This is a genomic window from Limnohabitans sp. 2KL-17, assembly GCF_003063415.1.
Classification (GTDB): domain Bacteria; phylum Pseudomonadota; class Gammaproteobacteria; order Burkholderiales; family Burkholderiaceae_C; genus Limnohabitans_A.
The window spans coordinates 1-47,699 of record NZ_NESK01000030.1 but is presented as its reverse complement, the minus strand read 5'-3'; the positions used below and the strand labels follow the sequence as shown (position 1 = coordinate 47,699).

Sequence of the window (47,699 nt, the reverse complement as noted above, 5' to 3'; positions counted from 1 at the left end):
CCTCGCAAGCCTCGTCGGCCAAGTTGAACCAGTGCTGCACAAAGTACATGCGCAACATACGCTCAAGTCCCACCGGCGGGCGACCATTGCCCGGCTTGGGGTAATGCGGCTCGATCACTTCGCATAGCGCATGCCACGGAACGATCTCATTCATTGTGGAGAGGAACACGTCGCGCCTGGTTGCGCGACGGTATTGTTCGAATCCGGCTCCTGCATCGGCCGCTAGGGCAAGGGTCTGTTGTTTCATCGACCTATAACGAAACAGCACCCAATGCGGTGGACTTATTCAGCGTAGCCCTAGGACACTTTCCGGTTGTGCGGGGCTTGACGCTAACGCGCGACGACCTGATGCGTCGCTCGGTCATCATGGCATTGATGTGCCAAGGACACTTGCAGTTCGAGGCCATCAACCTGTCCTGGTTGATTGATTTCAAAACTTATTTTCACAAAGAAATAAGCCTACTTGAGGAACTGCAGGCGCAAGGCCTGGTGCAGTTGAATGACGCCAGCATCCAGGTCACGCCGATGGGCTGGTTTTTTGTGCGTGGTGTGGCCATGGTTTTTGACCGTTATATCCAGAGTGACCGCAGTCGAAGCCGTTATTCGAAAATCATTTGATTTGTGTGGGTACATCCTTCGGGTGGCCTAAGAGACAATTCGAAGCACGACCAACAAGCGGACACACCATGCAAAGTTCTTTGGCCATCACGGCCTTGATGATGGGGGTGCTTGGCGGGCCCCATTGTGTTGCCATGTGCGGTGCTGCCTGTGCGGGGCTTGGCCAGGCTGCAGGCGAACGCCGGGGCCAAGCCTTGCTTGCTTTTCAGCTAGGACGTGTTGCTGGGTATTCTCTGCTGGGCGGTTTGGCGGCAGCCAGTGTGCAGGGACTCGGTTGGTTGACGACTCAGTCGGTCGCCATTCGCCCTGCTTGGACACTGCTGCACCTGGCAGCCCTGGCTCTGGGATTTTTACTGATGCTGCAAGCCAGACAGCCGATTTGGCTCGACGGTGCTGCGCGAAGATTATGGACCCGTGTGCGCGACTTCAACAACCGCTGGGGCAGGGCAGCACCCTGGGTGGTCGGTGGGCTCTGGGCTTTGATGCCTTGTGGCTTGCTTTACTCGGCCTTTATGGTGGCCGCCTTGACCAGCCAACCACTCGAAGGCGCTGCCACCATGGCCTTGTTCGCTTTGGGCAGCAGTATCAGCCTATGGGCTGGACCCTGGATGTTTTTACGCATGCAGTCCTTGGGCGATGGTGCATGGGGCATGCGGGTGGCAGGTTTTGCCTTGGCGGCTGTGTCGGCCTGGGCGTTGTGGATGGGCCTGGTACATGACCAAGCGCCATGGTGCATTACCCCCGTTTAAGGCAATCGTTCAGTCGGCGTGGCCAGGCTTCAAGCTGACAAGCCTTTGTAAAGCATGTAAGCGGCCAGCAAATAAAGCACGCTGGCAAACACGCGCTTGAGTTGTTTGACAGGCAGTTTGTGAGCAGTGGCCGCGCCCAGGGGGGCCATCAATACGCTGCATGCAGCAATGACCACCAGAGCGGGCAACCACAGGTAGCCAAAACTGTGCTCGGGTAGGTTTTGCACGCCCTGGCCACTGACCACATAGCCCGCTACGTTGGCCAATGCAATTGGAAAACCCAAGGCTGCACTGGTGGCCACCGCGTGGTAAATAGCCACATTGCACCACGCCATGAAGGGCACACTGATGAAGCCACCACCCGCACCGACAAGGCCCGACAACAAACCGATCAGCCCGCCCGCTCCCAACAAACCTGTGAAACCCGGTACTTGGCGAGATGGCGCTGGCTTCTTGTCCAGAAACATTTGCGTTGCAGAAAAACCCACAAAAGCCGCAAAGAACAAGGCTAGGTAAGTGCCTTTGACGAACGAAAAAATGGCCAGGCTGCCGATCAGGCTGCCGATCACGATGCCTGGGGCCAGCCCTTTGACCAGGTCCCAGCGCACGGCTTTTTTCTTTTGATGTGCCCGCACACTCGACACCGATGTGAAGATGATGGTGGCCATGGATGTGGCGATCGCCATCTTCACGGCCAAGTCAGGGCTGACGCCACGGGCACCCAGCAAATAGGTCAGGAATGGCACCATGATCATGCCCCCACCAATGCCCAGAAGGCCTGCCAGAAAGCCCGTGCAAAGGCCAAGAACAGCCAATTCGGCCAACAGCAGAGGTTCGATGATCATGGGTGTGGGGGGTGAGAAATGAAAGGTGTCTGCGAGTGCCACCGGACCGGCATCCTGAACCGGGGTTCAGGTGGGCGAGGGCAGGCTGGCGTTGGGTTCATCTGACGCGAGATGATCACGCTCACCAGCCAATGTTCCAAGCCCGGCTCTAGGAGCATTGGTTCAAGGAAATATAAAGCCCGGCATGCACCGCAGACAGCTTGATTGTAGGTCTTTATTCAGACCGTCACCAACAGGAATGTCGGGTTCAGATCAATTGACCGTCTTGTTCCAAAACCTGGTCAATTCGCTTGAGCAGTTGGGTCAAGCGCACGTGCGATGCTTCCGGAATATCCGCTGCGGCAGTTGTTGTCGTGGCGATGCCTGACGGGGCTTCGGGCAGATCAAACGCCAGGTTCAAGGCGGCCAACACGGCAATCCGGTCGCGCGCCTTGATCTTGCCGGCATCACGGATCTTGCACATGGCCGCATCGACTTTGCTGACGGCTGCCAGCAAGCGCTCCTCGCCACCTTCAGGGCAGCCCAGGATGTAGCTCTGGCCCATGATCTGGACGTCTAATTGTTTGGTACTCATGCGGATGCCTCAGGAGATGCGGGAGCGTTGGATGCGGGCAGGCGTTCAATGAGGGCATCCACGCGGGCTCTGGCCGCAGCCAGACGGGACTTCAGCTGGTCGCGTTCAAGGGTGAGGACTTGAACTTGCTGGGCCAGCAAAGCGTTGGTGCGTTGAAGCTCTTCGTGGCGCAGCAACAAATGATCCACACGCTCGGCAATTTGATCAATGGTGTCGGAATTGGCCATGGCAAACTAGAAAAAAGAGGTGTCACATTGTAGAGGGTAGGGCCATTTTGTAGGCTGCCAGACAGCTTACGACCTAAAATGGGGCTTGTTGGTGCTCGCGAAACCGGTTCACGGCTCGCAGTTCAACGGGAAGCAGGAGGGAAAAGCCAACACGGCCCACCTAACCTGCGCTGCCCCCGCAACGGTAAACAGACGAGTTTTCAGTCACATGGGAACCCAGCTTTCATCTCAAACCACTGACCGCCCTGAAACAGGCGGTTGGGAAGGTGATGAAGGTCGCATCTGTCAGCCCGGATACCGGCCAACAAGGTGACCTGTCGCAAGACGGGTTGTAAAGCCCATGCACTGTCGGGGAAGGCGGTGAGGGCGATTGACTTGTTAGATTTAAATGAAAAATCGTACCTTTCGTGCACGCTTTGCTGTGCCTGTTCTGTCCATCTTGTCTTTGGCTTTGGGGGCCTCCCTCAGAGCGCAATCCATTGAAATCAATCCTGTCGTCATCACTGGCGCTCGTCTGGAGCAACCACTTTCCCAGGTGCTGACTTCAGTTTCTGTAATTACACGTCAGGAAATCGAGAAGTCGCAGTCCCCGACCTTGGCCGATTTATTGCAAGGCGAAGCTGGCTTTGAATTTGGCCGCAATGGTGGCCCTGGCACGACCACATCTTTCTTCTTGCGTGGTCAAAACAGCATCAATGCTGTTGTCCTGATCGATGGCGTTCGCTCCCAGGTGGACTCACTTGGGTCATTGCAAGTGCTGGACGTGCCTTTGTCCCAAATTGAACGCATTGAGTTGCTGCGTGGTAATGCCAGTGCTTTGTATGGCGATGCGGCCATCGGGGGTGTGATCAGCATCACAACCCGCCATGGCAAAGGTACTCCAGCTGCGTACGGCTCTGTGTCTTACGGCTCGCGCAACAGCGTAGATGCCTCTGTCGGTTACGGCGGCAAGTCTGAAGACTACCGCTTCAATGTGCAAGCAGGTATCAAAAAAACCGACGGCTTTTCGGCGATCAATACCCAACAACAGCCCACAGCTAATCCAGACCGTGATGGCTACAGTGGTGAATTCATGTCTGCGCGTGTTGAAAAAATGCTAAGCTCAGACGCCTCGGTTGGTGTTCGATGGCTGGGTGACCGATCAACAGCAGAAACCGACAATGCATGGGCCAGTTCGCCGCTGGATATTCAAGAATTCAAAAAACGCAACAACACCCTGGGGGTCTTCTGGCGTCAAGCATTCACCTCGGATTGGGTTAGTCAACTGGACGTGTCGACTTCATCTCTGACCTATGAAGACATCGAAAACGGCCAGCGTTTGAGTTCTTACGGACTTTTTGATGGACGACAAAATCTTTTGCGTTGGTTCAATACATGGCAAGCGGGTGCCGATACGGCCGTGAGTTTTGGTGCTGATCTTTCTAGGGATAACTTCAAAGTGGACCGAGGTAATGCCTATGAAATGCAACGAGATGCCAACGGGATTTTTGCTGGCTTGACTCAGAAGTTTGGTGCTCTTACCGCTCAGGTGAATATCCGCCATGACGATGTGAAGGTTGAAAACAAAGAGCCAAATACGCCCAGCAGCAGCAATCGATCCGCTGCAGATACAGGCCTTTTGGGCTTGCGCTACGCCATCACGCCTGCGTGGTCTGTAACGGGAACGTTGTCAAATGGTTTTAGGGCACCAACTGCATCCGAGGTCTCTAAGAATCCGCAATTGAAGCCTGAAACGCACAAAAGCTCAGAAATCGGTGCAAGCTATGCAGTCGACAGCTTGCTGGCTCGTTTCGTTTACTTTGACACACGCACCTCTGATGCCATTGTTTACAAACCACTGGAGGGTTGGGATTACACCTACGAGTCTGTGGGGCGTGTTAGTAATAAGGGTCTTGAGGCAACCTTACGCTCACAGTGGCGTGGTTACACCATCAAGGCTTCTGCAGTCACACAGGATCCTTTGAATGAAGTGAGCCAGAAGCCGTTGTCGCGCAGGGCCAAAAACTATGGTTCTCTCGATATCTCTCGTTCATATGGCTCCTATGAAGTGGGCACCAGACTGTATGCCTCAGGAGCTCGCCAAGATAGCTTGCATACTTTGGCGGGTTACAGCCTTTTGTCGTTCTACGCCAGCCAAAAGATCGACGAAAACTGGACGGTTCGTGTTCGCTTAGAAAACGCATTCAACAAACAATACCAATTGGCTTACGGCTACAACACCCCAGGCCGAGGCGTGTTTGCGACATTGCAATACAGTCCAAAGCAATGACCTCAGTCGCCACCCTCCCCCAACGCATCGTCTGTCTCACCGAAGAGACAACAGAGTGGCTCTATTTGTTGGGGCAGGAGCAGCGCATCGTGGGCATTTCGGGGTACACGGTGCGCCCGCGCCGGGCCAGGGAAGAAAAGCCCAAGGTCAGTGCTTTTTTGAGCGCCAAGATCGACAAGATCCTGGCCCTCAAGCCTGACTGCGTGTTCGGGTTTTCAGACTTGCAGGCCGACATTGCATCCTTGCTGATAAAGGCCGGGGTGCAGGTGACGGTTTTTAACCAGCGCAGCGTTGATGAAATTTTTTCGATGCTCTACCAAGTCGCGGCCATGGTGGGCCAGGTTGATCAGGGCATGGCGCGACTACAGGCCCTGCGTCAAGAACTGGATGCGATCCAACTCAAGGCTGCGGGTTTCAAGCGCCGACCCAAAGTTTTTTTTGAAGAGTGGGACGAGCCACACATCAGCGGCATCCGCTGGGTGTCGGAGTTGATGGGGATTGCTGGCGGAGACGATGTTTTCCCCGAGCTGGCTGTTCAATCCATGGGCCGTGACCGCATCATTGCCGACGGGCAAACCATCATTGACCGTGCGCCCGACATCATCATTGGCTCTTGGTGCGGCAAGAAATTCAGGCCCGAAAAGGTCGCCGCCAGATCAGGATGGCAAGATGTGCCTGCTGTGCGAACAGGGCAAATATTTGAAATCAAGTCGGCCGATATTTTGCAGCCAGGGCCTGCGGCACTCACCGATGGTGTGGCGCAGATGCACCGCATTTTCAGCCAGTGGGAAGCGCAACATGCTTGAACGCCAGCCACAACTCAAGATGCAAGTGGGCGGGTTCAAAAACTGTTTTTCTGCATGCTCTGAAATGCTCAGGCTATTTTCCAGGGCCTTGTTTTTTTTGCCGTGGCTGCTTCAACCGGCACAAGCCGTCACGGTGCTGGATGACCGTCAGCAAAAGTTGGAGATTGCGCAAGCCCCGCAACGCATCGTGAGTTTGCTGCCTTCTTTGACGGAAACCGTTTGCGCCTTGAAGCAGTGCCACAAGTTGGTCGGCCTGGACCGGTATTCCAACTGGCCCGCAACTGTCAAAGATTTGCCACGCGTGGGTGGCGGACTGGACCCGAACATCGAGAGCATCGTCGCGCTCAAGCCCGACTTGGTGCTGGCGGCAGCCTCCACCCGAGGTGCAGACCGTTTGCAGGCCCTGGGCCTGAAAGTGCTGCGCCTGGAACCCCGTAATCATGCGGATGCTCAGCGTGTTTGGCGCACTGTAGGCCAGGCTCTGCATGTGCCCACGGCAGACAGTGATCATGCCTGGCAAGGCATTCAGGCAGGTCTGCAAGCGGCAGTTCAGTCGCTGGAACCACAGGCACGCCAGCAGCGCGTTTACTTTGAAGTCAGCCCAGCGCCCTATGGTGCAAGCGAGGCCTCTTTTATTGGCGAGACGCTCACGCGCATGGGCGTGACCAATATTTTGCCCGCGTCCATGGGTCCATTTCCACTGGTCAACCCCGAGTGGGTGGTGCAGTCAAAACCCGACGTGATCATGGTCGGTGACAGCAGCCGAATCAGCATGTCCCAACGCCCTGGCTGGGCGGGCCTGCGGGCTATGCAGGGACAGCGACTGTGCGTGTTCAAACAGGATGAATCAGACATGTTGGTGCGTGCCGGGCCTCGCATGGCCGAAGGTACTCGACTGATGGCGGACTGCTTGAACCGCGCAGCAGCTGATGTGGGTAAAGTTTTGCCACAGCCTGGGATGGCGCGATGAACGAACGCGTTGTCGCCCCCCGGTGGGCGCTGCTTCTTTTGGCCATGGGCGTGGCTTTGGTGTTTCTGGGTACGGCTGCGGGCAGCCAGGGTTGGCAGGCCTGGTGGCAGGTTCAGGCTGATCCTGTTTTTCGCCAAATCGTTCTGGATATCCGCTTGCCACGTAGCTTGGGCGCCTGGCTGGGCGGGGCCTTATTGGGCTTGGCCGGTGCTGTGGCACAAGGCCTGTTTCGCAACCCGCTGGCTGATCCGTATTTGCTGGGCAGCGCCTCTGGGGCTTCTGTGGGTGTCGCCACGTACCTGAGCCTGCTGGGGGGTAGCGTCTGGACCACGAGCGCGTGGCTTGGCTTGGGCCTGACAGGCGCTGCATTTGCAGGAGCTGTGTTGGCCGTCGGACTGACCTTGCTGCTGGCACGCGGGGTGCAGCAGACCTTGCGCCTGCTGTTGGCGGGCGTGGTGGTGGGTGTTGTACTGGGCGCCGTGACGTCCTTGATGACTATGCTGCAGCCACAAGTCTTGCAGGCCATGCAGGGCTTCATGCTCGGTTCGACCGCCTTTTTGAGCTGGCACGCTTGCGCCACGCTGGCTGTGGTGTTGTCCTTGTGTGTGGCCATGGGCTGGACGTTTGCCCGCGTGCTGGATGCGCTCTCGCTGGGTGAGTCCACGGCACAAAGCCTGGGCGTGCCCTTGCCCTTGGCGCGAATGGTGTTGGTGGCTGTGGTTTCTTTGGCCACAGGCGCTGCGGTGGCACACATCGGACTGGTGGCTTTTGTGGGCTTGGCCGCGCCTCACTTGGTGCATTCGCTTGTGCGCTGCACGCATGCTTGGCGCTTGTTGTTGTCCACGCTCATGGGTGGTGCCTTGCTGGTGCTGGCCGATGTGGTGGCCCGTGTGCTGTTTGCCCCACAAGAATTGCCTGTCGGCGTGCTCACGGCAGTGCTGGGTGGCGGGTATTTGCTGTGGTGTGTTTATCGCGATGCCCATGCCGGAGCGCGTGTATGACACATGCACTGCAAACGATGGCGCTGAGCGCCTCGCTGGGAGGGCGCGAGGTGCTGAACGGCATCAACTTGCAAATCGCTGCTGGCCGCTGGACTTGTGTAGTCGGGCCTAACGGCGCTGGCAAGTCCAGTTTGCTCAAAGCACTGGGAGGATTGTTGCCACACAACGGCCACGTGCTGTGGCGTGGTCAGCCACTCGAAGAGTTGTCGCGCCATCAACGTGCACTGCAACTGTCCTGGCTTGGTCAGGGCGAGGTGAGTACGTTGGATTTGCGCGTCTGGGACGTTGCCATGCTTGGGCGTCTGCCGCACCAGGGCTGGTTGAGCGCGCCCACTGTCCAAGACGCTCAAATGGTCGAAGCGGCGCTCAAGGCCACGCGGGCATGGGAATGGCGTGACCGCACACTCAACGAGCTGTCGGGTGGTGAGCGACAACGCGTCCTGCTTGCCCGTGCCATGGCAGGCAATGCGCCCATCATGCTGATGGACGAGCCACTGGCCAACCTTGATCCACCTCACCAGGTGGACTGGCTGGAGCAGGTGCATTGCCTGCTGGCCCAAGGCACCACGGTGGTCAGTGTGCTGCATGAGCTCGGTATGGCGCTGCACGCCGACGACATCGTGGTGATGGACCAGGGCCAGGTGATCCACCACGGTCCAAGCCATGAGGCAGACACCCGTGCTGCTATTGAAGCTGTGTTCGATCAACGCATCAGCATTCATGCGTTGGATGGACAGTGGGTGGTGTTGCCAAATACGGCACAAGGTCGCGCTGTTCCCTTTCGCTAAATTCAGGCAACAGTCTGGGTAATACGCCGGTCGATATCGCGAGCGCCAAAAACTCAGTGCCAGAGCGCCATCGATTGATTCAAAAGTGACGTGGATCAAGTCATATCGCTTCACTGCGAGGCCTAATGACAGACGATTCTTCGGTCATTTTGGAAACATTCATGGAAACTTGGCGCAGCTCTCGCAGACTTTGGCTGCTCGGCGGCGTATTGCTGGTGGTGCTTTTGGCATTTGGCGCATGGCTGTGGTCTCCTGTCACCGTGTCTGTGCTGGTGCTCAAGCCCCGTGAACTGGTGCACAGCGTGGTCGCAACAGCCACGTCCCAAACCCAGCACCGGGCCAACGCAGGCGTTCAGATCGCTGGGAAGGTGCTGACGGTCCACATCAAAGAAGGTGAGCGTTTTCGGCAAGGGCAGCCTTTGCTCCAACTCGATGACAGCGAGGCGCGTTCCGCCTTGGCTGCTGCCGAACTGGCTGTGCGGCAGGCTGAATTCAAATTGCGCCAATGGCGCGAGGTGCAAGCCCCTACTGCGCGTGCAAGTGAGCAGCAGGCACAGGCAAACCTGATCCAGACCCGAACACAACTAACGCGTCAACAAGACTTGTTCCGCCAAGGGTTCATTGGCCAAGCAGCATTGGATGAAGCCATGCGAACCTTTCAGGTGGCCCAGGCCCAGGCACTGACTGCTCAGGCCCAGCGCCAGGCCAACGATGACGACGGTGTTGAGCAGTCGCTTGCTCAAAGTACGCTGATGTTGGCACGCACCAATGCCCAGGCCGCCAACGCGCGCTTGTCTTACACCCGCTTGTTGGCCCCTTTTGATGGCCTCGTGGTCAGCCGCCATGTCGAGCCTGGCGACATGGTGCAGCCGGGCAAGACCTTGCTGATGCTCGCGCCCAATGGGGTGACAGAGTTGGTGGCGCAGATCGATGAGCGCAATCTCTCCTTGCTGCGGCTCGGTCAACCGGCAATGGCTTCGGCCGATGCCTTTGCCCAGCAGCGCTTTGCCGCCGTGGTGAGCGCCATTGCACCGGGGGTGGATGCGCAGCGGGGATCGGTTCAGGTCAAGCTTCAGGTGGGCGCTCCACCCGACTACCTGCGGCAGGACATGACCGTGTCGGTTGAAATCGAGGTAGGCCGCCAGGCTGCTGCGTTGGCCGTGCCCCTTGAGGCCGTGCACGAGTCCGAATCTGCAAACCCTTGGGTGTGGCGTATTACAGCAGCGTCCAGGCTTGAGCGCGCTCCAGTCACCTTGGGTCTGCGCAGTGGTGCTTGGGTTCAGTTGCTGTCGGGTGTCGCAGAGGGCCAAACGGTATTGGCCACAGCAACCAACGCTTTGCGCGAAGGTCAGCGCGTTCGTCCAAGACCATCCTAAGCCCATGGCGCCGTGATGCTGTTGAGCCGACTGCAACCCTTTGAGTGGATCGTGGCCTCGCGTTTTTTGCGCGAAGGCAGCATGCAAAGCCTGTTCATTACCGTGGGCGTGGCCATCGGGGTGGCTGTGATCGTTTTCATGTCAGCACTGCTGCAAGGTTTGCAGGCCAACCTGGTCAAACGCGTGTTGACCGCGCAGCCCCACATCCAGATTTTGCCGCCCAAGGAGAAGGTGCGCATTCAGCATGGTCAGGATGGTGCCTTGCATGCCGATCAGGTTCAGGCTCCGCTGCAGCGACTCAAGTCGATCGACCAGTGGCAGGCCGTACTCAGTCTGTTGCGAACCATGCCCGATGTGCGTGTGGCTTCCCCGGCCGTCACAGGCTCGACGTTCATCATGAGAGGGGCGGCCAGTCGGTCCCTCAGCCTGACAGCGGTCAATCTGGCGGTCTACCAGCAAATTGTGAACCTGAGCGACAAAATCGTGGCGGGCCAAGCTCGGCTCGGCACCAACGACATACTGATCGGTACCGAACTGGCGGCCGACATGGGGGTGGGGGTGGGTGACAAGCTCTTGTTGCAGTCAGCCACGGGGGCGAGCAACCATTTCGTGATTGCCGGCATTCTTGATCTGGGCAACAAGGGAGCCAATCAACGCAGCGGCTTTGTGTCTTTGCACAGTGGCCAGAGTTTGCTGGGTTATCCCGGGGGCGTGACCAGTATCGACATCACGGTGCAAGATGTGTATGCAGCCGAAGAGGTAGCGCAACGCATTCAAGCGCAAACCCACTTGCAGGCTGACAGCTGGATCAAAAACAATGCGCAGTTTTTCAGTGCCGTGAAATCACAGAGTTTGGCCAATACCGCCATCCGTTTCTTCGTGGGTTTGTCGGTGGCTTTTGGCATTGCCAGTGTGTTGGTGGTCTCTGTAGTTCAACGCTCCAAAGAAATCGGCATTCTCCGTGCCATGGGTATTTCACGGGGACAAGTCATGCGGATATTTTTGTTGCAAGGCGGCTTGCTGGGGCTGGGCGGCGCTGTGGTGGGCTGTGCGTTGGGCATTTTGTCGTTGCAGTTGTGGTTGCTGATAGCCCTAACGCCGGAGGGCACCCCCATGTTTGCGGTGACCACTGACATTTGGATGCTGTCCGGAGCCTTGGCACTGGCCACACTCAGCGGTCTGCTGGCGGCTTTGGCGCCGGCCATGCGGGCTGCACGACTCGACCCTGTGGTCGCGATTCGGGGGTAAGGTCATGAAAAATATTCCGCTGAACATCTCGACAAATACGTCCCACTCACCCAATCAGCCCATCGTGCAACTGAGCAAGGTGCACAAGTCGTTCAATGTCGGGAAACCCACCGAAGTGGAAGTGTTGCACGGCATTGACCTGGTTTTGCGTGCTGGCGAATTCGTGGCGGTGATGGGCCCATCCGGTTCGGGCAAAAGCACACTGCTTAACATCGTGGGCCTGCTGGACCGGCCCACGCAAGGCCTGCTGCAGATCACGGGCCTGGAAACCACCACGCTGGACGACAAAGCCCTGACGCAACTGCGCGGGCGCAGCATTGGTTTCGTGTTTCAGTACCACCACCTGATCGGGGCTTTCAGTGCCCTGGAAAATGTGATGCTGCCCATGGTAGGAATGCAGGGCTACCCGACAGCAGCCATCGAAAAACGCGCATTGGACTTGATGGACAGCGTGGGTTTGCTGAAGTGGCGCGACAAACCCGCCACCATGTTGTCGGGCGGTCAGCAGCAGCGTGTGGCTGTTGCCCGTGCCTTGATCATGCAACCCGCCTTGTTGCTGGCCGACGAGCCTACAGGCAATCTGGACACCAAAAGTGCCGATGCCGTGTTTGAACTGTTTCGACAAGTCAACCGAGAGCACGGCACGGCAGTGCTGTTGGTGACCCACAACCCGCTGATGGCCCAACGCTGTGACCGCATCATCCAGGTCGTGGATGGCATGGTGTCCGGTTGACGCATCCGGTTGTGGCTTGAGGGGTGCCGGTTACGTCATCCCACAAGGCTTGTTATTTAGGCCTGCTCGACGCCAATGCTTTACCAGGCACCCGTTTTCCCTGTCCTGCCTCCTCCAAAAACAGCAAGGTGTCCACATACCCCATGAAACGGCTCAAATAATCCGGCGAGGCAACGCGCATCAAACCCAGTGACCGCAGCACCAGCATGTGCGAGTTGATGGGCCCCGCATTTTGCGGGGCTTGGGCCATGGCTTTTGAGACTTGCTTTTGCACGCTGATCTGGCTGAGCTGCTTGCGAAACTGCCGAATGCGCGGACTTTCTACGCGCCACGCGCTGGCGATGCCCGTACCAGGGTTGGCGGATTCGGTCTGCATGTCTTTGAGCAATGCAGCGAGGGGTGAGACTGCTGGGGTTGACTGAGCGCAGGCCTTTTCCTGGGCTTTGGTCTTGCTGAAATCCGCCCTGGTTGGGGCTGCGTCCAGTGTGTCTTTCAAACGGACCAAAGCCATTTCAAGCTTGTCGTTCAGCAGCCTTTGCGCTGGCCCAGTTTGCGCTCGCGCTCGTTCGGACAAAACGGTGATGTAGTGCCATTCCACAGGCTCAAGCTGCGCAGCGCCCCGGGCCTGCAGCGATTCATGCAGAGCATCCAGTACGACATTCATGGGCGCAGCTTCAGTCATCCAGGCTGTGTGTTCGTTTTGCGCCCAGGGCTGCCGCTGCCAGCTTTGGGCACCGGCGCGATTTCAACGCGCCGGTTTTGTGCCCGGGCTTTGTCGTCGGTGTTGGCCACAAGCGCTTGCTCCTGGCCAAAGGCCGCAGCAAAAAGCATGGCCGAAGGCATGCCTTCTTCAATCAAGGTGCGCGTGACCGTGAGGGCACGTTGGGCCGAGAGTTCCCAGTTGTCTTCAAACTGGCGATTGCGTCTTCCTACGGCTCTGTCATCCGTGAACCCACTCACCATCAGCATCTCTTCGCGTGACTGCAGGTAGCTGCGCAAAGGGACTACCAGGCTTTTGAGCAACTGGCGACCTTCGGGTTCCAGTTTGTCGGAGTTCAGCTCAAACAACAATTTGCCGCTGATACCGATTCGGCCGTTGTTCAGGGTGATGCGCCCACTGGCCAGCGGAATGGCCAACGCATTTTCAAGGGAGATTCGGCGCTGTTCTTCGACCTGGCGTTTTTGCACTTCGTCTTCGAGTTTCGAGGCCATGTCCAGTTGAGCCGCCATGACGCCCACCAGCAGCAGCACAAACGCCCCGAGCAGACCGGTCATCAAGTCGGCAAACGAGATCCAGGCAGGCGAGGTGGACTCCAGGTCTTGATCGTGCTCGAGCATCAAACAGCACCTTCGGTTGCTGTGTCGGCGCGGTGTTGCAGCGCTTCCAGCACGTCTTTCTGGCTGCCGATGCTCAAGTCGACAATTTCACGCGCCTGTGCAACGTAGTAAGCCAGTTGTTCGTCGCTGCGCGTCATCGATTTGTCGATGGCTTGCTCAATGCGTTCTAGGTTGGCCATCAGTTTGTCGTTGCTGGCGGTGAAAGACCGCACCGCAAAACCAAAAGTCTCTCCCAGACTGGCCACGTCCACGGCGCTGGCGGTGACTTGGGCGGCAATATCGCCCAGCTTGCCTGTTTCATGGGCCACATGCTCATGGAACTGCCCACTGGCATTGGCCAGCGAGGCTTGGCTAGAAACAACGAGGCTGTCGATCACGCCACGCTGCTCGGTGGATGCATGGTTGATGGCATCCAGCAGCGTGCTCAGCGTGCCCAAGATGCGTGTGCGTTCTTCAAGCAAAGCGTTGTCACGCGCCACGCTGACTGAGATTTCCTGGCGCAATTGGCCGATGACTTCGGCTGCCGCTTTGGGGGCTTCCGAGGCGGTTTCAATCAAGCGCGTGATCGGGTCTTCCAATGCTGTGCCCAATCGGGTGAGGTGTTCGGTCACGACAGTTTGCAATTCGGCCAGACGTGCCACAGCGGCTTGGCCACGTTTATCTTCTGTGTCTCGCAGCGCCGACAGTTCGGTCCGCAACACCATGGCCAATTCCTGCGCTCGCTCGCTGTGTTGCGCTGCCCATTCGGCTTCTGATGCGATGCGGGCACGCACCAATTCATCCGAGGTGGCCATCAGGCGGGTGATTTCCGCCAAGGTGAGGGTGGCCTGGTTTTGTGTGAAGCTGGTGATTTCTTGTGCAGTGTGGGTCAGCGTGTCGCAAATGGCTTGCTGTTGTGCGATGGTTTGCGAACCTGATGCATACCACTGGTCGGACAGTGATGCGGCCATGCTTTGAAGTGAGGCTATCCAGGTGTCCAAGCGCTGCTGGTCTGCGTCAACTTGTTGGCTTTGTTGCAGGGCGTAAGCGGTATTCACCGAATTGACCAGGGCTTGGCTGCGTTGCTCAAAAGTTTGGCTGAAGTCGTCCAGTGTCTGGCCCATGCGGTTGGCCATGCCCGTGCTGGCTTCTTCGTGACGGGCAATGGCGGCGGTGTAGGTTTGGGCTATATGGGCGGTAGTGGTGCTGATTTGCGCATTCAACTCGCCCATTTGTTGTTGTGTGTTGTGCAGCAGGCGCTCGTTCATGGTGTGCGCTTGCTCGGCCAATTGGGTCATGGTGGCCTGCACCATGGGACGAATGCCGTCGCTTGCCATTTGCATGCTTTGGCCCAGACTGCTGCGCAGTGACTGGTCCACCGATTGGGCCAGCGTGGTGTAGGCCGAGTGAACATCCTTTTGAAAGCTTTTCTGGTTGTCCAGCAGGCGTTCGTTGAGTTGCTGGCTGCTGCGCTCGAGTTGCGCCATCATGCTTTGCAAATGCTGCACCATTTGGGGCAGGGCTTGGGATTGTTGCTGCAGTGCCTTGAAGGTTTCTTGCCGTTGGTGCGAGAGGGAAAAACCACGCAAGCTGGTGGTCAAGAGCATGTCCAGCACTTGGGACGCTTGTACGCGCTCGCGACGGGCCAGACTGCTCATGAGGCCCAGCATGGCAGAAGTGGCGACACCCGCCACAGAGGTGCCAAACGCCAGGCCCAAGCCTTTGATGGGTTCTGAAAATGCGGCTCGGATGCCGGCCACACTGCTGGAGCCCTCCAGCGCAAACACCGCACCGTTGAGCGTGACGACCATGCCCAAAAAAGTACCCAACATGCCCAACATGACCAACATTCCGACCAAATAGGGCGTGAGGGCAGGGCCAGGCAGGCCCATGCGTTCCCCTTCAACGCGTTGCCGAATGGGGTTTTGCAGCTCGTAGGGCAGGGTGATCAGCCATTCGCTCAGGCTTTGGAGATCCGGGGGTATGTTGGCCAGCCCTTTTCTGAAGGCATCGGTTGAAGACCAGTATTGGCGCAATTCCATCGCCCCAAAGACATAGACAGCGCCGATGAGTGCGGTCATCACCAAGACCAGAAGGTGGCTGCGCGCCACCGTGGCAGCGACCCAGATGAGCGCCACAACGCCAAGTCCGAAGCTGATCTGAAAGGAATATCGTTTCATTGTTGTTGTGCGTGTTCTAAGTTAAATGCCTCAAGCAAGCCGAGTGTGGGCTGCATGCGAGTGTCCAGTTCGGCCAGCAAGGCCGTGCGCAAGGCTTGGCGCATGGGCATGAGCCAGGCGCTTTGGCGCAAGTCCATGGCGATCTCATCTGCAGCCATGGCATCGGCTTGTTTTTTGGTGTGGCGCTTCACAGCTTGCACAAAGCGCTTTTCATGCAGTTTGGCCACGTTGGCCAGCAAAACGGCTTCCCGCTCGCTGAGAATGTTTTCAAAAGCCGCATCGAGCGCAGCCAGTTGCTGCAAAGCGCTTGAACTTTTGCTCAACTGTGTGCGAACCTGAGCGCGTAAATTTTGGAGGGTGGCTTCCATTTGCCGTTGCTGGGCGGCATAAAAGCGCCGGTAGGGCGTGAAGGCCGTTTTGGGGTCAATGGGTTCGTCCAGTTCTGCGGGCGGCATGTCGATGCGCGCAAGTCCAGACCCAGGGGGAGCACCTTCCACAATGGACTGCTCAAGCTGGGACCGAATTTTTTTCACATGACGGCTCAGGGCCTCGGCCGTCATCAAAGCGGCACGGCGCGTGTTGGCGGGTGATGGTTGTGGCTGCAGTTCCGGGTTGAGCACGCCATGCAAGGCAATGGCTTGCCGAAAGTTGAGCCAATCCCCCAATTTTTGCCCCACGTCGTAAGCATTCCGGACAGCATCGCTCATGTCGTTTTCGGTCAAAAAACGCACGAGTTTGGAGCTGTTTAGGGGGGTACGCGGAAGGGGACGCGTCATACGGTTGGGTTCGGGTTCAATTAGAAGAGCAGGAATGCTCATGGCGGAAGGGCAGTGCAGCCCATCTGGATGGAACTGGGGGCTCAGCAAGGCTGCAAATTTTACCCGCCCTGACCATCTCGGCCCATACGGGATTTGTACCTCAAAGAAGTCAGTTTTGCCCGATGTTCAGGGTGTTTTGGGCTTGAAATCGCAAAATGCTGCCACGGCACACTGACCGCACTGCGGCTTACGGGCCTGGCACACGTAGCGGCCGTGCAAGATCAACCAGTGGTGGGCGTCTACCAAGTAGTGGGCTGGAATGCACTTGAGCAGCTTTTGTTCGACTTCGAGAGGCGTTTTGCCTGGGGCCAGGCCTGTTCGGTTGCCCAGCCGAAAAATATGCGTGTCCACTGCCATGGTGGGTTCGCCAAAGGCCGAGTTGAGGACCACATTGGCCGTTTTGCGCCCCACACCTGGCAGGGCTTCGAGGGCTTCGCGCGTGCGTGGCACCTGCCCACCGTGTTGCGTCACCAAAATCCTGCAGGTTTCCATCAGGTGTTTGGCTTTGCTGTGAAACAGGCCAATGGTCTTGATGTAACTCTCCAGACCCTCCAGGCCCAGGTCGAGAATTTTTTGCGGCGTACCTGCGACAGGAAACAGTTTGCGAGTGGCTTTGTTCACCCCAACATCGGTGGCCTGGGCCGACAGCAACACGGCGGTCAGCAGCTCGAACACGCTGGTGTACGCCAGTTCGGTCACGGGCATGGGGTTGGCGGCTTGCAGTGTGGCAAAAAAAGATTCAATCTGTGCGGGCTTCATGGTGTCCGGATGTAGGCAAAATAAGGGCCAAGTCAACTTGGGGAAGATACACCATGCCATTGCAGTTTGCAGACCGCCTGAACAACGTCGAAACCTCTGCCATCCGGGAGCTGTTCAAGCTGCTGGGCAAGCCGGGCATCATCAGCTTTGCCGGCGGCTTTCCTGACAGCGCCCTGTTTGACGTGGAAGGTATCCGTGAGGCCAGCAACGCAGCCCTGACGCAAGACCCCGGTGCCGCCTTGCAATATGGCGCCACCGAAGGTTATGGCCCGCTGCGAGAACAGCTGGCTGAATTCATGGGACAAAAGGGCGCCAAAGACGTGGCAGCAGATCAACTGATCGTGACCACGGGCAGCCAGCAGGCGCTGGACCTGATTGGCAAAACCATGATCAGCCCCGGCGACAAGGTGATCGTGGAAGGCCCCACCTTTTTGGCCACCATCCAGTGCTTTCGTCTTTATGGGGCCGAACTCATCAGTGCGCCGGTGGATGAACACGGTGTCATGACCGACGAACTCGACAAGCTGATCGCCGAGCACAAACCCAAGTTTGTCTACTTGATCCCGACCTTTGGTAACCCCAGCGGGGCCTTGATGAGTGCAGAGCGCCGCCGCCAAGTGCTTGAAATGGCGGTCAAGCACCAGACCTTGATCGTCGAAGACGACCCCTATGGTGATTTGTATTTTGGCGAAGCCCCACCGCCCAGCCTGCTGGCCATGAGCGCGTCCGTGCCCGGCAGCCGCGAGTGGCTGGTGCATTGCGGCTCATTGTCCAAAGTGCTGTCGCCCGGTCTGCGTGTGGGCTGGATGGTTGCACCCGCCGAATTGCTGGCGCGCGCCACCATGTGCAAACAGTTCAGCGATGCGCACACCAGCACCTTTGCCCAAGCCACAGCGGCGCATTACCTCAAGTCGGGACGCATGCCCGGCACGCTCGATAAAGTCCGTGCGGTCTATGCCCAACGCGCCCAAACCATGGGCAATGCCCTGCGCCAGCAGTTGGGTGATGCGGTCGCTTTTGTTCAGCCTCAAGGGGGTTTGTTTGTCTGGGCACGCCTGACGGGGGCTGGCGGTCAAGTGGCCGATGGCAACGTGTATGCCAAACGCGCCATCGAGCAGGGCGTGGCCTTTGTCCCAGGTGCACCCTTCTTTTGTGCCCACCCTGATCACGCCACTTTCCGTCTGAGTTTTGCCACAGTGGGCGAAGAAAAAATACTCGAAGGCGTGTCGCGCCTGGCCAAGGCGCTGTGATCCATCGACTTTGTATGAGCTTGCCTGCAAGCAATGCATTTAAATCTTCGACGCTATTCCTCATCAGGCTTGCTCATTCAAAAAAACCATGACCACAGAACTGTCCTTGGATGTCGATGGCACCGAAGTATTGTTGCAAGGACAGGGGGATCATGTCGTCCTCATGCTGCATGGCTGGCCCGATACCCGTGCCTTATGGGACGATACGGTACTTGCCCTCAGGGCCGACCTTGTTTGCGCGCGCTTGACCTTACCGGGTTTCACCCGAGGCCCGGTGTCTGCCATCTCGCTGGACGATATGAACCGGTTTTTGCGCCGCGTGATCAACCGCATCAGCCCAGGCAAGCCCGTGACGCTGATGTTGCACGATTGGGGCTGCGTGTTTGGTTATGAATTCGCCTTCCGCCACCCCGACCGTGTGGCCCGGGTGGTGGCTGTAGATGTAGGCGACCACAATTCGCCCCGTTTGCAGCGCAGTTGGGGCTTGCGCGAAAAGTTCTCGGTCTTCGCCTACCAGTACTGGCTGGCCATGGCCTGGAAAATTGGCAGTTCCTTCAGCCCCGGATTGGGCAACCGAATGACCCGCGCCATGGCTCGGTGGCTCCGTTGCCCCACTGACCCGGCCAGCATCAGCTACCGCATGAACTATCCCTATGCCATGCAGTGGTTCGGAACGGCCGGGGGGTTTAGGCTAGCCGCCCCGGTTCAGTTGCCCATGCCCATGCTGTATGTGTATGGCGCGCGAAAGCCCTTCATGTTCCATTCACCCGAATGGCTGGAAAAGTTGTCGATGCGTGAAGGCTGCGCCGTCGAAGGCCTGCCCTGCGGGCATTGGGTCATGGTCTCAGAGCCCGAAGCGTTTCAGGCCCGCGTGCGCGGATGGCTGGCTGGCCAAGGATGAGGTTTGCTGCATGAAACCCGAAGACCTGGTGAAACTCGTCACCATGCCCATGCCCTACGGCAAGCACAAGGGCATGCTGATCGCCGACTTGCCCGGCAACTACTTGAACTGGTTTGCCCGCGAGGGGTTTCCCAAAGGTGAGGTGGGTCAGCTGTTGCGGCTGATGCAAGAGATCGATCACAACGGCCTGAGCGACCTGCTCAAGCCCTTGCGCCAGGGGCGCCTCAAGGCCTGACGACTTCCAGCAAACGGTCGAGACCACCCTCGTCAATGGCCACCATGGCCTGCTCGCGCACCTTGGGCTTGGCGTGGTAGGCCACCGACAGGCCCGCTTCGCCCATCATGGGCAAGTCGTTTGCGCCATCGCCCATGGCAATTGCCTGGCTGGGTAAGATGCCCATCTGCTGGCAGGTTTCCAAGAGGGTTTTGCGCTTTTCTTCGCCATCGCAAATGTCGCCCCAGGCTTGGCCCACCATGCGACCTGTGAGCAGACCGTTCGCCACTTCGAGCACGTTGGAGCGCGTCCAGTCAATGCCCAGCAAATCGCGCACATGGTCCGTGAAATAAGTAAACCCACCCGACACCAGCAACACTTTCATGCCCGCCGCTTTGCAGGTTTTCACCAGATCGGCCGCACCGGGGTTCAGGCGAAGACGCTCGGTCAGCACCTGTTGCATGTGGTTCACGCTGACCCCCTTGAGCAAGGCCACCCGTTGGCGCAGGCTTTCCTTGTAATCGGCAATCTCACCACGCATGGCGGCTTCGGTGATGGCGGCGACTTCGGCCTTGCGGCCCGCCGCATCGGCGATTTCGTCCACACATTCGATGTTGATCAGGGTGGAATCCATGTCAAACGCGATCAGTTTGAACTGGGACAGCGAAAGGGGGGCGGTCATGCCCCTGAGGTTTAGGCCTGGGGCAAATGGGGTTGCAGTGGTCATGGGTATGGATTATCAAAGATCGTGAAGGGGTTCAGGCAGGTGCTGTTTCCAGTTTCGGCTGTCCGAGACTTCGCAATACATCGCGCACCATCTGCGCCCGGGCCTTGGGGTCGGGCAGTTCGCGCTCAATGCGCAGCTTGTCGTTGCCAGCCAGCTTGATGTGTTTATTTTTCTGGATCAGGCCAATGATGGCCATGGGTTCCACGGGCGGGTTGGGCTTGAAGGTGATCTGGATCACTCCGGGCGCGGCATCGACCTTGATGACGCCGTAGGACTGGGTCAGCACGCGCAGGCGGTGAACGTCCACCAGGGTTTGTGCCTGTGGTGGCAGTTTTCCAAAGCGGTCCACGATTTCTTCCAGCAGGGCGTCGATCTGGTCGCTGGTTTTGGCGGTAGCCAGTTTTTTGTAAAACGACAGGCGCAAGTGCACATCGCCACAGTAATCGTTGGGCAGCAGGGCCGGGGCATGCAAGTTGATGTCGGTCGTCACGGAAAGGGGGCTGAGCAAATCGGGTTCTTTGCCTGCTTTGAGGCAGCGAACCGCTTCAGACAACATTTCGTTGTACAGCTGAAAGCCCACCTCCAGCATGTTGCCGCTCTGGTTCTCGCCGAGCACTTCGCCCGCGCCCCGTATCTCCAGGTCGTGCATGGCCAAATAGAAGCCGCTGCCCAGTTCTTCCATCTGCTGAATGGCATCGAGGCGTTGGGCAGCTTGCTTGGTCAGGCCCTGGATCTCGGGCACCATCAGATAGGCATAGGCCTGGTGGTGTGAACGGCCCACTCGACCACGCAACTGGTGCAACTGGGCCAGGCCGAATTTGTCGGCTCGGCTGATCAAAATGGTGTTGGCAGTAGGCACATCGATACCGGTCTCGATGATGGTCGAGCAAAGCAGGATGTTGTAGCGCTGGGCTACAAAGTCGCGCATAACCCGTTCCAGTTCGCGCTCGGGCATCTGGCCATGCGCCACGGCGATGCGGGCTTCGGGCAGGATTTCTTCGAGCTTTTGCTTGCGGTTCTCGATCGTATCGACTTCGTTATGCAAAAAGTACACCTGCCCGCCGCGCTTGAGTTCTCGCAACACAGCCTCGCGAATAACTCCCGTGCCCTCGTTGCGCACAAAGGTCTTGATGGCCAGACGGCGCTGTGGTGCCGTGGCGATCACGCTCAGATCGCGCAACCCCTCCAAGGCCATGCCCAGGGTTCGCGGAATGGGTGTGGCGGTCAGGGTGAGCACGTCCACCTCGGCCCGCAGGGCTTTCATGGCCTCCTTGTGGCGCACACCAAAGCGGTGCTCTTCGTCAATGATGAGCAGGCCCAGGTTGTGGAAATGGGTGGACTCGCTCAGCAACTTGTGCGTGCCCACCACGATGTCCACCGTACCGTCGGCAATGCCTTTGAGAGCAGCGGTGACTTCCTTGCCCGAGCGAAAGCGCGAAACTTCGGCAATTCGCACAGGCCATTTGGCAAAGCGGTCTTTGAGGGTCTGAAAGTGTTGCTCGGCCAGCAGGGTGGTGGGGGCCAATAGGGCGACTTGGCGGCCCCCTGTGACGGCTACAAATGCTGCGCGCAGCGCGACTTCGGTCTTGCCAAAGCCCACGTCGCCACAAACCAGCCGGTCCATCGGGCGGGGGCTGATCATGTCCTGAATGACAGCGTGGATGGCGGCGTTCTGGTCGGCCGTTTCTTCAAAACCAAAGTCGTTGGCGAAGGTTTCGTAGTCTTGCGGGCTGTACCTAAAAGCATGCCCTTCACGCGCAGCCCTGCGGGCATAAATGTTGAGCAACTCGGCAGCCGAATCACGCACCTGCTCGGCAGCCCTGCGCTTGGCTTTTTCCCACTGTCCCGAGCCCAGCTTGTGCAGTGGGGCCTCATCAGCGCTCACCCCGGTGTATCGGCTGATCAGCTGCAACTGGCTCACGGGCACATACAGCGTGGCATCGCCTGCGTATTCCAGGTGCAAAAACTCCTGTGCGGCGGGCGTGCCATCGGAATTTTTCTCGCCCATGTCCATGTTGATCAGGCCCCGATAGCGTCCGATGCCGTGTTGGCTGTGCACTACCGGGTCACCCACGTTCAACTCGCTCAGGTCTTTGATCAGCGCCTCTACATCGCTGACCTGCTCTTGCTTTTTGCGGCGGCGGGTAGTGGGGCCTGCGGCAAAGAGTTCGGTTTCGGTGACCAGGTCGATGCCATGCTCAAACCAGTGAAAGCCTTTGTTGAGCGACGAGGTGGCCATGCCCACTTTTTCGTCGCTGACCAGAAACTCTTGCAGGGTGTCGAAAACGGGCGGTGTCAGGCCGCTGGAGCGCACAAAATCGAGCAGACTTTCGCGTCGGCCATTGCTTTCGGCCAGGATCAACATGCGGCTGGTGCTACCCCGAATGTGAGCCTGCAACCGAGCCAGCGGGTCTTCGGCACCGCGAACCACCGTCAGATCGGGCAGTGATTGCGCCAGGGCGTTGTCGGGCACGTCTTCAGCGCCTGCTCGCAGAGCCAGCTGCGCGTGCTGGTTGCAATGGCCGTAAAACTGCTCGGCGCTTAAAAACAGGGCATCGGGCGGCAGCACCGGCCGCTCAGGGTCGCCTTGCAGCAGGCGGTAGCGGTCACGGGTGTCTTGCCAAAAGCGCTGAAATGCCGGCTCCAAATCGCCGTGCAGCACCACGGTGGCCGCGTCGGACTGGCCTGCGCCCAGGTAGTCGAACACGGTGGCGGTTTGTTCAAAAAACAAGGGCAGGTAATACTCAATGCCTGCTGTTGCCACGCCGTTGCCCATGTCCTTGTAGATGCGGCTTTTGGTGGGGTCGCCTTCGAGCAATTCGCGCCAGCGGTTGCGAAACCGCGCTCGGGCCGCGTCGTCCATCGGAAACTCGCGACCAGGCAACAGACGCACTTCAGGCACGGGGTAAAGGCTGCGCTGGCTGTCGGGGTCAAAGGTGCGGATGCTGTCGATCTCGTCGTCAAACAAGTCCACCCGGTAAGGCACTAAAGAGCCCATGGGGAACAAATCAATCAGGCCACCGCGCACAGCGTACTCACCGGGGCTGACCACTTGGCTCACATGGGAGTAGCCTGCCAGGGTGAGTTGCGCTTTGAGTTGCGCTTCATCGAGCTTTTGTTTGACCTTGAATTCAAAGGTGTAACCCGCCAGAAAAGAGGGCGGGGCCAGCCGGTAAAGGGCCGTTGTAGCGGGCACCAGCACCACGTCGGCGCTTTCTGCGTGGTTGCGCTGTTTGATGCGCCAGAGCGTGGCCAGACGTTCGCTGATCAGGTCCTGATGAGGCGAAAAGGTGTCGTAGGGCAAGGTTTCCCAGTCCGGGAAAACCACACACCTCAGACCGGGTTCAAAAAAAACCAGTTCTTCCATCAGGCGCTGGGCATCGGCAGCATCGGCCGTGACGATGGCTGTGACCTTGCCCGTCTTTTTTTCGCGTTCAGCCAGTTGTGCCAGCAGCACAGCATCTGCCGACCCCACAGGGCGCGGCAGCGTGAATCGTTTGCCGATGTTGAGACTTGGAAGTGGCATGACAGTGGCGTTGGAAAAAGCAAAGCACCCCCCGCCAGTAAGGAGGGGGGTGGGCGACTTGAAAACTCAGATATTGTAGAAGGCGTTCAATGCCCTGGCGCTGTGCAATGGGGCTTTGAGTCCATGTTCCCTGGTGCTTGCAGGACCTGGCCGGTGCAAAGGCTTGAAGCCTCCAATATCGGTCTGCAGAGACCACCTTCTACAATGGCGATTCATGCCCAAGTCTTTTATTTCTCCCCGCTTTCATGTCCTGGTCCCCTGTGCCGGGCTGGGCAGCCGTGCCGGTACGTCAGTACCCAAGCAATACCAAACTGTTGCCGGTCGCCCGATGATCATGAACACCTTGCAGGCTTTGGCGCAGGTGCCGCAAATAGCCGATGGTTTCGTGGTTTTGGCCCCTGACGACGGCTTTGTCTGGCCCTCGGCCCCTCATTGGCCTTCAAATTTTGTCCGTCTTATGTGTGGTGGTGCAACCCGCGCCCAGAGCGTGTTCAACGGCCTGAGCGCCATGATGGCCTCGGGGGTCAGTGCCGACGATTGGGTGTTGGTGCACGATGCTGCGCGGTGCCTGATCACGCCAGAGGCCGTCGCTGTCTTGATTGAAACGTGCCGGGATGACCCGGTGGGCGGTTTGTTGGCCTTGCCTTTGCCCGACACCTTGAAATCCCACAGACTGACCGTGCAAGGCGCACGGGTAGCCAACACCTTGCCTCGCGAAGACAAATGGCTGGCGCAAACGCCGCAAATGTTCCGTGTGGGTGCCCTGAACACCGCATTGGCTGTTGCCGCAGCCAGTGGTTTTGAGGGCATCACCGACGAGTCCAGTGCCATGGAGCGCCAAGGTTTGTCGCCGCGCTTGGTGCCCGGATCGGCCCAGAATCTGAAAGTCACCTACCCCGCAGACTTTGCATTTGCCGAGGCTGTCTTGAAAGGCAAAGTATGAACATCCGAATGGGTGAAGGCTGGGACGTGCATGCCCTGGTACCCGGCAGAAAATTGATTTTGGGCGGCGTGGAGATAGCGCACAGTGCAGGTCTATTGGGCCATTCGGACGCAGATGTGCTGTTGCACGCCATCACCGATGCCGTTTTGGGGGCAGCAGGCCTGGGGGACATCGGACGCCATTTCCCCGACACCGATGTGCAGTTCAAAGGCGCCGATTCTTCTGTGTTGTTGGCTGAAGCCATGCGGCGTGTGCGGGCACAGGGGTATGAGTTGCTGAATGTCGACAGCACTGTGATCGCCCAAGCCCCCAAATTGGCTCCCCACATGGGGGCCATGTGCGCCTCTGTGGCACGGGCGCTGGGGGTGGACGTTAGTCAGGTCAATGTCAAAGCCAAAACCGCAGAAAAATTGGGCCCAGTGGGGATGGGGCAAAGCATCGAAGCGCGTGCTGTCGCGTTGCTGAAAAAGCAATGAAGCCCTGGCTTTGGGCCCTTTAACTCACGACTCGCTGGGCACTTGCCTGAACTTCATCAAGGCCATCAGGCCTCCAGCGCTGTTGTTGAACACTGAAAAAGTGCCCCCCATGCGCTGCACCGAGCGCTCCACAATGGCCAGACCCAAGCCCGAGCCAGTCGCCTCGGTTCTGGCGGTATCGCCTCTGAAGAAAGGTTGCGTCAGATTTTTCAGGGCTTCCTCAGACACCCCAGGGCCTTGGTCGCGAACCCGCAGCAAGACCCAGCCATCATGAACGCGGGCCACGATTTCAACGTGCGTGATGCCGTCGCTCGCGCTTTGGCCGTAGCGACGGGCGTTTTCCAAGAGATTTGACATCACGCGGACCAATTCCACCTGTTCGGCTTTGACCTGCAAGTCTTCTGCGACATCGACATGAATTTCAAAGCGCGGGTTGTTGCGCCAAGGGCCAATGCTCTGGCTGATCACACCCGAAAGCAATACAGGCCCCAAGTCGGTGGGCTCGGGTCGTGCGTAGTCCAGAAATTTGTCGATGATGGCGTCAAGCTGCGCAATGTCAGCCGCCATCAAATCACGGGTTTCCAGGTCGGCAACGCTCAATTCTGTTTCTAGCCGCAAGCGCGCAAGGGGGGTACGCAGGTCGTGCGAGATGCCTGCCAGCATCAAAGCCCGTTCTTGTTCAACTTTGGCCAGACGCTCGGCCATGCGGTTGAAGCCGATATTGACCTCGCGAATTTCACTGGTTGCCGCATCCTCGTCCAAAGTAGAGGTATTGAAATGCCCCTCTCTGACCTGGCTGGCAGCAAACGAAAGGCGTTTCAGGGGGCGGTTGATCAGACCGGCCATCATGGCCGCCCCTGTCAAAGACAGTGCAAGCGTGACGCCCAGCCATGTCAGCCAGGCCGAGCCACCGAGTGGTTGCAGACGTTCCGCATCCATTTGCAGCCAATAACTGTCGCGCTCCATCTGGAAACCCACCCATAGTCCGGCGGCGTCGTTCACGCGCGAGGCGATCACGGTGCCAGGCCCAAGCCGTTTGACCATTTCCTCTACCAGCCGGTTTTCCATGCCTGAAGCGATGAAAGGCACTATTTTGTCCCCGGGTTCGCGTGTCTGAATGCTCACGTCTTCTTCGTCTGCCAACATTTTGAGCAGCGCCACCCGTGCAATGGCATCGGAGTGCATCAATGCGGTCTTGGTTAAATTGACCACGGTGGCAATTTGGTGGGCATTTCGCAAAATACGCGGCTCGTATTCCTGGGTGCGAAACATTTGCAGCCAAGCCAGGCTGCTGCAGAGAATCAACAAAGCCAGTAAAAAGAAAGTCCGCCAAAACAGGCTCAGCTTGAACCTGCGGGGCGACTGCTCGGGTTCTGTCTGCTCTGGGGAGATTTCAGGCGCGCTCACGGCTGACCATCGGGCACGAACACATACCCGACGCCCCAGACAGTTTGGATGATTTTGGGGGCGGCAGGGTCCAGTTCGATCATTTTTCGCAGCCTGGAAATCTGCACATCCAGGCTCCGGTCGAACGGCTCGAACTCGCGACCACGCGCCAGTTGGGCCAATTTGTCACGCGTGAGGGCCTGCTTGGGATGCCGTGCTAGCGCCTTCAACATGGCAAATTCGCCACTGGTCAGCGGGATGTCCTGGCCACTCTTGGACAATGACCGGGTTCCCAAATCCAGCAAAAAAGCACCGAATGCTATGACTTCATGGTCGCCGGTTGAAGGCGCCCCAGGTACTTCATTTTGGGGCCTGCGGCGCAAGACTGCATGGATGCGAGCCAGCAATTCACGCGGGTTGAAGGGCTTGCCCAGGTAATCATCAGCACCGATCTCCAGTCCAGTGATGCGGTCCACATCTTCCACTTTGGCTGTCAGCATGATCACAGGCGTATTCACCCCAGCAGCACGCAGGCGGCGGCAAATGCTCAGGCCGTCTTCACCGGGCAGCATCAAATCCAGAACCATCAAATCGATGGTTTCACGCTGCAAGATGCGGTCCAATGCTCTTCCGTCTTCGGCCAGCAAAACGTCAAAACCTTCTTGAGACAGAAAACGCCGCAACAAATCGCGGATGCGGGTGTCGTCGTCGACGATGACTATCTTGTCAAGGCGTGATGATGTGCTCATGGTTTATTGCGCGGTCCAGCCACCGTCCATGTTCCAGGCCACACCGCGTACATTGTTGCCCGCAGTCGAGCAAAAGAACACCGCCAACTCACCCAATTCCTCGGGGGTGGTGAACTGCATGGAGGGCTCTTTCTCCTGCAACAAAACTTTTTTGGCTTCTTCATTGGACAAGCCCATGGCAGCTGCTTTGGCGTCCACCTGTTTTTGCACCAGCGGGGTCAGCACCCAGCCAGGGCAAATGGCGTTGCAGGTCACGCCCGTGGTGGCGTTTTCCAGTGCCATCACCTTGGTCAGTCCCACCACGCCGTGTTTGGCGGCCACATAAGCCGATTTTTCTGCCGAGCCGACCAGACCATGAATGGATGCCACGTTGATGATGCGGCCCCAGTTGGAGGCCTTCATGGCGGGTAAGGCCATCCGGGTGGCATGGAAAGCGCTTGTCAGGTTGATGGCAATGATCGCGTCCCAGCGCTCGACCGGAAAATCTTCAATTTTGGCCACATGCTGGATACCTGCGTTGTTCACAAGAATGTCCACGCGGCCAAAAGTATCGGCGGCAAACTTCATCATGGCTTCGATTTCAGAGGCTTTGCTCATGTCGGCACCGTGGTATGCGACCTTGACGCCCAAGGCTGCGATTTCGGCCTTGGGGCCTTCGGCATCACCAAAGCCGTTCAAAACAATCTGTGCACCTTGTTTGGCCAATGCCTTGGCAATGCCCAGACCGATACCGCTGGTTGAACCCGTGACCAAAGCCGTTTTACCTTGCAACATGATTTCCACTCCAAAAGATGATTTAGGATGTTCAAAAGTCCATTATGGCGCCGCAAAGGCCCGGTTTTAAACAAGCCTTCCCCAGATTCTTTCTGATCACCATGACCGCCATCACCACACAACCTCAACTTGACTTTGTCAACTGCCCCCACCCCGAGGGCCAACACCGCATGGCGTTTTGGCGCTGGGGCGATGTGTCTGCCCGCCATGTGGTGGTGTGTGTACATGGCTTGACACGACAAGGCCGTGACTTTGACCGCCTGGCCCAAGCCCTTGTGGCCCAAAGTTCGAAGCCCTTGCAGGTCATTTGCCCTGATGTGGTGGGACGGGGCCGCAGCGAATGGCTGAGCGATGCTTCGGGCTACCAAATTCCGCAATATGCCGCCGACATGCTGGTCTTGTTGCGCCAATTGAACGCACAACTTAGCGCACAATGGGGCGCAACAAACGCCATGCAATCACTGGACTGGGTCGGAACCAGCATGGGCGGTCTCATCGGCATGGTTTTGGCAGGACAGCCTGGCTTGCCTTTGCCTGCGCCCATTCGTCGTCTGGTTCTGAACGATGTCGGACCCGCCATCAGCTGGCCCTCGGTTCAACGCATGCAAACCTATGCGGGTCAATATGGGCAGTACCACGACCTGGATGAAGCCGCAGCTTTACTGCGTACGTTGTCTCAAGGCTTTGGTCCTGTGCCTGACGATTTGTGGCGAGAGATGTCCGGACACATGACACGGCCAGGCCTAGACGGTGCCTTGACTTTGCACTACGACCCGGCCATTGGCGTGCCGGTTCGAGCCCTGACCGAAGAAATAGCCACCGCAGGCGAAGCCGCGCTTTGGTCCTTATTTGATCAAATCAAGGCCCGGACCCTGCTTATTCGCGGACAAGATTCGGATTTATTGACCCCTGAAACGGCCAATGCCATGGCGCAACGCGGCCCCAGAGCGCGTTTGGAGACTTGGGCTGGTTTTGGCCATGCGCCCACATTGACAAGTGAGGACCAAATTTCATGCGTGGCCCAGTTTTTGCTCGCTGAATAAAAACCATGGTCAGCCCCACTTCAAGCCATTCCGCAAGCCCGATGTCGGCATCTGGGCGTTTGCATGCACCCCTTTTGCCACCCGTCATGCTGGCCACCGCTGATGCAGCCGAACAGGCCGAAACACGGGCCAAAGCCCGTGCCTTTGCCGAGCCACTGATTTCCGGTGAAATGCTGGATACCGGAGAGAACACCCTCGCGCATGCCGATGCTGTTGCCGCCATTCTGGAGGACATTGGCAGCTCGGTCGCCATGCAAGCAGCCTGTTATCTGGTCTACACCTGCCCCCATCTGAACAAACCCGAAGAAGTCATGGCCAAGGCCTTTGGCCCCCATTTGGCACAGTTGGCCATGCAAACCAACCAGTTGGTGCATCTGCAGCGCTTGTCCAGAGCGGCAGAATCCAGCAACCTTAGTTCAGACAATTCGCAGCTCAGCCCCCAGTTGCAAACCGAGAATGTTCGCAAAATGCTGCTGGCCTTCAGCCGTGATTTGCGGGTGGTCATGCTCCGTCTGGCCTCGCGCTTGCAAACCTTGCGCCATTTCGCGGCCGCCAAGTTGCCTGTTCCCCAGGCCTTGGCCAGCGAATCCTTGCGCGTCTTTGCACCACTGGCCAACCGCCTTGGGATATGGCAGATCAAATGGGAAATGGAAGACTTGTCATTCCGTTTTCTGGAGCCTGCCACTTACAAAGACATTGCACGGCTGCTCGATGAAAAACGCGCTGAACGCGAAAGGTACATGCTGGAACTGCGCCAGCGGTTGCAGCAAGCGCTGGCCAAGCAGGGCATTGCCGCTTCAGTCGAAGGGCGGCCCAAACACATCTACAGCATCGTGCGCAAAATGCGTGGCAAGTCGCTGGCGTTTGACCAAGTATTTGATATTCGTGCCCTGCGCGTGGTGGTGCAAAGCGTGGCAGATTGCTACCAAGTGCTGAGTTGGGTGCACGAACACTTTGCAGCCATCGAGCAAGAATTTGACGACTACATTGCCAAGCCCAAAGTCAATGGTTACCAGTCGCTGCACACGGTGGTGCGTGATGTGGATGGCGGCCCGATCGAGGTGCAAATTCGCACGCAGGCGATGCATGAACATGCTGAACACGGCGTAGCCGCGCACTGGGCTTACAAGGAGGCGGGCGCCAAAGGCTATGCAGGGGTGTCCGCCAACAGCGAATACGACACCAAAATCGCCGTGCTGCGCCAGTTGCTGGCTTGGGAGCGTGACCTGTCGGGTGCCGCACAAGACCAGGCGAAGGGAAATGGGCTGTTTGACGACCGCATTTATGTGCTGACGCCGGAAGCTGCCGTGGTCGAATTGCCGCAAGGCGCCACACCCATCGACTTTGCCTACACCGTGCACACCAACCTCGGCCATCGTTGCCGAGGCGCCAAGGTGGACGGCGCCATGGTGACCCTGAACACGCCTTTGGCGAACGGTCAGACCGTTGAGATCACGGCCATCAAGGAGGGCGGACCCTCGCGGGACTGGCTCAATCCTGAACTGGCTTACCTGGCCAGCCCTCGTGCACGGGCCAAGGTGAGGGCTTGGTTTAATGCCCAGATCAGTACTGAAACCATTGCCCGGGGGCGCGAATCGGTCGAAAAATTGCTTCAACGCCTCGGCCGCACATCGATCCGCCTGGAAGATCTGGCCAGCCAGTTGGGCTTCAAGTCGGCCGATGGCCTTTTTGAAGTGGTGGGCAAAGACGAATACTCGTTGCGCAACATCGAGGTATTGTTGAACCCGCCAGAGCCTGCGCTGCAGCCCGACCAGTACTTCCAAAAGAAGTTCAAAGGAGCTGTCGCACGCAAATCACCCTCGGGTGTCCTCGTGGTCGGGGTTGATTCTCTGCTGACGCAACTTTCGCGCTGTTGCAAACCAGCGCCGCCAGACCCCATCAGCGGCTTTGTCACGCGCGGCAAGGGTGTCAGCATTCACCGGCAAGATTGCAGCAACTTCCGCGAGTTGGCTTCCCGCCACGGGGAGCGCGTCATAGAGGTGCGCTGGGGCGATCACAAAGGCCCCGATGCCTCGGTCTATCCCGTCGATGTGGCTGTGGAGGCCTTTGATCGGCAGGGCCTTTTGCGTGACATTTCAGAAGTTTTTGCCAAAGAGAAAATGAACGTGATTGGGGTGCAAACCCAGTCCGTCAAAGGAACGGCTTGGATGACTTTCACCGTGGAAATCCATGATGCGGTCAGCTTGAACAAAGTGCTGGGCAGCGTGCGTGGTGTCAAAGGCGTGAGGGCTGCCCGTCGACGTTGAAGGCTTGCAGGGCAAGTTGTCGATAAAACCACGTTTTTTGCTGATACAATTTGGGGCTCAACAGGCGCGTAGCTCAGTTGGTTAGAGCACCACCTTGACATGGTGGGGGTCGCTAGTTCGAATCTAGTCGCGCCTACCAAATTTGGTAGGAAAAACAAGCACTTGGCAGAAATGCCCGGTGCTTTTTTTTGTCAAAGATGCGTCCATATCCGCTGGCATAGCGTCAGTACTTTAGAACTCGCCCCTTGGGGCTTGTCTTTGATGGTGGGTCAGATCATGACCTTCGTGCGCATGTCAAAAATAAGCGGTTTTTTACACCGCGGGTTGGATTCGTTACTTCTGTGCAAAGCCAGTGAATTGGTAAGCGAGCGATACCCCCAAAACCTTGGCCTTAAACTCGCCCCCCTTAGCAGCCATGTAACCAGCTGTACCCATTACCGACAAGGACTTGGTCAACCGGTAGCCCAAGCCTGCATTGGCTTGACCTACCAAGCCGCCACCCACCGCCAGGCCACCGCCACCCGCGGCGCCAACCAGCCCTTCAGCCTCAGCAAACCAGTGGGTGCCAAGTGACGTTTGAACGCCAGCACCGATCAGACCTGTCATGTAGGCGCCAGCATTTCCTGCGTAAGCGGCCAGTCCTTGCCCAGTGGCAAAAACACGGGTTGCGTTATTTGAGCCCGGCAAGAAGTAGTCCAGCTGAACGCCCAGGTTGTTGACAGATTGGTCGACGTAACTGTTGCGCCAATTCGGGCTGCCCTTCAGGTATGTTTGGTTGACAATCCGCATCCTGAGTGCTTGAGGTTCAAACGAGGCCAAAGAAATCCAACTGACGTCATTGTCAGCACTTGGAATTCCAAAATGATGGCTTAATTTCAAGGCCACGCTGTTGGCTTTAAAACTGGCAGACGGTGAGCGCACGTGTCCCAGCGACAATTCCAGCGATTTGGAGCGACTGATTTTTTGTTGCAGAGCAATGCCGCCATCGAGCAACAAGCCACCTCCGGTGTCGACACTGCCGCCCCCAGCGGGTCCCGCCGCAACATGCATCTTGACAGCCGTGCCGGGTCCAAGTGGCAAGCGATAACCAGCACCGACCAGTATCTGCATGTAGCCATTGCTCTTGCCACCCATGGCGCCTTCAGACTCAAGCTTCAGGAACCAGCGGTCGTCCAAATAACTCAACCACTCGACGCCCGTGAGTTGAATGCTGCGGTGCTGGGCTGCGCCATTGTCCTGAACCACAGACCCAGGAATGCTGTAGTGGCGGTAAACCGGTGAAAACTCTTGCTGTTTGCTTTCGAGGATGTCCAGTGCAGGCTGCGTGACCGAAGGCGCATGACGCCATCCATTGGCGAATAGACTCGTAAAGGTGTAGTCATACAGCAAATAGGGCTGCGTGGATTGAATGGTGCCCGAAGGGAAACGCACGTGGCTAACGCCCAATCCAAATTTACCGAAGCCCTGCGTGTCGTAACTGAGGCCGGCGTGGCTGCGCAACATCAGCCCACCACCCGCCAAAGCACCACTCCCACGACCGCCCCCCCCACCTACAAAAAGACCGGTTTCTGCGGACCACTGGTCCGTGATTTTTTGGTTGAGCTCAGCGGCAAGGCCCAGCGTGATGAAGCCGCCACGTTGGCCTCGCATTGCTCCGTAGGAACCGACGCCAAGTTTGACCTGATCGCTCACATCAAAAAGCAGGTTTCCCCCCACCATGCCCAGGGTCTCACCGGCTGGGAGTTTCCATGTCTCATTGGTCAAACGCCAAGTGGTGGGTACGGGCGCCAACTTCTCGTCTGGCGATGGGGCTGGCTGGCTCTGTGCAAACCCAGCGAATGACAAGGTCAGCGAAACGCCAAAGAGTGCAAGTTTCCGAATTTTGTCGTGGGCCAAGGTCCCTTGAAGAAGCATAAAAACCTTTTGGAAATTACTTAGAGTTGTCAAATCTTCGGAAAACATAACAACCCAAGGAGTCTACCGCCCCATGCGCCCCCGAAGGCAGCGCAATTTGAATCCATGGGCCGGTGCGGACTCAAGCGCCGACCATCCCCTGATGCCGCAACAGGGCATCCAAGTTGGGTTCACGGCCCCGAAAAGCCTTGAACGACTCCAGGGCAGGACGGCTACCACCGACTTCAAGAATGGCTTTGCGGTACAGGCGTCCAGTTTCAACGCTCGGTGTGCCATCGGCGGCTGCGGTTTCTTCAAAGGCGGCATAGGCATCGGCGCTCAGCACTTCAGCCCATTTGTAACTGTAATAACCGGCCGCATAACCGCCGGCAAAGATGTGGCTGAAGGTATGGGCCATGCGGTTGAACGACGGTGGGCGCATGACGGCCACTTCGTCGCGAACTTTTTGCAGCAAGGGCATGAAGTCTTGTGCTGGGTCGTGCTCGGAGTGCACCAGCATGTCAAACAGTGAGAACTCGATCTGGCGAAGGGTTTGCAATCCGCTTTGGAAGTTCTTGGCGGCCAGTATCTTGTCAAACAGTACGCGCGGCAAAGGCTTGCCAGTCTGCTCGTGCGCTGTCATGTGGCTGATCACAGACCATTCCCAGCAGAAATTTTCCATGAATTGACTGGGCAACTCGACCGCATCCCATTCAACGCCGCTGATGCCCGAGACATCTCGTTCGTTGACTTGCGTGAGCATGTGGTGCAAGCCGTGGCCAAACTCGTGAAACAGGGTGATCACGTCGTCATGGGTGAGCAGTGCAGGCCGGCCGTTGACGCCTTCAGCGAAATTGCAAACCAGATGGGCCACGGGTGTTTGCAACAAACCCGTATCAGGGCGCTCCCAACGACCGCGCACATCGTCCATCCAGGCGCCGCCGCGTTTACCCGAGCGGGCAGGGGGGTCCAAGTAGAACTGACCCACCAAATGGCCTTGCCGTTCAATCCGGTAAAAGCCTACGGCAGGGTGCCAGACAGGTGCCTGATCGGGTCGGATGTTGACTTCAAACAGGGTTTCGATGATTTTGAACAGACCTGCCAACACCTTGGGTGCGGTGAAGTATTGTTTGACTTCTTGCTCACTGAAGCTGTAACGGGCTTCTTTGAGTTTTTCTGACAGATAGGGCACATCCCAAGCGTTCAGGGGGCCATGGATACCCAACTCTTTGGCCGCAAAATCGCGCAGATCAGCGAGGTCTTTTTCGGCAAATGGCCGGGCCTTGACGGCCAAATCGCGCAAAAAACCGATGACTTTCTCGGGCGATTCGGCCATTTTGGGCACCACCGATGCCTGGGCGTAATTGTCAAAACCCAGCAAACGTGCTTCCTCCTGGCGCAAGGCCAGAATTTCCTGCATCAAAGGGGTGTTGTCGAAATGCTTGGCATCTTCAGGTGCCTGATCGGAGGCGCGGGTCACATGCGCTTTGTAGAGTTGTTCGCGCAGTGCGGCATTGTCTGCAAACTGCATGACGGGCAGGTAGACCGGCATTTTGAGTGACAGTCGATGGCCTTCTTGGCCTTCTTTAAGGGCAGCGTCACGGGTGGCTTGCAGCACGTCGGCGGGCAGGCCTTTGAGCGCATCTTCCGTCACGGTCAAGGTGAAGCTGTCGGTGGCGTCCAATGTGTTTTCGCTGAACTTCTGGGTAATTTCTGCCAGACGTTCCTGAATGGCCGCATAACGCTCTTTGGCCAGACCTTGCAGTTCGGCACCGCCCAAAACGAAGGCACGCAAGGCGTTTTTGTGGGCCTGCTGCTGTTCGGGGTTGAGGCCGGCCACGTCAATGGCTTTGTATTTGTCATACAAGCGCTCATCGCTGCCCAGACGCGTCCAGAATTCGGTCACACGGGGCAGTGCGGCGTTGTAGGCAACGCGTAATTCGGGCGTATCGGCCACGCTGTTGAGGTGGCTTACAGCGCCCCATGCCATGCCCAGACGCTCGTTGCTCACATCCAGAGTTTGGGAGATGGCTTTCCAGTCGGCCGGGAATTCTTGCGCCGTGACTATTTCAAGTGATGTTTCGGCGGCGGCCAAAAGGGCGTCCAGAGCCGGTGCTACATGCTCGGGGGCAATTTGGTCAAAAAGGGGCAAGTCGGTTGAGTCAAGCAAGGGGTTGGTCATGAGGGTTTCCAGATGTGGGACCGGCGAACAAAGATGTTCATCAATTGGAGGCACGTTCCGCCGCTTCAAGGGTATTGACCAACAGCATTGTGATGGTCATGGGGCCAACGCCGCCAGGAACGGGGGTGATGTGACTGGCGACTTGTTTCACGCCTTCAAAGTCCACGTCCCCGCAGAGCTTTCCTTCTTCGTTGCGGTTCATGCCCACGTCCAGCACCACGGCGCCGGGTTTGACCATGTCGGCGGTCAGCACATTGCGCTTTCCTACGGCAGCTACTATCACATCGGCCTGCAATGTGATCGCCTTGAGGTCTTGGGTATGTGAATGGCAAACGGTGACGGTGGCATCTTTTTGCAGCAGCATCAGCGCCATGGGCTTGCCCACAATGTTGCTGCGGCCGATGACCACGGCGTGTTTGCCCTTCAGGTTGTAGCCAATGCTTTCGAGCATCTTCATGCAGCCATAAGGCGTGCAAGGCCAAAAGCCTGGCATGCCCGTCATCAGCGCACCCGCGCTGGCGATGTGGAAGCCGTCGACATCTTTGGCCGGGCTGATGGCTTCGATCACTTTTTGCGCATCGATGTGCGCAGGCAGTGGCAGTTGCACCAGAATGCCGTGGATGGCAGGGTCGTGGTTCAGGGCTTCGACACGGGCCAGCAAGTCGGCTTCGGTCATGCTGACTTCGTATTTCTCCAGTACGGAGTAAAGACCACTGTCTTCACAGGCCTTGACCTTGTTGCGCACGTAAACCTGGCTGGCCGGGTTGTCCCCCACCAACACCACGGCCAGACCGGGTGTGACGCCTTTGGTTATCAGCGCTTGGGCGCGTGTGGCCACTTCAGAGCGAAGATGTTTGGACAGGGCGATGCCGTCGATGATTTGGGCAGTCATTGTGAAGCGTATGAATAAGTCAATGAAAAATGCAAAACGCCCGACAGTTGCGGGCGTTTCAAAGGGGAAGCGTGTGCTCAGGCCTTGGCTGCGTTTTGCCCCAAGGCAATTTTGAGAAGGTCTGCCACGGTGTTGGCGTTCAGCTTTTCCATGATGTTGGCGCGGTGTGCTTCTACCGTCTTGATGCTGATCCCCAGATCGTCAGCGATCTGTTTGTTCAGGCGTCCAGCAACGATTCGTTCCAGAACCTGGGCTTCACGGCCTGTGAGTTTGGACAACAGGGCATCGCGGCTTGCCGCTTGTTGGTAGTCAGCAAAGGCGTCCCGAGCTTCATCCAGCATGCGCTCGACCAAAACCAGCAATTCTTCTTCCTTGAAGGGCTTCTGAATGAAGTCCATGGCGCCTTTTTTCATGGTGTTCACAGCCATTGGCACGTCGCCATGGCCGGTGATGAACACGATAGGCAAGGGTGATTTGCGCTCAATCAGGCGGTCTTGCAACTCCAAACCGGTCATGCCTCCCATGCGGATGTCTGCGATCAGACAGGCTACTTCACGGGGGTCGTAGCGGCTGATGAAAGATTCAGCGCTGTCGAAACAACGCACCCGGTAGTCTTTGCCTTCGAGCAGCCACTGCAAGGAGTCGCGCACCGCTTCGTCGTCGTCCACAACGTAAACAGTACCTTTTTTGGGAATCAAGCTCATTCATTTACCCCGTGGGTGGTTATGTGATCGGATCGGCATTGACCGGAATCCAAAAGGAAAACCGGCAACCCATCACTCCGCTGGAATTGTAGAGGTTCTCGGCAGCGATCCTGCCCTGGTGGGATTCGACGATGCTTCGGCACAAATTCAGTCCGATCCCCATGCCTTCAACTTTGGTTGAGAAAAAGGCCTCGTAAACCCTTTCAATGTCTTCCGGCGGCAGGCCTTGTCCCGAATCCGTGACCGAAAATTCCACCACCGACTGGTTATCGATTTGTTTGGGGACAATGCGCAACTCGACTTCACGTTGCCCATTGGGCCGATGGGAGTTGTCGATGGATTCCGCAGCATTTTTCATCAAATTGATCAGTACTTGCTCAATCAGGATGGGGTCTACCAACAGTTGAGGCAGGCGGGCAGCCACATGGTGAGTCAGGCGGACATGGCGCCTGCGCATCTCTATTTCTGCCAGTTCCAGCGATTCGCTCACCATGGCCGACACATCGGAAAGTGTTCGATTGGGTTCGCTGCGTTTCACAAAACTGCGAATCCGCAAGATGATCTGTCCAGCCCGTTGGGCCTGGCGAGCGGTTTTGTCCAAAGCTGAAAGCAGGTCTTGTTCGCTGACTTGTTGGGACTTGATGCGCGAGATCATGCCGCTGCAGTAATTGCTGATCGCAGTCAGCGGTTGGTTCAACTCATGGGCCACGCTGGAGGCCATTTCACCCATGGTGATCAGGCGACTGGCGGTTTGGGCTCGTTCTGCTTGCTGGGCGGCCAACTCTTCGGCCTTGCGGCGCGGCGTGATGTCGCTGGCAATCACCATCTGCGCCAATCGACCGTCCGCCCAGTTGATGTAACGCGAACGCACCTCCAGCCACTTACCGAGTTCCGGAATAAAAATTTCCGAGTTTTCAGATCCCGCCACGGTCAGACTTTCAGTGGGCAAACCCACCATTTCGTCCACATCGTCAGATCGCTCAGTCGAATCGGTCGCCCCTGCTTGCTGCAACAAGCGCAAATGCCCTTTAGTGCTTTGATCAAACCAGAGTCGGTAAAGTTTGTTGGCAAACAGAAGCTCCTCGCTGCCTAACGGAGCCACTGAGACCGATGCATCCAACGCTTCAAGAACAATGGTGAAGCGTTCGTGCGAGCTGGCCAGTTGATCACGGATCCTGTTGGGTTCGGTGATATCGGTCATGGAGGTCATCCAACCCGTTTGCTTGCCACTGGCGTCAATCAGGGGAGAAACGTACATACGGGCATCGAACAACTGTCCGTTATGGCGTTTCACGCGGACCTGAAACCCCCCTGTTGAATGCTGGCCGCTGATTTCTTCTTCAAGGCGCTTCATCAGCAACTCCCTGTCCTGGTCAGGCCAGTAGGGGAAGGGGGCCACGGCGCCGACCAGATCGGACTCGCTCCAGCCGGTCATTTGGCAAAAAGCAGGATTCACATAAGTGATGCGACCCCTCAGATCTAGGGCGCGCATGCCCGTGACCATGGAGTTTTCCATGGCACGTCGGAAATTTGTTTCGGCCACCAGCGCTTTTTGGGCTTGTATGCGACGCCGTGTATGTCGCCAATTACCGATCAGCATCCAGGCCGTCATGGCACTCAAAACACTGACCAGCCAGAACAACCCACTTCCCACCAAGCCCTGTGAAGTACGCCAGGCCTGGGCGCGCAAAATCAAATCGTTGCCAACGGGAGAAACGGGTACTTCGTAATCATTGTTGGGTTTTTTGCTGCCGGGCAAAAGGCTCCACATTGCAATTCTTTCAGGGATGGTCTGCCCGGCCAACAAATGGCCCTTGCTGTTTTGTAAAGCAACGGCATATTTCGCCAACACCTCTGTGGGTATGCCGTAGCGAAGCAGTCCTTCCATGGTGTATTGCGCCAGGATCACCCCACTGAATACGCCCTGGTCGTTGCTCAGTGGTGTGTGCAGTTGCAACACCGTCATTTGAATATCTTTGTCCTCTTCTGCATCGACTTGGCCATAGATGGGTTGCATCAGATCCCGAGCCAAACTGAAGTGACTTTCTGTTTCGCTCACTTTGAGCACATTGCCTGCGCGCAGGTTCTGACTTGGCGAAATGCTGGATGCACTTTGGTTGGCGATGATGCGTCTGCGGTCATCGATCCAAGTCAGTGATAAAAATTCCGGGTGCTGCTGAACCAATGCTTCCGCACGGGACAAAAACTGTTCGCTGCGAATTTCCCTGTTCGATACATCCCTTGCCAGCCGCATGACCTGCTCTTGACGCTCCAGCAGCCTTAACCGCAGGCGTTGTTGGGCGTATTCAACATCGCGTTTGATGGCCTCTTGCTCACGTTCTACTTCTTCAACCCGCAAGTACCAAAAGGCACTGGCAATGGCGGCAAGAAACAACACAACAGCGACAACCGGGGCCAGATTTGCAAAACGGTCTTGTTTGTTCGGTGATTGGCGGTGCCACCAAGTTCGCCACCATGCCCAGGGTCCAACCTGTGTCACCACCAATGCTGCTTTGTTCAATTCCATGGCTTGAGTTTAGGGGACAAGCCCTTTCCTTGGCCATCAAGGCGTGAATGAAGTTCTTGATAGAACACGTTTTAAATTCCACAATGCGATATTGGTAAGCATGATTTGAAATAATCAAAAAAATATGTAAAAATTCGGGCATCATTGAAAAAACACCTACAGGAGACAAGCATGACAGCGGCAACACCTCAACAGCCGGCTCGGGATCTGGACACCCAAGAGACCCGTGAATGGATGGACGCCTTGTCCGCAGTGATCGAAAAAGAGGGCGGCGAACGCGCGCACTTTTTGATCGAACAATTGCTTGAACACGCCCGCGAAAACAGCATCGACATGCCGTTTTCAGCGACTACGGGCTATGTCAACACCATCGAACCCAACCAAGAGGCCCGTTGCCCTGGAAACATCGAAATTGAAGAACGCCTGCGTGCCTACATGCGCTGGAATGCCATGGCCATGGTCGTCAAGGCCAACCGCCACAACCCCGCAGATGGCGGCGACTTGGGTGGTCACATCGGCTCATTCGCTTCGCTGGCTCACATGTTTGGTGCCGGATTCAACCACTTCTGGCATGCCGAGAGCGCTGAGCCAGGAAAAGAACACGGCGGAGACTGCCTCTATATACAAGGCCATGTGTCACCCGGTGTGTATGCACGTGCCTACCTTGAAGGCCGCCTGACCGAAGAGCAGTTGCTCAACTTCCGTCAGGAAGTGGACAGCAAAGGCCTGTCGAGTTATCCGCACCCCAAATTGATGCCCGAGTTCTGGCAGTTCCCCACTGTGTCGATGGGCCTCGGCCCACTGATGGCCATTTACCAAGCGCGCTTTTTGAAATACCTGCACGCCCGTGGCATCGCCAACACTGAAAACCGAAAGGTGTGGGTATTTTGCGGCGATGGCGAGATGGACGAAGTCGAATCGTTGGGCGCCATCGGTCTGGCCGCACGCGAAAACCTGGACAACCTGATTTTTGTTGTCAATTGCAACCTGCAACGCCTGGATGGCCCGGTTCGTGGCAACGGCAAGATCGTGCAAGAACTCGAGGGCGAATTCCGGGGTTCAGGATGGAACGTCATCAAGCTTTTGTGGGGCAGCGAGTGGGATAGTCTGCTGGCCCGCGACAAAGACGGTGCGCTGCGCAAGCTGATGATGGAGACCCTGGACGGTGACTACCAAGCCTTCAAGGCCAATGATGGCGCCTACGTACGCAAGCATTTCTTTGGCCGTGACCCCCGTACCCTCGAGATGGTGGCGCACCTGTCGGACGACGACATCTGGAACCTCAAGCGCGGTGGTCACGACCCTCAAAAAGTTTATGCTGCCTACCACGAGGCGGTCAACACCAAAGGCCAACCCACAGTGCTGCTGATCAAGACTGTCAAGGGTTTTGGCATGGGCAAAGCAGGCGAAGGCAAGAACACCGTTCACCAGACCAAAAAGCTGACGGACGAAGACATCCGGTACATGCGCGATCGCTTCAACCTGCCGATCCCCGACAGCGAGTTGTCCAAAATTCCTTTTTACAAGCCTGCGGACGACACGCCCGAAATGCGTTATCTGCACGAGCGTCGCAAAGCGCTGGGTGGCTATCTGCCCAAGCGCCGCGTCAAGGCCGATGAGCAATTCACCGTGCCTTCGATCGATACCTTCAAGGCTGTGATGGAGCCCACCGCCGAAGGCCGTGAAATTTCCACGACCCAGGCCTATGTCCGCTTTTTGACCCAGCTGCTGCGCGACCAGGCTCTTGGCCCCCGCGTGGTGCCCATCCTGGTGGATGAAGCCCGAACCTTCGGCATGGAAGGCCTGTTCCGCCAGATCGGTATCTACAACCCTGCCGGCCAGCAGTACACCCCGGTCGACAAAGACCAGGTGATGTATTACAAGGAAGACAAAGCTGGCCAGATTCTGCAAGAAGGCATCAACGAAGCCGGTGGCATGTCCAGCTGGATCGCCGCGGCCACCAGCTACTCCACCAGCAACCGCATCATGGTGCCGTTCTACGTGTATTACTCCATGTTTGGCTTTCAGCGCATTGGCGACCTGGCTTGGGCGGCGGGTGACATGCAGGCGCGCGGCTTCTTGCTGGGCGGCACCTCCGGGCGTACCACGCTCAACGGTGAAGGCCTGCAGCACGAAGACGGCCACAGCCACATCATGGCCAACACCATCCCCAACTGCGTGTCTTATGACCCGACCTTCGCGCACGAAGTAGGCGTCATCCTGCACCACGGCTTGAAGCGCATGGTCGAAAAACAGGAAAATGTTTTTTATTACATCACCTTGCTCAACGAAAATTACGCGATGCCAGGCCTCACCCCAGGCACTGAAGAGCAGATCATCAAGGGCATGTATTTGTGCAAGCCAGGAGCGGCGGGTGACAAGCGTGTGCAATTGCTGGGTTCGGGCACGATCCTTCGTGAATCCATAGCCGCGCAAACCCTGCTGGCCACCGACTGGGGCATCCAGGCCGATGTGTGGAGTTGCCCAAGCTTCAACGAACTGACCCGTGAAGGTCAGGACGCCGAGCGCTTTAACCTGCTGCACCCACTGGAAAAACCTCGCGTCGCTTTTGTGGGTCAACAGCTGGCCAAGCACAGCGGTCCTGTGGTTGCATCGACCGACTACATGAAGGCCTATGCCGAGCAGATCCGGTCGTTCATTCCGAAAGGGCGCACCTACAAAGTGCTGGGCACCGATGGTTTTGGACGTTCAGACTTCCGCAGCAAACTGCGCGAGCACTTTGAGATCAACCGCCACTACATCGTGGTCGCGGCACTCAAGGCGCTGAGCGAAGACGGCGTGGTGCCTGCCACGCAAGTGGCCGAGGCCATCAAAAAGTACGGCATCAACACCGACAAGATCAACCCGCTGTACGCATAAAACCTGGAGACGACCATGGCATTGGTAGAAGTTCAAGTCCCGGACATTGGGGATTTCGATGAAGTGACCGTCATTGAGTTGATGGTCAAAGTGGGTGATGCCGTCAAGGCAGAGCAGTCGCTCATCACCGTCGAATCAGACAAAGCCTCGATGGAAATCCCGTCGAGCACAGCAGGTGTCGTCAAGGAAATGCGCGTGGCGCTGGGCGACAAAGTCAAACAAGGATCGGTGGTGCTGGTGGTGGAAGCCGCTGCTGCGGCTCAGGCTACGGCAACCCCTGCTGCTGCAGCTTCAGCTGCTGCCCCTGCGGCAACGCTACCCGCTGCTTCGGTAGCACCTTCGGCCGCACCTGCAGCCTCTGGCCCGGTCGAAGTGCACGTTCCTGACATTGGTGACTTCAAAGACGTGGTCGTCATCGAAGTCATGGTCAAGCCGGGCGACCCCATCAAGGTCGAGCAATCGCTGATCACTGTGGAGTCTGACAAGGCTTCGATGGAAATCCCGTCTTCGCACGCGGGCCTCCTGAAAGAGATCAAGGTCAAGGTTGGCGACAAGGTCAACATTGGCGACCTGCTGGCCATATTGGAAGGCACTGTCACTGCAGCTGTACAGGCTGTTGCCATTTCAGCCCCGACGACCGTGGCTTCTGCCCCCGCTGTAGCAGCTTCAGCCACGGCTTCTGTATCCGCAGTGGCACCTTCTGCACCTTCTGCACCCGCACACACACCTGGCGCTTCCACACAAGGACTTCCTCACGCATCCCCTTCGGTGCGCAAATTTGCCCGCGAACTGGGCGTTCCGCTCGAAGAAGTCAAAGGCTCGGGCATCAAAGGCCGCATCACCGACAGTGACGTGCAAGCCTTTACCAAGGCCGTCATGTCGGGTGCCAGCCAAACCAAGGCGCAGGCGGCCAAAGCGCCTGCCCAAGGTTCCGGCGGTGGCGGCTCCGAGTTGGGCCTCATCCCCTGGCCCAAGGTCGATTTCGCCAAGTTTGGGCCGATTGAGCGCAAGGAGATGGGTCGCATCAAAAAGATCAGCGGTGCCAACCTGTTGCGCAACGCCATCATGATTCCGGCGGTCACCAACTTTGATGACGCCGACATCACCGATCTGGAAGCCTTCCGCGTATCGACCAACAAAGAAAACGAGAAGAGTGGCATCAAGGTCACCATGCTGGCCTTCCTGATCAAGGCCTGCGTCGCCGCGCTCAAGAAATACCCCGAGTTCAACAGCTCATTGGATGGCGACGCGCTGGTCTACAAAAACTATTGGCACATCGGCTTTGCGGCCGACACACCCAATGGTTTGATGGTCCCGGTGATTCGCGATTGCGACAAAAAAGGCGTGCTGCAAATCAGTCAGGAAATGGGCGAATTGGCCAAAAAAGCACGTGACGGCAAGTTGGGTCCTGCTGAAATGTCGGGTGCAACCTTCACCATCTCCAGCCTGGGTGGCATTGGTGGCAAGTACTTCACGCCCATCATCAACGCGCCTGAAGTGGCCATCCTGGGTGTATGCAAGAGCACCATGGAGCCTGTCTGGGACGGTAAAGCTTTCCAGCCACGTCTGATGCTGCCCTTGTCTTTGACTTGGGACCACCGCGTCATCGACGGCGCTGCAGCGGCACGCTTCAATGCGTTGTTGGGTCAAATCCTCAGCGACTTCCGTCGCGTATTACTCTAAACCTTGGGGGTTGACCAGAGCGCAGCTTTGCTCGGCCCCCAACCGATTGAGAAGAACATGGCATTCTTAGATATTCAAGTTCCCGATATTGGTGACTTCGACGAAGTCACAGTGATCGAATTGATGGTCAAGCCCGGCGACACGGTCAAGGCAGAGCAATCGCTCATCACCGTGGAGTCCGACAAGGCCTCTATGGAAATCCCTTCCTCACACGCCGGCGTTGTGAAAGAACTCAAAGTCAAGCTGGGCGATAAGGTCAAACAAGGCTCGGTGGTGTTGGTGCTGGAAGCAGAGGGCGCTGCGGCCAACCCGGCGCCCGTCGCAGCCCCTGCGGCTGCTGCACCCAACACTGCTCCCGTTGTGGCAGCACCAGCCCCCGTGGCCTCCAGCTTCGGCGGCTCGGTCGACATCGATTGCGATCTGCTCGTATTGGGCGGTGGCCCCGGTGGCTACTCCGCCGCTTTTCGTGCAGCCGACTTGGGCCTGAAGGTTGTCATCGTCGAGCGCTACGCCACCTTGGGCGGCGTGTGCCTGAATGTGGGTTGCATCCCCTCCAAAGCCTTGCTGCACGTCGCAGCGGTGATGGACGAAGTGGCACACATGGCTGACCTCGGTGTGGACTTCGGCGCACCCGTGGTCAACATCGACAAACTGCGCGGCCACAAGGAAAAAGTCATCGGCAAACTCACAGGCGGCTTGGCTGCCATGGCCAAGATGCGCAAGGTCACGACCGTGCGCGGCTTGGGTCAATTCATTGGCGCCAACCACCTTGAAGTGTCGGAAACCAACGGCACGGCACAAGAACAAACCGGTAGCAAGAAAGTGATCGCGTTCAAGAACGCCATCATCGCCGCAGGTTCACAAGCCGTGCGTTTGCCTTTCATGCCCAACGACTCACGCGTGGTCGACAGTACAGGCGCGCTGGAACTCAAGGAAGTGCCCAAGCGCATGCTGATTTTGGGCGGCGGCATCATCGGCCTGGAAATGGGCACCGTTTACAGCACGCTGGGCGCCCGCCTGGATGTGGTGGAAATGATGGACGGCCTGATGCAAGGCGCTGACCGTGACCTGGTCAAAGTCTGGCAAAAGATGAATGCCAAGCGCTTTGACCACATCATACTCAAGACCAAGACGGTGGGCGCACGCGCCTTGCCCGAAGGCATTGAAGTGACTTTTGAAAGCGCCGAACCCGGCGGCACGGCCCCCGCACCGCAGGTCTACGACCTGGTGCTGCAAGCCGTGGGCCGCACGCCCAACGGCAAAAAGCTGGCCGCCGAAAAAGCCGGCGTCGCTGTGACCGACCGTGGCTTTATCAACGTCGACATCCAGATGCGCACCAACGTGCCTCACATTTTTGCCATTGGCGACATCGTGGGTCAGCCCATGCTGGCGCACAAGGCGGTGCACGAAGCGCACGTGGCAGCTGAAGTGATTGCAGGCGAACTGCAAGGCAACAAAGAACTGGCTGCCGCAGCATTTAACGCCCGCGTCATTCCGAGCGTGGCCTACACCGACCCCGAAGTGGCTTGGGTTGGCCTCACCGAAGACCAGGCCAAGGCGCAAGGCATCAAAGTCAAGAAGGGCTTGTTCCCTTGGACGGCTTCTGGCCGCGCCATTGCCAACGGCCGCGACGAAGGCGTCACCAAACTGCTGTTTGACGATTCACCGGAGGCGCATGGCCACGGCAAAATCTTGGGCGGCGGTATGGTCGGCACCCACGCGGGCGACATGATTGGCGAGATTGCACTCGCTATTGAAATGGGCGCAGACGCAGTCGACATTGGCAAGACGATTCACCCGCACCCCACGCTGGGCGAGAGCATCGGCATGGCGGCAGAAGTGGCGCATGGCAGTTGCACGGACTTGCCGCCTAGCAAGAAGTAAAAGCTTCACGCTGCAAACAAAGAAGCCGCCAACCTGAAAGGGTTGGCGGCTTCTTTTATTTAAGATCGCTTAAGTGGCCTTTGTCGGTTAGGGCAAAGTACAGCCCAACACGTCTCAAAAAAATCCAAATTTCTGCTGAGCTGGTTTTTTGGGGCCAAATTCATAATATGCTTGTGTGAACTTTTCTACACATATATTTTGACTTCTCTGATCCCCGCTTTGACTAGAAGAGCGGCTGGCGCGGCGGGGATGGAGGGGAATGATGATGAGTGATCAGCACAACACGGTAATGCTGCCGCGCATTGAGAGCCGTATCCAGGTGATTCGGGGCTTGCGCGCCATGCTGGATGTGGACCTGGCTACGCTGTATGGGGTGCCGACCAAGCGGCTCAATGAGCAGGTCAAACGCAATCGGGACCGCTTTCCCGCCGACTTCCTGTTTCAACTCACGCAGAATGAAAAAGCCGAGGTGGTCGCAAATTGCGACCACCTCCAAAACCTTAAGTTTTCCAAGACACTGCCGTTTGCGTTTACCGAGCACGGTGCGATTCAGGCCGCCAATGTGCTGGCGTCAAGCCAAGCGGTTGAGATGGGAATTTACGTCGTGCGGGCGTTTGTTCAATTGCGCCAGTCTCTCGCAGCCAATGCAGATATTGCACAGCGCCTGGCAGAGCTGGAGACGAAAACCGATTCTCTAGAAATGTCGCACGACACCATTAGCCGCAATACCCGGCTGCAATTGCGCCAATTGTTGGACGCGGTGCGAGAGCTGACTGCGCCGCCGGAGCCGCCCAAGCGGCCCATTGGGTTTCTAACGCATGAAGACAAGGCTGCACCCAAGGCCAGCAGATTGACTAAAGGAAGGAAGGCACCATGAGCGTCCAACCAAAGACATTAATACGCCCGCCAGCCATGCCAATGGCAAGCAACATGAGTCACGTGGTGCAGCTTGTGCTGCCGCTTACCCAATTTGTCGCGACACTGTCACGACAATTGAGATGGAACGTCTTTGTCAACTTATTGCCCCTCAAAAGGCTGGACAAACACGAGCGCCAGACGGGCGAGGAAGCGCCCATAGGCCTCATCTTCTGCGCCGAGTCCAGACGTGAACAAGTGGAGCTGCTGCAAACGCACAAAGACGGCATCACCGTGGCCGAATACTGGACCGAGCTGCCACTTCAGCCGAGATGGAGCAAAAGCTGCATGCAGCGTTGCTTGGAGCGCGCGAGCGGCTGGCGCGGCGCGGGTGTTTTATGTGGCAGCCACTCGAGCTACGTAGAGGTCGGTGATTGGGGTAGGTGGGGATGGGGATGGGGCATTCTGCAATGTTGCCGCCGATCTAATATTGACCACCTGTGCCGATTGAATTTTGACCAGGGGCTTGAGCCAGCTTTGACCTTGCCCCCGAAAAACGTACTGCTTAGCTGATGGTTAAAAATCAGTTCAAGGAGAACGAAATGAGTGAAACGAGGAAACGGGCCAAGTACACGCTGGAATTCAAGATGGAGGCGGTCAGGCTG

General features: G+C 57.5%; 41 protein-coding genes, 1 tRNA gene and 1 riboswitch. Of the genes, 23 read left to right on the top strand and 19 right to left on the bottom strand.

Features of this window, described 5'->3' with window-relative positions; genetic code table 11:
* The coding region (locus B9Z45_RS14320) for a transposase (RefSeq protein WP_146180858.1) at positions 1–247 on the bottom strand (247 nt) is incomplete at its 3' end.
* Between the two features lie 29 nt (positions 248–276).
* Here B9Z45_RS14320 and B9Z45_RS14315 point away from each other — a divergent pair.
* Positions 277–618 carry a hypothetical protein gene (locus tag B9Z45_RS14315; protein WP_233252212.1) on the top strand — a complete coding sequence of 114 codons (342 nt, stop codon included), beginning with the start codon at positions 277–279 and terminating at the stop codon, positions 616–618.
* A gap of 68 nt (positions 619–686) precedes the next feature.
* A complete protein-coding gene (locus B9Z45_RS14310) occupies positions 687–1,367 on the top strand; it encodes a sulfite exporter TauE/SafE family protein (protein WP_108407895.1) in 681 nt (226 codons plus the stop codon).
* Between the two features lie 29 nt (positions 1,368–1,396).
* On the opposite strand, the gene B9Z45_RS14305 is transcribed toward B9Z45_RS14310, so the two are convergent.
* The 3 genes from B9Z45_RS14305 to B9Z45_RS14295 form a co-directional block, all read right to left on the bottom strand.
* The gene (locus B9Z45_RS14305; RefSeq protein ID WP_108407894.1) at positions 1,397–2,212 is read right to left on the bottom strand and encodes a sulfite exporter TauE/SafE family protein; all 816 of its coding nucleotides are present in this window, start codon (positions 2,210–2,212) and stop codon (positions 1,397–1,399) included.
* 247 nt (positions 2,213–2,459) lie between these two features.
* Positions 2,460–2,786: a cell division protein ZapA gene (locus B9Z45_RS14300; protein ID WP_108407893.1), complete on the bottom strand. Its 327-nt coding sequence runs from the start codon at positions 2,784–2,786 to the stop codon at positions 2,460–2,462.
* Complete coding sequence (locus B9Z45_RS14295; RefSeq protein ID WP_108407892.1) at positions 2,783–3,013, bottom strand: DUF904 domain-containing protein; 231 nt, start codon at positions 3,011–3,013, stop codon at positions 2,783–2,785. The genes B9Z45_RS14300 and B9Z45_RS14295 overlap by 4 nt, the downstream gene beginning before the upstream one ends.
* A gap of 72 nt (positions 3,014–3,085) precedes the next feature.
* Positions 3,086–3,334: riboswitch (cobalamin riboswitch) on the top strand.
* 67 nt (positions 3,335–3,401) lie between these two features.
* Here B9Z45_RS14295 and B9Z45_RS14290 point away from each other — a divergent pair.
* From B9Z45_RS14290 to B9Z45_RS14255, 8 genes are all read left to right on the top strand, one after another.
* Positions 3,402–5,282: a TonB-dependent receptor domain-containing protein gene (locus B9Z45_RS14290; protein WP_108407891.1), complete on the top strand. Its 1,881-nt coding sequence runs from the start codon at positions 3,402–3,404 to the stop codon at positions 5,280–5,282.
* Positions 5,279–6,088 (top strand): ABC transporter substrate-binding protein, encoded by an 810-nt coding sequence (locus B9Z45_RS14285; protein WP_108407890.1) that lies wholly within the window; start codon positions 5,279–5,281, stop codon positions 6,086–6,088. Before B9Z45_RS14290 ends, B9Z45_RS14285 begins: the two co-directional genes overlap by 4 nt.
* Entirely contained in the window at positions 6,081–7,058 is a 978-nt protein-coding gene (locus B9Z45_RS14280) for an ABC transporter substrate-binding protein (protein WP_370445847.1), read from the top strand. The genes B9Z45_RS14285 and B9Z45_RS14280 overlap by 8 nt, the downstream gene beginning before the upstream one ends.
* Positions 7,055–8,059 (top strand): iron ABC transporter permease, encoded by a 1,005-nt coding sequence (locus tag B9Z45_RS14275; RefSeq protein ID WP_108407889.1) that lies wholly within the window; start codon positions 7,055–7,057, stop codon positions 8,057–8,059. Before B9Z45_RS14280 ends, B9Z45_RS14275 begins: the two co-directional genes overlap by 4 nt.
* Entirely contained in the window at positions 8,056–8,847 is a 792-nt protein-coding gene (locus B9Z45_RS14270) for an ABC transporter ATP-binding protein (protein ID WP_108407888.1), read from the top strand. The genes B9Z45_RS14275 and B9Z45_RS14270 overlap by 4 nt, the downstream gene beginning before the upstream one ends.
* A gap of 161 nt (positions 8,848–9,008) precedes the next feature.
* Positions 9,009–10,223, top strand: a complete 1,215-nt coding sequence (locus B9Z45_RS14265) for an efflux RND transporter periplasmic adaptor subunit (RefSeq protein WP_158270432.1) — start codon at positions 9,009–9,011, stop codon at positions 10,221–10,223.
* Between the two features lie 15 nt (positions 10,224–10,238).
* Positions 10,239–11,471 carry an FtsX-like permease family protein gene (locus B9Z45_RS14260; RefSeq protein WP_199221914.1) on the top strand — a complete coding sequence of 411 codons (1,233 nt, stop codon included), beginning with the start codon at positions 10,239–10,241 and terminating at the stop codon, positions 11,469–11,471.
* A 4-nt stretch (positions 11,472–11,475) separates the two neighbouring features.
* Complete coding sequence (locus B9Z45_RS14255; RefSeq protein ID WP_108407886.1) at positions 11,476–12,204, top strand: ABC transporter ATP-binding protein; 729 nt, start codon at positions 11,476–11,478, stop codon at positions 12,202–12,204.
* A 52-nt stretch (positions 12,205–12,256) separates the two neighbouring features.
* Here the strand turns inward: B9Z45_RS14255 and B9Z45_RS14250 are convergent, their stop codons facing one another.
* From B9Z45_RS14250 to nth, 5 genes are all read right to left on the bottom strand, one after another.
* A complete protein-coding gene (locus tag B9Z45_RS14250; RefSeq protein WP_158270431.1) occupies positions 12,257–12,868 on the bottom strand; it encodes a DUF2894 domain-containing protein in 612 nt (203 codons plus the stop codon).
* Between the two features lie 14 nt (positions 12,869–12,882).
* The gene (locus B9Z45_RS14245) at positions 12,883–13,542 is read right to left on the bottom strand and encodes an OmpA family protein (RefSeq protein WP_108407884.1); all 660 of its coding nucleotides are present in this window, start codon (positions 13,540–13,542) and stop codon (positions 12,883–12,885) included.
* The gene (locus B9Z45_RS14240; RefSeq protein WP_108407883.1) at positions 13,542–15,701 is read right to left on the bottom strand and encodes a DUF802 domain-containing protein; all 2,160 of its coding nucleotides are present in this window, start codon (positions 15,699–15,701) and stop codon (positions 13,542–13,544) included. Before B9Z45_RS14240 ends, B9Z45_RS14245 begins: the two co-directional genes overlap by 1 nt.
* A complete protein-coding gene (locus tag B9Z45_RS14235; RefSeq protein ID WP_108407882.1) occupies positions 15,698–16,477 on the bottom strand; it encodes a DUF3348 family protein in 780 nt (259 codons plus the stop codon). The genes B9Z45_RS14240 and B9Z45_RS14235 overlap by 4 nt, the downstream gene beginning before the upstream one ends.
* A 168-nt stretch (positions 16,478–16,645) precedes the next feature.
* On the bottom strand, positions 16,646–17,278 hold the full coding sequence (gene nth, locus B9Z45_RS14230) for an endonuclease III (RefSeq protein ID WP_108407881.1): 633 nt from the start codon (positions 17,276–17,278) through the stop codon (positions 16,646–16,648).
* A 53-nt stretch (positions 17,279–17,331) separates the two neighbouring features.
* Here nth and B9Z45_RS14225 point away from each other — a divergent pair, with 53 nt between their 5' ends.
* The 3 genes from B9Z45_RS14225 (at position 17,332) to B9Z45_RS14215 (ending at position 19,664) form a co-directional block, all read left to right on the top strand.
* Positions 17,332–18,528, top strand: a complete 1,197-nt coding sequence (locus B9Z45_RS14225) for a PLP-dependent aminotransferase family protein (RefSeq protein WP_108407880.1) — start codon at positions 17,332–17,334, stop codon at positions 18,526–18,528.
* Between the two features lie 88 nt (positions 18,529–18,616).
* A complete protein-coding gene (locus tag B9Z45_RS14220) occupies positions 18,617–19,429 on the top strand; it encodes an alpha/beta fold hydrolase (RefSeq protein ID WP_108407879.1) in 813 nt (270 codons plus the stop codon).
* 10 nt (positions 19,430–19,439) lie between these two features.
* On the top strand, positions 19,440–19,664 hold the full coding sequence (locus tag B9Z45_RS14215) for a DUF3820 family protein (RefSeq protein WP_108407878.1): 225 nt from the start codon (positions 19,440–19,442) through the stop codon (positions 19,662–19,664).
* Here the strand turns inward: B9Z45_RS14215 and serB are convergent.
* Both serB and mfd read right to left on the bottom strand, forming a co-directional pair.
* Entirely contained in the window at positions 19,654–20,370 is a 717-nt protein-coding gene (gene serB, locus B9Z45_RS14210) for a phosphoserine phosphatase SerB (protein WP_108407877.1), read from the bottom strand. The genes B9Z45_RS14215 and serB overlap by 11 nt on opposite strands.
* Positions 20,371–20,401: 31 nt before the next feature.
* Positions 20,402–23,896: a transcription-repair coupling factor gene (mfd, locus tag B9Z45_RS14205; RefSeq protein ID WP_108407876.1), complete on the bottom strand. Its 3,495-nt coding sequence runs from the start codon at positions 23,894–23,896 to the stop codon at positions 20,402–20,404.
* 214 nt (positions 23,897–24,110) lie between these two features.
* On the opposite strand from mfd, the gene ispD reads away from it, so the two are divergent.
* Complete coding sequence (gene ispD / locus B9Z45_RS14200; protein ID WP_108407875.1) at positions 24,111–24,839, top strand: 2-C-methyl-D-erythritol 4-phosphate cytidylyltransferase; 729 nt, start codon at positions 24,111–24,113, stop codon at positions 24,837–24,839.
* Positions 24,836–25,315 carry a 2-C-methyl-D-erythritol 2,4-cyclodiphosphate synthase gene (gene ispF, locus B9Z45_RS14195; RefSeq protein ID WP_108407874.1) on the top strand — a complete coding sequence of 160 codons (480 nt, stop codon included), beginning with the start codon at positions 24,836–24,838 and terminating at the stop codon, positions 25,313–25,315. The genes ispD and ispF overlap by 4 nt, the downstream gene beginning before the upstream one ends.
* 24 nt (positions 25,316–25,339) lie before the next feature.
* Here the strand turns inward: ispF and B9Z45_RS14190 are convergent, their stop codons facing one another.
* The 3 genes from B9Z45_RS14190 to B9Z45_RS14180 are packed head-to-tail and all read right to left on the bottom strand — an operon-like array spanning position 25,340 to position 28,224.
* Positions 25,340–26,722 carry an ATP-binding protein gene (locus tag B9Z45_RS14190; RefSeq protein WP_108407873.1) on the bottom strand — a complete coding sequence of 461 codons (1,383 nt, stop codon included), beginning with the start codon at positions 26,720–26,722 and terminating at the stop codon, positions 25,340–25,342.
* A complete protein-coding gene (gene ompR / locus B9Z45_RS14185) occupies positions 26,719–27,450 on the bottom strand; it encodes a two-component system response regulator OmpR (RefSeq protein WP_108407872.1) in 732 nt (243 codons plus the stop codon). Before ompR ends, B9Z45_RS14190 begins: the two co-directional genes overlap by 4 nt.
* Positions 27,451–27,453: 3 nt before the next feature.
* Positions 27,454–28,224, bottom strand: coding sequence for a 3-hydroxybutyrate dehydrogenase (locus B9Z45_RS14180; RefSeq protein ID WP_108407899.1), 771 nt, complete (start codon positions 28,222–28,224; stop codon positions 27,454–27,456).
* A gap of 101 nt (positions 28,225–28,325) precedes the next feature.
* Between B9Z45_RS14180 and B9Z45_RS14175 the strand changes: the two genes are divergently transcribed.
* The 3 genes from B9Z45_RS14175 (at position 28,326) to B9Z45_RS14165 (ending at position 31,673) form a co-directional block, all read left to right on the top strand.
* A complete protein-coding gene (locus B9Z45_RS14175; protein ID WP_108407898.1) occupies positions 28,326–29,267 on the top strand; it encodes an alpha/beta fold hydrolase in 942 nt (313 codons plus the stop codon).
* Between the two features lie 41 nt (positions 29,268–29,308).
* Positions 29,309–31,534, top strand: a complete 2,226-nt coding sequence (locus tag B9Z45_RS14170) for a bifunctional (p)ppGpp synthetase/guanosine-3',5'-bis(diphosphate) 3'-pyrophosphohydrolase (protein WP_108407871.1) — start codon at positions 29,309–29,311, stop codon at positions 31,532–31,534.
* Between the two features lie 62 nt (positions 31,535–31,596).
* A tRNA-Val gene (locus B9Z45_RS14165) sits at positions 31,597–31,673 on the top strand.
* A gap of 194 nt (positions 31,674–31,867) precedes the next feature.
* Here the strand turns inward: B9Z45_RS14165 and B9Z45_RS14160 are convergent.
* The 5 genes from B9Z45_RS14160 to B9Z45_RS14140 form a co-directional block, all read right to left on the bottom strand.
* Complete coding sequence (locus B9Z45_RS14160; RefSeq protein WP_108407870.1) at positions 31,868–33,448, bottom strand: hypothetical protein; 1,581 nt, start codon at positions 33,446–33,448, stop codon at positions 31,868–31,870.
* 121 nt (positions 33,449–33,569) lie between these two features.
* Complete coding sequence (locus B9Z45_RS14155; RefSeq protein ID WP_108407869.1) at positions 33,570–35,609, bottom strand: M3 family metallopeptidase; 2,040 nt, start codon at positions 35,607–35,609, stop codon at positions 33,570–33,572.
* A gap of 40 nt (positions 35,610–35,649) precedes the next feature.
* Complete coding sequence (gene folD / locus B9Z45_RS14150; protein ID WP_108407868.1) at positions 35,650–36,501, bottom strand: bifunctional methylenetetrahydrofolate dehydrogenase/methenyltetrahydrofolate cyclohydrolase FolD; 852 nt, start codon at positions 36,499–36,501, stop codon at positions 35,650–35,652.
* Positions 36,502–36,578: 77 nt separating this feature from the next.
* Positions 36,579–37,205 (bottom strand): response regulator transcription factor, encoded by a 627-nt coding sequence (locus tag B9Z45_RS14145; protein WP_108407867.1) that lies wholly within the window; start codon positions 37,203–37,205, stop codon positions 36,579–36,581.
* Between the two features lie 19 nt (positions 37,206–37,224).
* Complete coding sequence (locus tag B9Z45_RS14140; protein WP_108407866.1) at positions 37,225–39,732, bottom strand: PAS domain S-box protein; 2,508 nt, start codon at positions 39,730–39,732, stop codon at positions 37,225–37,227.
* 171 nt (positions 39,733–39,903) lie between these two features.
* Between B9Z45_RS14140 and aceE the strand changes: the two genes are divergently transcribed.
* The 5 genes from aceE (at position 39,904) to B9Z45_RS14115 (ending at position 47,607) form a co-directional block, all read left to right on the top strand.
* Positions 39,904–42,612, top strand: coding sequence for a pyruvate dehydrogenase (acetyl-transferring), homodimeric type (gene aceE / locus B9Z45_RS14135; RefSeq protein ID WP_108407865.1), 2,709 nt, complete (start codon positions 39,904–39,906; stop codon positions 42,610–42,612).
* 15 nt (positions 42,613–42,627) lie between these two features.
* Positions 42,628–44,295, top strand: coding sequence for a dihydrolipoyllysine-residue acetyltransferase (aceF, locus tag B9Z45_RS14130; protein WP_108407864.1), 1,668 nt, complete (start codon positions 42,628–42,630; stop codon positions 44,293–44,295).
* Between the two features lie 57 nt (positions 44,296–44,352).
* On the top strand, positions 44,353–46,179 hold the full coding sequence (gene lpdA / locus B9Z45_RS14125) for a dihydrolipoyl dehydrogenase (protein WP_108407863.1): 1,827 nt from the start codon (positions 44,353–44,355) through the stop codon (positions 46,177–46,179).
* A gap of 265 nt (positions 46,180–46,444) precedes the next feature.
* Complete coding sequence (locus B9Z45_RS14120; RefSeq protein ID WP_108407897.1) at positions 46,445–47,056, top strand: ORF6N domain-containing protein; 612 nt, start codon at positions 46,445–46,447, stop codon at positions 47,054–47,056.
* 53 nt (positions 47,057–47,109) lie between these two features.
* Complete coding sequence (locus tag B9Z45_RS14115) at positions 47,110–47,607, top strand: PDDEXK nuclease domain-containing protein (protein ID WP_199221913.1); 498 nt, start codon at positions 47,110–47,112, stop codon at positions 47,605–47,607.
* The last annotated feature ends 92 nt before the right edge of the window (positions 47,608–47,699 follow it).

What these genes read in the sequence shown, in the direction of transcription:
- ispF (WP_108407874.1), top strand. Translation starts at nt 24,836, where the DNA reads ATGAACATCCGAATGGGTGAAGGCTGGGACGTGCATGCCCTGGTACCC.
- B9Z45_RS14240 (WP_108407883.1), bottom strand. Translation starts at nt 15,701, where the DNA reads ATGAAACGATATTCCTTTCAGATCAGCTTCGGACTTGGCGTTGTGGCG.
- B9Z45_RS14280 (WP_370445847.1), top strand. Translation starts at nt 6,081, where the DNA reads ATGCTTGAACGCCAGCCACAACTCAAGATGCAAGTGGGCGGGTTCAAA.
- B9Z45_RS14305 (WP_108407894.1), bottom strand. Translation starts at nt 2,212, where the DNA reads ATGATCATCGAACCTCTGCTGTTGGCCGAATTGGCTGTTCTTGGCCTT.
- B9Z45_RS14235 (WP_108407882.1), bottom strand. Translation starts at nt 16,477, where the DNA reads ATGACGCGTCCCCTTCCGCGTACCCCCCTAAACAGCTCCAAACTCGTG.
- B9Z45_RS14245 (WP_108407884.1), bottom strand. Translation starts at nt 13,542, where the DNA reads ATGCTCGAGCACGATCAAGACCTGGAGTCCACCTCGCCTGCCTGGATC.
- B9Z45_RS14170 (WP_108407871.1), top strand. Translation starts at nt 29,309, where the DNA reads ATGTCGGCATCTGGGCGTTTGCATGCACCCCTTTTGCCACCCGTCATG.
- B9Z45_RS14215 (WP_108407878.1), top strand. Translation starts at nt 19,440, where the DNA reads ATGAAACCCGAAGACCTGGTGAAACTCGTCACCATGCCCATGCCCTAC.
- B9Z45_RS14155 (WP_108407869.1), bottom strand. Translation starts at nt 35,609, where the DNA reads ATGACCAACCCCTTGCTTGACTCAACCGACTTGCCCCTTTTTGACCAA.
- B9Z45_RS14225 (WP_108407880.1), top strand. Translation starts at nt 17,332, where the DNA reads ATGCCATTGCAGTTTGCAGACCGCCTGAACAACGTCGAAACCTCTGCC.
- B9Z45_RS14255 (WP_108407886.1), top strand. Translation starts at nt 11,476, where the DNA reads ATGAAAAATATTCCGCTGAACATCTCGACAAATACGTCCCACTCACCC.
- B9Z45_RS14160 (WP_108407870.1), bottom strand. Translation starts at nt 33,448, where the DNA reads ATGCTTCTTCAAGGGACCTTGGCCCACGACAAAATTCGGAAACTTGCA.
- lpdA (WP_108407863.1), top strand. Translation starts at nt 44,353, where the DNA reads ATGGCATTCTTAGATATTCAAGTTCCCGATATTGGTGACTTCGACGAA.
- ispD (WP_108407875.1), top strand. Translation starts at nt 24,111, where the DNA reads ATGCCCAAGTCTTTTATTTCTCCCCGCTTTCATGTCCTGGTCCCCTGT.
- B9Z45_RS14285 (WP_108407890.1), top strand. Translation starts at nt 5,279, where the DNA reads ATGACCTCAGTCGCCACCCTCCCCCAACGCATCGTCTGTCTCACCGAA.
- B9Z45_RS14250 (WP_158270431.1), bottom strand. Translation starts at nt 12,868, where the DNA reads ATGAATGTCGTACTGGATGCTCTGCATGAATCGCTGCAGGCCCGGGGC.
- B9Z45_RS14115 (WP_199221913.1), top strand. Translation starts at nt 47,110, where the DNA reads ATGAGTCACGTGGTGCAGCTTGTGCTGCCGCTTACCCAATTTGTCGCG.
- B9Z45_RS14295 (WP_108407892.1), bottom strand. Translation starts at nt 3,013, where the DNA reads ATGGCCAATTCCGACACCATTGATCAAATTGCCGAGCGTGTGGATCAT.
- B9Z45_RS14275 (WP_108407889.1), top strand. Translation starts at nt 7,055, where the DNA reads ATGAACGAACGCGTTGTCGCCCCCCGGTGGGCGCTGCTTCTTTTGGCC.
- folD (WP_108407868.1), bottom strand. Translation starts at nt 36,501, where the DNA reads ATGACTGCCCAAATCATCGACGGCATCGCCCTGTCCAAACATCTTCGC.
- B9Z45_RS14180 (WP_108407899.1), bottom strand. Translation starts at nt 28,224, where the DNA reads ATGTTGCAAGGTAAAACGGCTTTGGTCACGGGTTCAACCAGCGGTATC.
- B9Z45_RS14270 (WP_108407888.1), top strand. Translation starts at nt 8,056, where the DNA reads ATGACACATGCACTGCAAACGATGGCGCTGAGCGCCTCGCTGGGAGGG.
- B9Z45_RS14140 (WP_108407866.1), bottom strand. Translation starts at nt 39,732, where the DNA reads ATGGAATTGAACAAAGCAGCATTGGTGGTGACACAGGTTGGACCCTGG.
- B9Z45_RS14175 (WP_108407898.1), top strand. Translation starts at nt 28,326, where the DNA reads ATGACCGCCATCACCACACAACCTCAACTTGACTTTGTCAACTGCCCC.
- B9Z45_RS14265 (WP_158270432.1), top strand. Translation starts at nt 9,009, where the DNA reads ATGGAAACTTGGCGCAGCTCTCGCAGACTTTGGCTGCTCGGCGGCGTA.
- B9Z45_RS14260 (WP_199221914.1), top strand. Translation starts at nt 10,239, where the DNA reads ATGCTGTTGAGCCGACTGCAACCCTTTGAGTGGATCGTGGCCTCGCGT.
- serB (WP_108407877.1), bottom strand. Translation starts at nt 20,370, where the DNA reads ATGACCACTGCAACCCCATTTGCCCCAGGCCTAAACCTCAGGGGCATG.
- B9Z45_RS14220 (WP_108407879.1), top strand. Translation starts at nt 18,617, where the DNA reads ATGACCACAGAACTGTCCTTGGATGTCGATGGCACCGAAGTATTGTTG.
- nth (WP_108407881.1), bottom strand. Translation starts at nt 17,278, where the DNA reads ATGAAGCCCGCACAGATTGAATCTTTTTTTGCCACACTGCAAGCCGCC.
- aceF (WP_108407864.1), top strand. Translation starts at nt 42,628, where the DNA reads ATGGCATTGGTAGAAGTTCAAGTCCCGGACATTGGGGATTTCGATGAA.
- B9Z45_RS14290 (WP_108407891.1), top strand. Translation starts at nt 3,402, where the DNA reads ATGAAAAATCGTACCTTTCGTGCACGCTTTGCTGTGCCTGTTCTGTCC.
- B9Z45_RS14120 (WP_108407897.1), top strand. Translation starts at nt 46,445, where the DNA reads ATGAGTGATCAGCACAACACGGTAATGCTGCCGCGCATTGAGAGCCGT.
- B9Z45_RS14300 (WP_108407893.1), bottom strand. Translation starts at nt 2,786, where the DNA reads ATGAGTACCAAACAATTAGACGTCCAGATCATGGGCCAGAGCTACATC.
- mfd (WP_108407876.1), bottom strand. Translation starts at nt 23,896, where the DNA reads ATGCCACTTCCAAGTCTCAACATCGGCAAACGATTCACGCTGCCGCGC.
- B9Z45_RS14145 (WP_108407867.1), bottom strand. Translation starts at nt 37,205, where the DNA reads ATGAGCTTGATTCCCAAAAAAGGTACTGTTTACGTTGTGGACGACGAC.
- aceE (WP_108407865.1), top strand. Translation starts at nt 39,904, where the DNA reads ATGACAGCGGCAACACCTCAACAGCCGGCTCGGGATCTGGACACCCAA.
- ompR (WP_108407872.1), bottom strand. Translation starts at nt 27,450, where the DNA reads ATGAGCACATCATCACGCCTTGACAAGATAGTCATCGTCGACGACGAC.
- B9Z45_RS14310 (WP_108407895.1), top strand. Translation starts at nt 687, where the DNA reads ATGCAAAGTTCTTTGGCCATCACGGCCTTGATGATGGGGGTGCTTGGC.